Origin of the sequence: Vibrio sp. S9_S30 (assembly GCF_014694455.1) — a bacterium.
In the GTDB taxonomy this organism is placed as follows: Bacteria; Pseudomonadota; Gammaproteobacteria; order Enterobacterales; family Vibrionaceae; genus Vibrio.
The window spans coordinates 57,672-115,342 of sequence record NZ_JAAUWT010000009.1 but is presented as its reverse complement, the minus strand read 5'-3'; the positions used below and the strand labels follow the sequence as shown (position 1 = coordinate 115,342).

The 57,671-nt window shown below is 47.3% G+C and carries 50 protein-coding genes and 3 pseudogenes (1 of these 53 only partly in view); 31 read left to right on the top strand and 22 right to left on the bottom strand.

Annotation, left to right across the window (positions count from 1 at the left end):
• The 7 genes in view from HC752_RS12545 to HC752_RS12515 are tightly spaced (at most 28 nt apart) and all read right to left on the bottom strand, a layout consistent with a single transcriptional unit that may run on beyond the window.
• On the bottom strand, positions 1-3 hold the start of the coding sequence (locus HC752_RS12545; RefSeq protein WP_190335594.1) for a nuclear transport factor 2 family protein. Its footprint begins 966 nt before the window's first position; the window shows 3 of its 969 coding nt (coding positions 1-3); its start codon is at positions 1-3; its stop codon lies beyond the left edge, outside the window.
• A gap of 3 nt (positions 4-6) precedes the next feature.
• The gene (locus tag HC752_RS12540) at positions 7-1,023 is read right to left on the bottom strand and encodes a LacI family DNA-binding transcriptional regulator (RefSeq protein ID WP_190335504.1); all 1,017 of its coding nucleotides are present in this window, start codon (positions 1,021-1,023) and stop codon (positions 7-9) included.
• Positions 1,023-1,790: an SDR family NAD(P)-dependent oxidoreductase gene (locus tag HC752_RS12535; RefSeq protein WP_190335503.1), complete on the bottom strand. Its 768-nt coding sequence runs from the start codon at positions 1,788-1,790 to the stop codon at positions 1,023-1,025. The genes HC752_RS12540 and HC752_RS12535 overlap by 1 nt, the downstream gene beginning before the upstream one ends.
• Position 1,791: 1 nt before the next feature.
• A complete protein-coding gene (locus tag HC752_RS12530; protein ID WP_190335502.1) occupies positions 1,792-2,871 on the bottom strand; it encodes an ester cyclase in 1,080 nt (359 codons plus the stop codon).
• 18 nt (positions 2,872-2,889) lie between these two features.
• Positions 2,890-4,200, bottom strand: coding sequence for a histidinol dehydrogenase (gene hisD / locus HC752_RS12525; protein ID WP_190335501.1), 1,311 nt, complete (start codon positions 4,198-4,200; stop codon positions 2,890-2,892).
• 28 nt (positions 4,201-4,228) lie between these two features.
• The gene (locus HC752_RS12520) at positions 4,229-4,759 is read right to left on the bottom strand and encodes an ester cyclase (protein ID WP_190335500.1); all 531 of its coding nucleotides are present in this window, start codon (positions 4,757-4,759) and stop codon (positions 4,229-4,231) included.
• On the bottom strand, positions 4,756-5,826 hold the full coding sequence (locus HC752_RS12515) for an ABC transporter ATP-binding protein (protein ID WP_190335499.1): 1,071 nt from the start codon (positions 5,824-5,826) through the stop codon (positions 4,756-4,758). Before HC752_RS12515 ends, HC752_RS12520 begins: the two co-directional genes overlap by 4 nt.
• A gap of 409 nt (positions 5,827-6,235) precedes the next feature.
• Between HC752_RS12515 and HC752_RS12510 the strand changes: the two genes are divergently transcribed.
• The 4 genes from HC752_RS12510 to HC752_RS12495 all read left to right on the top strand — a co-directional run bounded on the left by HC752_RS12510 (position 6,236) and on the right by HC752_RS12495 (position 10,545).
• Complete coding sequence (locus HC752_RS12510) at positions 6,236-7,477, top strand: ABC transporter substrate-binding protein (protein ID WP_190335498.1); 1,242 nt, start codon at positions 6,236-6,238, stop codon at positions 7,475-7,477.
• A 70-nt stretch (positions 7,478-7,547) separates the two neighbouring features.
• On the top strand, positions 7,548-8,579 hold the full coding sequence (locus tag HC752_RS12505) for a carbohydrate ABC transporter permease (RefSeq protein WP_190335497.1): 1,032 nt from the start codon (positions 7,548-7,550) through the stop codon (positions 8,577-8,579).
• An 11-nt stretch (positions 8,580-8,590) separates the two neighbouring features.
• Positions 8,591-9,472, top strand: a complete 882-nt coding sequence (locus HC752_RS12500) for a carbohydrate ABC transporter permease (RefSeq protein ID WP_190335496.1) — start codon at positions 8,591-8,593, stop codon at positions 9,470-9,472.
• Between the two features lie 56 nt (positions 9,473-9,528).
• Positions 9,529-10,545: a nuclear transport factor 2 family protein gene (locus HC752_RS12495; protein WP_190335495.1), complete on the top strand. Its 1,017-nt coding sequence runs from the start codon at positions 9,529-9,531 to the stop codon at positions 10,543-10,545.
• A gap of 208 nt (positions 10,546-10,753) precedes the next feature.
• Here the strand turns inward: HC752_RS12495 and HC752_RS12490 are convergent, their stop codons facing one another.
• Positions 10,754-11,653 carry a LysR family transcriptional regulator gene (locus HC752_RS12490; RefSeq protein WP_190335494.1) on the bottom strand — a complete coding sequence of 300 codons (900 nt, stop codon included), beginning with the start codon at positions 11,651-11,653 and terminating at the stop codon, positions 10,754-10,756.
• A 152-nt stretch (positions 11,654-11,805) separates the two neighbouring features.
• On the opposite strand from HC752_RS12490, the gene HC752_RS12485 reads away from it, so the two are divergent.
• The 6 genes and pseudogenes from HC752_RS12485 (at position 11,806) to HC752_RS12460 (ending at position 19,080) form a co-directional block, all read left to right on the top strand.
• Positions 11,806-12,204 (top strand): Rid family hydrolase, encoded by a 399-nt coding sequence (locus HC752_RS12485; protein WP_190335493.1) that lies wholly within the window; start codon positions 11,806-11,808, stop codon positions 12,202-12,204.
• Positions 12,205-12,325: 121 nt separating this feature from the next.
• Complete coding sequence (locus HC752_RS12480) at positions 12,326-13,780, top strand: aldehyde dehydrogenase family protein (RefSeq protein ID WP_190335492.1); 1,455 nt, start codon at positions 12,326-12,328, stop codon at positions 13,778-13,780.
• Between the two features lie 34 nt (positions 13,781-13,814).
• Positions 13,815-14,807, top strand: coding sequence for a membrane dipeptidase (locus HC752_RS12475; protein WP_190335491.1), 993 nt, complete (start codon positions 13,815-13,817; stop codon positions 14,805-14,807).
• Between the two features lie 48 nt (positions 14,808-14,855).
• Positions 14,856-16,504 (top strand): annotated as a pseudogene (locus HC752_RS12470) (BCCT family transporter).
• A 137-nt stretch (positions 16,505-16,641) separates the two neighbouring features.
• Positions 16,642-18,358: pseudogene (locus tag HC752_RS12465) on the top strand (hypothetical protein).
• Positions 18,355-19,080: a DUF3726 domain-containing protein gene (locus HC752_RS12460; protein ID WP_190335488.1), complete on the top strand. Its 726-nt coding sequence runs from the start codon at positions 18,355-18,357 to the stop codon at positions 19,078-19,080. The pseudogene HC752_RS12465 and the gene HC752_RS12460 overlap by 4 nt, the downstream one beginning before the upstream one ends.
• Here the strand turns inward: HC752_RS12460 and HC752_RS12455 are convergent.
• A complete protein-coding gene (locus HC752_RS12455) occupies positions 19,057-19,992 on the bottom strand; it encodes an EamA family transporter (protein WP_190335487.1) in 936 nt (311 codons plus the stop codon). The two genes, HC752_RS12460 and HC752_RS12455, sit on opposite strands and share 24 nt — an antisense overlap.
• 581 nt (positions 19,993-20,573) lie before the next feature.
• Here HC752_RS12455 and HC752_RS12450 point away from each other — a divergent pair.
• Entirely contained in the window at positions 20,574-21,989 is a 1,416-nt protein-coding gene (locus tag HC752_RS12450; RefSeq protein ID WP_238930509.1) for an OprD family outer membrane porin, read from the top strand.
• Positions 21,990-22,059: 70 nt separating this feature from the next.
• Here the strand turns inward: HC752_RS12450 and HC752_RS12445 are convergent, their stop codons facing one another.
• Positions 22,060-22,944: a LysR family transcriptional regulator gene (locus tag HC752_RS12445; RefSeq protein WP_190335485.1), complete on the bottom strand. Its 885-nt coding sequence runs from the start codon at positions 22,942-22,944 to the stop codon at positions 22,060-22,062.
• 110 nt (positions 22,945-23,054) lie between these two features.
• Between HC752_RS12445 and HC752_RS12440 the strand changes: the two genes are divergently transcribed.
• Positions 23,055-24,437, top strand: coding sequence for an MATE family efflux transporter (locus HC752_RS12440; protein WP_190335483.1), 1,383 nt, complete (start codon positions 23,055-23,057; stop codon positions 24,435-24,437).
• Between the two features lie 65 nt (positions 24,438-24,502).
• Here the strand turns inward: HC752_RS12440 and HC752_RS12435 are convergent, their stop codons facing one another.
• The 3 genes from HC752_RS12435 to HC752_RS12425 form a co-directional block, all read right to left on the bottom strand.
• Complete coding sequence (locus HC752_RS12435) at positions 24,503-24,745, bottom strand: glutaredoxin family protein (RefSeq protein WP_190335481.1); 243 nt, start codon at positions 24,743-24,745, stop codon at positions 24,503-24,505.
• Between the two features lie 12 nt (positions 24,746-24,757).
• On the bottom strand, positions 24,758-25,690 hold the full coding sequence (locus HC752_RS12430; RefSeq protein WP_190335479.1) for a ribonucleotide-diphosphate reductase subunit beta: 933 nt from the start codon (positions 25,688-25,690) through the stop codon (positions 24,758-24,760).
• Positions 25,691-25,754: 64 nt separating this feature from the next.
• Positions 25,755-28,028 (bottom strand): ribonucleoside-diphosphate reductase subunit alpha, encoded by a 2,274-nt coding sequence (locus tag HC752_RS12425; protein ID WP_190335477.1) that lies wholly within the window; start codon positions 28,026-28,028, stop codon positions 25,755-25,757.
• Between the two features lie 372 nt (positions 28,029-28,400).
• Here HC752_RS12425 and HC752_RS12420 point away from each other — a divergent pair, with 372 nt between their 5' ends.
• Positions 28,401-28,817: a hypothetical protein gene (locus HC752_RS12420; protein ID WP_190335475.1), complete on the top strand. Its 417-nt coding sequence runs from the start codon at positions 28,401-28,403 to the stop codon at positions 28,815-28,817.
• Positions 28,818-29,152: 335 nt separating this feature from the next.
• Positions 29,153-31,291 (top strand): dihydrolipoyl dehydrogenase, encoded by a 2,139-nt coding sequence (gene lpdA, locus HC752_RS12415; protein WP_190335474.1) that lies wholly within the window; start codon positions 29,153-29,155, stop codon positions 31,289-31,291.
• 65 nt (positions 31,292-31,356) lie between these two features.
• On the opposite strand, the gene HC752_RS12410 is transcribed toward lpdA, so the two are convergent.
• The 3 genes from HC752_RS12410 to HC752_RS12400 are packed head-to-tail and all read right to left on the bottom strand — an operon-like array spanning position 31,357 to position 33,831.
• Positions 31,357-32,256 (bottom strand): EamA family transporter, encoded by a 900-nt coding sequence (locus HC752_RS12410; RefSeq protein ID WP_190335472.1) that lies wholly within the window; start codon positions 32,254-32,256, stop codon positions 31,357-31,359.
• A 3-nt stretch (positions 32,257-32,259) separates the two neighbouring features.
• Positions 32,260-32,964: a UTRA domain-containing protein gene (locus HC752_RS12405; protein ID WP_190335470.1), complete on the bottom strand. Its 705-nt coding sequence runs from the start codon at positions 32,962-32,964 to the stop codon at positions 32,260-32,262.
• 57 nt (positions 32,965-33,021) lie between these two features.
• Positions 33,022-33,831, bottom strand: coding sequence for an IclR family transcriptional regulator (locus HC752_RS12400; protein WP_190335468.1), 810 nt, complete (start codon positions 33,829-33,831; stop codon positions 33,022-33,024).
• 382 nt (positions 33,832-34,213) lie between these two features.
• On the opposite strand from HC752_RS12400, the gene HC752_RS25450 reads away from it, so the two are divergent.
• The 8 genes and pseudogenes from HC752_RS25450 to HC752_RS12360 all read left to right on the top strand — a co-directional run bounded on the left by HC752_RS25450 (position 34,214) and on the right by HC752_RS12360 (position 39,938).
• The gene (locus HC752_RS25450) at positions 34,214-34,444 is read left to right on the top strand and encodes a phosphate acyltransferase (protein WP_190335467.1); all 231 of its coding nucleotides are present in this window, start codon (positions 34,214-34,216) and stop codon (positions 34,442-34,444) included.
• A gap of 16 nt (positions 34,445-34,460) precedes the next feature.
• Positions 34,461-34,850 carry a phosphate acyltransferase gene (locus HC752_RS25445; RefSeq protein WP_190335465.1) on the top strand — a complete coding sequence of 130 codons (390 nt, stop codon included), beginning with the start codon at positions 34,461-34,463 and terminating at the stop codon, positions 34,848-34,850.
• Positions 34,757-35,512 carry a sulfite exporter TauE/SafE family protein gene (locus tag HC752_RS12385; protein WP_190335462.1) on the top strand — a complete coding sequence of 252 codons (756 nt, stop codon included), beginning with the start codon at positions 34,757-34,759 and terminating at the stop codon, positions 35,510-35,512. The genes HC752_RS25445 and HC752_RS12385 overlap by 94 nt, the downstream gene beginning before the upstream one ends.
• Before the next feature lie 45 nt (positions 35,513-35,557).
• A pseudogene (creD, locus tag HC752_RS12380) lies at positions 35,558-36,365 on the top strand (cell envelope integrity protein CreD); the annotation flags it as partial.
• Between the two features lie 423 nt (positions 36,366-36,788).
• Positions 36,789-37,001, top strand: a complete 213-nt coding sequence (gene cspE, locus HC752_RS12375; protein WP_190335461.1) for a transcription antiterminator/RNA stability regulator CspE — start codon at positions 36,789-36,791, stop codon at positions 36,999-37,001.
• Between the two features lie 409 nt (positions 37,002-37,410).
• A complete protein-coding gene (locus HC752_RS12370; protein ID WP_190335459.1) occupies positions 37,411-37,620 on the top strand; it encodes a hypothetical protein in 210 nt (69 codons plus the stop codon).
• 257 nt (positions 37,621-37,877) lie between these two features.
• The gene (locus tag HC752_RS12365; protein ID WP_190335457.1) at positions 37,878-38,774 is read left to right on the top strand and encodes a hypothetical protein; all 897 of its coding nucleotides are present in this window, start codon (positions 37,878-37,880) and stop codon (positions 38,772-38,774) included.
• Positions 38,775-38,792: 18 nt separating this feature from the next.
• Complete coding sequence (locus tag HC752_RS12360) at positions 38,793-39,938, top strand: hypothetical protein (protein ID WP_190335456.1); 1,146 nt, start codon at positions 38,793-38,795, stop codon at positions 39,936-39,938.
• 100 nt (positions 39,939-40,038) lie between these two features.
• On the opposite strand, the gene grxB is transcribed toward HC752_RS12360, so the two are convergent.
• Complete coding sequence (grxB, locus tag HC752_RS12355; RefSeq protein WP_190335454.1) at positions 40,039-40,689, bottom strand: glutaredoxin 2; 651 nt, start codon at positions 40,687-40,689, stop codon at positions 40,039-40,041.
• Between the two features lie 179 nt (positions 40,690-40,868).
• Between grxB and HC752_RS12350 the strand changes: the two genes are divergently transcribed.
• On the top strand, positions 40,869-41,015 hold the full coding sequence (locus HC752_RS12350; RefSeq protein ID WP_190335452.1) for a hypothetical protein: 147 nt from the start codon (positions 40,869-40,871) through the stop codon (positions 41,013-41,015).
• Between the two features lie 8 nt (positions 41,016-41,023).
• Here HC752_RS12350 and HC752_RS12345 read toward each other — a convergent pair whose 3' ends face one another.
• Positions 41,024-42,769 carry a cobaltochelatase CobT-related protein gene (locus HC752_RS12345; protein ID WP_190335450.1) on the bottom strand — a complete coding sequence of 582 codons (1,746 nt, stop codon included), beginning with the start codon at positions 42,767-42,769 and terminating at the stop codon, positions 41,024-41,026.
• Positions 42,762-43,730, bottom strand: a complete 969-nt coding sequence (locus tag HC752_RS12340; protein ID WP_190335593.1) for an AAA family ATPase — start codon at positions 43,728-43,730, stop codon at positions 42,762-42,764. Before HC752_RS12340 ends, HC752_RS12345 begins: the two co-directional genes overlap by 8 nt.
• A gap of 261 nt (positions 43,731-43,991) precedes the next feature.
• Between HC752_RS12340 and xsc the strand changes: the two genes are divergently transcribed.
• From xsc to HC752_RS12300, 8 genes are all read left to right on the top strand, one after another.
• Positions 43,992-45,800 carry a sulfoacetaldehyde acetyltransferase gene (gene xsc, locus HC752_RS12335; RefSeq protein ID WP_190335448.1) on the top strand — a complete coding sequence of 603 codons (1,809 nt, stop codon included), beginning with the start codon at positions 43,992-43,994 and terminating at the stop codon, positions 45,798-45,800.
• A 206-nt stretch (positions 45,801-46,006) separates the two neighbouring features.
• Entirely contained in the window at positions 46,007-46,414 is a 408-nt protein-coding gene (locus tag HC752_RS12330; protein ID WP_190335447.1) for a nuclear transport factor 2 family protein, read from the top strand.
• A 59-nt stretch (positions 46,415-46,473) separates the two neighbouring features.
• Complete coding sequence (locus HC752_RS12325; RefSeq protein WP_238930517.1) at positions 46,474-47,916, top strand: NAD(P)/FAD-dependent oxidoreductase; 1,443 nt, start codon at positions 46,474-46,476, stop codon at positions 47,914-47,916.
• Between the two features lie 296 nt (positions 47,917-48,212).
• Positions 48,213-49,121, top strand: a complete 909-nt coding sequence (locus HC752_RS12320; protein ID WP_446751441.1) for a TRAP transporter substrate-binding protein — start codon at positions 48,213-48,215, stop codon at positions 49,119-49,121.
• An 87-nt stretch (positions 49,122-49,208) separates the two neighbouring features.
• Positions 49,209-49,766 (top strand): TRAP transporter small permease, encoded by a 558-nt coding sequence (locus tag HC752_RS12315; protein WP_190335444.1) that lies wholly within the window; start codon positions 49,209-49,211, stop codon positions 49,764-49,766.
• Between the two features lie 15 nt (positions 49,767-49,781).
• Entirely contained in the window at positions 49,782-51,125 is a 1,344-nt protein-coding gene (locus HC752_RS12310; RefSeq protein WP_190335442.1) for a TRAP transporter large permease, read from the top strand.
• A 610-nt stretch (positions 51,126-51,735) separates the two neighbouring features.
• The gene (locus tag HC752_RS12305) at positions 51,736-52,815 is read left to right on the top strand and encodes a lamin tail domain-containing protein (RefSeq protein ID WP_190335440.1); all 1,080 of its coding nucleotides are present in this window, start codon (positions 51,736-51,738) and stop codon (positions 52,813-52,815) included.
• The gene (locus HC752_RS12300; RefSeq protein ID WP_190335438.1) at positions 52,812-53,699 is read left to right on the top strand and encodes a hypothetical protein; all 888 of its coding nucleotides are present in this window, start codon (positions 52,812-52,814) and stop codon (positions 53,697-53,699) included. The genes HC752_RS12305 and HC752_RS12300 overlap by 4 nt, the downstream gene beginning before the upstream one ends.
• Before the next feature lie 259 nt (positions 53,700-53,958).
• Here the strand turns inward: HC752_RS12300 and HC752_RS12295 are convergent, their stop codons facing one another.
• The 3 genes from HC752_RS12295 to HC752_RS12285 all read right to left on the bottom strand — a co-directional run bounded on the left by HC752_RS12295 (position 53,959) and on the right by HC752_RS12285 (position 57,318).
• Positions 53,959-54,450 (bottom strand): MarR family winged helix-turn-helix transcriptional regulator, encoded by a 492-nt coding sequence (locus HC752_RS12295; protein ID WP_190335436.1) that lies wholly within the window; start codon positions 54,448-54,450, stop codon positions 53,959-53,961.
• A 184-nt stretch (positions 54,451-54,634) separates the two neighbouring features.
• Complete coding sequence (locus tag HC752_RS12290) at positions 54,635-55,678, bottom strand: methyl-accepting chemotaxis protein (protein ID WP_190335434.1); 1,044 nt, start codon at positions 55,676-55,678, stop codon at positions 54,635-54,637.
• A gap of 560 nt (positions 55,679-56,238) precedes the next feature.
• Positions 56,239-57,318: a site-2 protease family protein gene (locus tag HC752_RS12285; RefSeq protein WP_190335433.1), complete on the bottom strand. Its 1,080-nt coding sequence runs from the start codon at positions 57,316-57,318 to the stop codon at positions 56,239-56,241.
• Positions 57,319-57,671: the final 353 nt, after the last annotated feature.

Below are 57,671 nucleotides of genomic sequence, written 5' to 3'. Positions count from 1 at the left end.
CATCATCTAGTTAATGTCCTTTGGCAATTTGGCTGAGCCGCGGATCACCAGTGGCGACCCAATGGCAATTTTCTGGGGTGACGCGCTGTCACCATCAATCTGTTGAAGCAAAATTCGTATGGTTTCACTGACCATGGCGTCCGCTTGCTGGCTGAGTGTCGTCAGGTTATAACTCGGCCAGCTTGCTGCGGGAACATTGTCGTACCCCACGACGGACACCTCCTCTGGCACTTTGATGTTCAGTTCGAAGCGCAGGGTATCCATGACCGCCAGCGCCATGTGATCGTTGGCAACAAACAGTGCATCAGGCGGATCGTTTCGGAACATCTTTCGGGTAGCCTCTTTGGCTTTCTCCATCGAAAAATCACCGACCTCTCTTGCATGAAGCTCAAACCCTTCTTGCAATAAACCGGCTTTGAAGCCCAGTTCGCGATCGCGCTGAGTGGACGCGCCTTCCCAACCCGCAATGTAGCCAAACTTCTTATGACCACCTCGAATCAGGAACTGAGCGGCTTTCAGACCACCAACAAAATTGTCTGAGGTCACCGCAGAGAAATCCCCTTCTTCCTGAGAACGGTTGAACAACACAATGGGTACGTTGGCCTGGCGGCACCGCCCAGCAAGTTCTGAAGTCATGGCAACCGAGGCTGCGATAATGCCATCGACCTGATAATCCAGAATCTCTTCCACCACAGAATCGATGGAGTCCGCTGTCTTGGATGCCATAAACATCAGAACGTGGTAGCCCTGTTCTTGCAGAGAATTGGAAAGTTTTTCTAACGCATCGGGGTAAAATTGGTTGTCCAGATACGCCACAATCAAGCCTATAATTCGGCTCTTGCCCGATACCATGGCCCTTGCCAGCGAATTGGGGCGATACCCCAGCTCATCCGCGGCTTTCTTTACTTTGTCCATGGTTTTCTGTGAGACCGATGCGCCGGGCGTGAACACGCGGCTCACCGCAGACTGGCTCACACCAGCGTGTTTGGCGACATCGGTTGAGGTGACTTTTTCATTTGCCATTATTCTGCTGTCCAACCTCCGTCCACACGCAGCGAAGTACCGGTGATCATGGCAGAAGCATCACTAGCAAGGAACACCACCGCGCCCATTACATCTTCGACTTCTCCCACTCTTCCAATGTGGATTTTGCTTTCAATCCACGCCCGAAGATCAGGGTTTTCAAACGTGCTTTTTGTTAATTCCGTTTTGATGAAAGTCGGGCAAATGGTATTGACCCGCACTTGGTGCTTACCCCACTCGATGGCCATGGCTTTGGTAAAGCCTTCCACCGCATGTTTTGAGGCACAGTAGACCGCGCGTTCCAGCCCACCAACGTGTGCCATCTGGCTCGATATGGTGATGAGGCTTCCGCTTTGGTTGGCATCAATCAGCTTTTTCGCCACTGCCTGACACAGGAAATACGCCCCTTTCACGTTCACATTCATCACGGCGTCGTAATCGTCAGGCTGAGTCAATAACGCATCCGAATGGCGAGCTAACCCCGCGGAGTTCACCAACACATCAAACGCCTCTTGCTGGTCGATGACAATCTGAGTGCCTTCAACATCCGCCACATCCATTTGCAGAACATCGACTTGCCACTGCTGGCGTTCAAACTGCTGTTTAACCTCTTCGAGCAAATCCGCTCGGCGCGCCGCAAGCGTAACGTGAGCACCCGCTTCTGCTAATGCAACAGCGCACCCTAATCCAATGCCCGACGATGCACCGCAAACCAATGCTCGCTTGCCTGTTAAATCGAATCCGGGTGAAGTTGGAAGAATTTTCATATCACATTCCCTGTGGTAGTTGAATGTCGCCAATCACACGAGCTTTATTGAATTCTTTCATTCTGGCAAATACATCAATACCGAGTTGTGAATAGACATCGATTAAGTCCACCAGCACCCAGTTTTCCCGAATTTTTCCGCTTTCCAGTCGCCAGAAGTCCAGACTGCGAAGGGTGATTTTCTTTCCAGATGGGCCAATGCCTAGCCAGCCGCCGTGCGTCAGTGTCTGACACATATTGGGCCAGCCTGTCACCGCGACGTATTCACCAGAGGCGAAAAAGTGTGCGTCGATTTCCTCTACATGCTGACCACGATCTGGCATGGCATTAAGAAACGGTATTTGGTGCCAGTGTCGAAAGCCCGCAATGCCCCGACAGGTGCCAATGCCGGCAGGACCATACCAGCTCAGGTTGTGGTGCCAGAATCGATCCAGCGCCATGACTTCCGGTCCGCCCTGACTCGGATAACGCTGTAAGTGTTCCAGCATATCCAAAACGTGTTGGCGGCTTGCCTCTGATTGCTCCGATTTCTCTGATTTCAGCGAAGGGACGCTCCATGTATTGTCGATACCGTCGCAGGTTGCAGGTGCGGGTACTAAACCTTCTCGCCCTAATGACGGCACTAGCGGCCAAGCCTTGGCTTGCATCATGAGTTCTGGAATGTCCCAGATGATTTGCGCTTCGACGATGGCATCGCCTTCCACGCGGTAAAATTCGTGGAACCGCATGTGGGCAAAGTGCCCTGTAGGCGGGATGTCCAGCCAAGGTCTGATAAAGGTGCCGCAGTAATAACCGGCACACCCTATCCACCCATTTTGGTCGGCATCTTTACCCGATATAACAATGTAATCGCGTCGCTCCAGATCCGGCAGCGCACCAGCCAGTGAAGTAACACAAGCATCGAACCAATCCACAGGCGAATGGCTATCCCCAAATGGTGCACACATGTGAAACGTGGCGTCGGAAGCAAAGACAGACTCCATTTGCACTCGGGCTGAGGCGAGATCGCCCAGATAAAGCGCCTGTCGCCATTGCGCTAGCTGGCTGAATAAGTGCTCTGCTGATTGCTGGGATTCTGACATTGCCATCTCCATCAACCGTTACTGCGCTGGTTGCCCGTAGGGTACGTCTTTATTGCCGTAGCGACGCACCCGCAAGTTGCACTGCTCGGCATGGCCCACAAACCCTTCCAAAATACACAGCCTAGAGCCATATTCACCGATCTGTGTGGCGGCTTCATCGGTCGTTACTTTCTGGTAGCTGTGGGTTTTCAGGTACTTACCTACCCATAATCCACCAGTGTAGCGCCCCGCCTTTTGAGTTGGCAGAGTGTGGTTGGTGCCGATTACCTTGTCGCCATTGGCAACATTGGTTCTGGCTCCCAAGAACAAACCGCCGTAGCAGGTCATGTTTTCTAGGAACCAATCGTCGCGGTCCGTCATCACTTGTACGTGCTCATAAGCTTTGTCTTCCGAGACTTGCAGCATTTCTTCGTAACTGTCGCAAAGAATGATTTCACCGTAATCTTCCCAACTGGCAGACGCGGTTTCCGCCGTGGGCAGAATCTTAAGAATGCGTTCAATTTCTGCCATGGTGTCTTCCGCCAGCTTTCGGCTGTTGGTCACCAATGCCGCAGGGGAGTTAAAACCGTGCTCCGCCTGACCTAACAAATCTGTGGCACACATTTCTGCATCAACAGTGTCGTCAGCAATCACCATGGTTTCAGTCGGTCCGGCAAACAGGTCAATGCCGACTCGTCCGAAAAGCTGACGTTTGGCTTCTGCCACAAAGGCATTGCCAGGCCCCACCAACAGGTGAACAGGGTCGATGGTGTCGGTGCCAATGGCCATGGCACCCACAGCCTGAATGCCGCCAATCACGTAGATTTCATCGGCACCACCGATGTGCATCGCTGCTACAACCGCGGGGTTTGGCTCGCCTTTAAAGGGAGGAGTGCAGGCAACAATGCGCGGAACTCCTGCCACTTTGGCAGTCGCGACTGACATGTGCGCCGAAGCCACCATGGGGAATTTGCCACCAGGGACATAGCAGCCAACACTTTGCACCGGGATATGCTTGTGACCTAATACCACACCGGGCAGCGTCTCCACTTCGATGTCTTGCATGGAATCGCGTTGCGCTTTAGCAAAATTAACCACTTGATCGTGTGCAAATTGAATATCTGCCAAGTCTCGCTCAGGCACTTTGGCAATCAGAGCTTGAATTTGTTCTTCAGAGAGTTGGAATGCGCTTGGGGAATAGTTATCGAATTTTTCCGACAGTTCACGTACCGCTGTGTCGCCGTCGCTCTCAATGTACGCCAGCGTATCGGCGACCACAGAGGCAACCTTGGCGTTATCTGACGCTTTGTCCTGCTCTGGCTTACTGCTTTTTAAATATTCAATGGTCATGATTTCTATTCATCCTGTTTGACTGCTTCTATCGCTGTGGTCTTGGTGGGGTTCGTTCGCCTCGGTCGTAGGCTTCCCAACCTTCACCGTTGAAGACGTCCACCCCTAACTGTGCCAGTACATGGGGAAAGTCCACCATGACCCAGTTGTCGACAATTTTTCCATCCTGCACTTTCCAGAAATCCATATAGCGGATTTCCACTTTTTTTCCGGTAGGGGCAACCCCCATAAACTCGCCGCTGTGCGTGGCTTCCTGTCGACCAAATGCTGCTGCCCATTCCCCCATATACAAACGTGCTTCATCGGTACACGATTTGTCGGAAAACGCCGCTTGAAAAGGTCTCTGCCAGTTATCTTGGAACTCTTGTAGCCCGTTTTTTCTGCCACACCCTTGATTGCCTAACCAACGAAACTGTTGCGAGAAAAACTGACCTATATCGTCGATTCGGTGATCGTTTAACCCATCAACCATGCTTTCTATCACCGCTCGGGTTTCGGCGGTTTTGCTCATATCGGTATTTCTAGATAATTCAGCTTGCTGAGGTCTTGAACCTTTCATGATGCCTCTGCCAAAACAGGAGAAATTCGCGCTCCGGTCTGTGCATCAAACAGGTGACATGAGGCAATGGGGATGTGTGCTGAAAAGGGCTGACCAATATCGATTCTGAAATCCTTGTCCGCTTTAATTGCCACGAACGCATGGCCAACTTTGGTCGTGATCATGGTGGCATCACCCAAAAGCTCCATGGAATAAACATTAGCCTGAACCTGAGCAGACTCCCCACTCAAACTGGCATCCTCTGCTCTGAAACCTAATGTAACCTTGCCAGACAGCGAAGCATCCAAACCAGAAATGGTGATCCCCTCAGCTTCGAATGTGCCGTTGATTATTGTGCCTTCCACCAAGTTCATTGCTGGAGAACCAATAAAGCTCGCCACAAAGGTATTCGCAGGGTTGTTGTAAATCTCGGTAGGGGAACCCACTTGCTGAACCACCCCTTTGTTCATAACAACGACGCGATCGGCCAAGGTCATGGCTTCGATTTGATCGTGGGTTACGTAAATGGTGGTGACTTTAAGCTCGTGTGTCAGGTTTTTGATTTGTGCTCGCGTCGAAACACGCAATTTGGCGTCGAGGTTAGATAAGGGTTCATCCATTAAAAAGACATTTGGCTCACGCACAATCGCCCGCGCCAAAGCCACACGCTGGCGCTGACCGCCAGACAGCTCAGAAGGTTTGCGGTGCAAGAACTCACTCAGCTCGACCATCTCTGCGGCTTTCATGACTTTTTCATCGTGGGTTTCTGGGTCGATCTTACGTACCTTGAGCGGAAAACGGATGTTTTCATACACCGTCATATTCGGATACAACGCATAGCTCTGGAACACCATGGCAACATCTCGATCTTTTGGTTCAAGCTCGTTCACCACTTTCCCGTCAATCAGAATTTCGCCATCAGAAACGCTTTCAAGCCCAGCTATGATTCTCATGGTGGTGGTTTTTCCACAACCAGAGGGACCAAGCAAAACCAAGAACTCCTGATCAGAGATCGTCAAATCAAAATCGTTGACCCCGATAAATCCGCCCCAGCGTTTATTGACGTGTCGCAGTTGTATTTCCGCCATGAAATGTCCTTTTCCAAATTTTGGGTACGTATTCAAAATTATCAGACGATTTTTTAGTCAACAAGATCATAATTTAAGCAAATTAGAAGGTGATCACACTAATAACAATCCAATCAAAAAGTATAAAAATCCGGATATTTTTAATAATTCAACGAGTTACGACGACATCACATATATGCACAATTAAAAATAAAACATTATTTTTCAATTATTTAAGTTGATAAATACAATTTATTTACAAATTAAATACAAACCTTGATCAAAAGTAACTTTAAAGCATAGGATTTTTGCATACGTTCCCATTTTTTAGGAAAAGGGCGAAGAGACGCTGCTGAGTTGTCGGACAAAGAAACCAGCCGCCTATCGTGGTATTGCCCACTTGATGCTGCCAGCTAAAGGAGTAGAAAACATGGCAAATGTAACTCAATGGGCGTTGCGTGCTGCGGCCACTGTCGCCATCGCCAGCGCAAGCAACGTGTACGCGAGTTGTGGAGTAGAGTCGGGTAAAGTCAGTATTCTTTCCAACGACTTCCCTGCATTGCACGCCGTGGCCAACATGGCAGAAACGTGCGCCAGCGATAAAGTCACGGTGACCAAAAACCAAACGAAAGACCATCGCAATCTTCAGGTAGCGGCACTCAAAGCCAACCCTGCGAAGTATTCAAGCGCTATCGTCTCAACCAGCTCGATTGTCCCGCTGCTTAACGAAGGGCTGGTTCGCCCTTTGGACGACTTAGTGGCCAAGTACGGTGCGAGCCTGCAACCCTCACAATTGATTCGTATCGACGGTAAAGTGATGGCGGTGGCATTTATGGCGAACAGCCAGCACCTCTTCTACCGCGAAGACATCTTAAAGCTGGCGGGCGTAGAACCACCAACAACCTATGACGAGCTGATTGCAGCGGCAAAAGTCATTCGCGACAAAGGCATTATGGCTAACCCGATTGCCCTGAACACCAAAACGGGCTGGAACCTCGGTGAAGAGTTCATCAATCTGTACAGTGCAACCGGCGGTGATTTCTTTAAAGGTAACAGTGCACTGCCCAATATCAATAATCCGATGGGCGTGAAAGCACTGAATACGCTCAAAGCCTTGACGGAGCTCTCTAACCCGGACTATCTGACGTTTGATTCCAACGTGACACAGTCGTTATGGGAAGACGGAAAAGTGGCGTTTGCGGTAATGTGGGGATCGCGTGGTAGTGCCATCTTGGACGATGAAGGCTCAGAGCCAGATATTGTGGCTTCGACTCGTTTAGTCAGCACGCCATCACTGGACAAAGGCGGCTTGCCTGCCACCACATTATGGTGGGATGGCTGGACCGTTTCTACGAATCTCTCGGACGCAGATGCCGAAGCGACATTCAAAGTCATGGTTAAAGCGACCTCAACGGAAATGATGAAAGCCAACAGCGAAAAAGCAGTCTGGCTGATTGAGGGGTATCAACCTAACGATGCGGCTAAAGGGGTGATCGCTTCTGTGCAAAACAAAGCACGCCCATACCCAATGCTGCCTTATATGGGGTCTCTCCACTCCGCACTTGGCTCTGAACTGTCCGACTTCCTGCAAGGCAAAGAGTCGGCAGAGCAGGCATTGAAAGATGCCGAAGCCGCTTATACCGCGTCTGCAAAAGAACAGGGCTTCTTGTAATTCACTTCTCCCACTCCCTCTCGCTTGAGAAAAGTCAGAGGGAGTGGTGTTTGGCATTGAGGTTATACGTATGCCCCATCGCACTTTTTTGCAGTTTATGTGGCCGTCTTTGACGATCATGATTCTGTTGATCGCTTTTCCCATCGTCTCCATCTTTGTGCAGTCGCTTTACGTCGAGCACGAGCAAGTGGTGGTAGAAACCGAACAATGCGGTCCTTTTGGCTGCTCCAAAACCACGACCATTGATTTGGATGCCACCAACAAACTGCGTGAGGAGCAACCGTTAGGGCGGTTCAACGGTTTCGGTACCTATACCAACCGAAATCATCTGGCGTTTTCCGAAGTGGGCGAAGCGTGGGACAGCTCAGAATCTCTGTCTGATTTCTCCTCGAAACTGCTGAATATGCCGTTTTACAAGGCGCTGATTTTTACCCTCAGTTATACCTTTATTGTCACACCGATGGTGATCGTGTTGGGGATGCTGGTCGCACTTAGCGTGAATGCGTTGCCCAAGTTTTTTAAGGGGCCGACGATCTTCTTCTCCCTACTGCCCATGATTGTTACGCCACTGATTGGTTCATTGATTCTGTTCTGGATGATCGATGCCGACGGTGTCATTGGTGCTTCCCTGCAAATCTTATTTGATGATCCCGATCTGTCATTGAAAGCGTCACCGACGCTCACTTGGACCACTTTATTTGTTTATGGCGTCTGGCATTCAATCCCGTTCTCTTTCATCGTGTTCTATGCTGGCTTACAGACCGTGCCAACGGATACGGTTGAAGCAGCGATGATCGATGGTGCATCTCGCTGGGAACGCATTCGTTATATTGTGATTCCGCATATGGCACCGTTGTTGACGTTTGTTGCCCTGATGCAGTTGATGGATAACTTCCGTGTATTTGAGCCGATTGTCGGGTTTGCCGCCGAAGCCAACGCCACCTCGTTAAGCTGGATCATTTATCGCGATTTAAAAGAAGGCGATGCACAGCTCTTTGGCTCCGCAGCAGCCACTTCCATGTTAACCATTGTGGGTATCGCCATTCTACTTACCCCCGTACTGATCCGCACTTGGCGTGGATTTAATAAGAAGCCCGCGTAGGAGAAAGACACATGGATCAAGCAATAGATAAAAAGTCCCCATGGCTAAAAATCGCCTCGATTTTGTTCGTGATCGGATGGTTGATGGTTGCAGCAGGTCCTTTTTTATGGACCACTTGGGGCTCCTTTAAAGTTCAGGGCGACTTCTTTTCGAAATCTGACTGGATGAATGCCATCTATGGGGTAAAAACTCTGGTTGAGACCGGCAGTGAGTTCACGTTCAAAGGGTATTACGGCGCATGGGTGGAACAAAGCTTTTGGGTCGCAGCCATCAACACGATGATCGTGGTGGTGTGCGCGGTGGTGATTTCTCTGATCATAGGCACACTTGGTGGTTATGCGCTGGCACGCTCGGGTTTTCGGTACTCGATATGGATTTTAATGATTGCGCTGGTGTTTCGTGCGATGCCACACATATCTTTGGTGTCTGGTTACTTGTTGCCTTTCTTTGAATGGAATTTGTGGGGGCACTTACCCACCACCATCATTGTACTGGTGGCCATCAATCAGCCCTTCACGTTGTGGATGCTGCATTCGTTCTTTTTGAATATCCCGAAAGACATGGACGAGAGTGCCATGGTAGATGGGTGCACTCGCTTTCAGGCATTTCGCCACGTGATCATTCCAGTGATGTGGCCCGGGGTGGTCACAACTGGGCTGTTCAGTTTCTTACTGGCTTACAACGATTTTGCCGTCACCGGTATGCTACTCAGCCAGGATAATCAAACCATGATTCCGAAGATCGCCAGCTTCCTTGGCACAACCCAGGTAGAGGGCAATGTGATGTTTGCGGTCGCCGCAGTGGTGTCTGCCATGGTGCCTCTGTTCTTCTTAGTGCTTTTCTTCCAGCGTCAGATCGTCTCAGGACTGACCGCTGGTGCAGTGAAAGGTTAACGTTCCATACCCAAGTGACCTCAAGATGCAGGATTCCGGTTATATAAGGAAAATTCATGTCTTCAGACACCCAGAATGCCAAACAGGTTGTATTGGCATTTTTCAGAGAGTTAGACAGTGCCAGCCCAGAAAGTGTGGAGAATGTGCTGACGCGCTATACCTCAGAACATTACCAATGGCGAGGGTGCCATCCATTCAATGAAATCACCTCGCTGAATGAATTGAGTACATCGTTCTGGCAACCATTGAAGCAATCCCTGAAACGCATTCAACGCCGACAAGACGTGCTGATGGCAGCACAAAACAGTTTGTCCGATACCCCTTCCGTTTGGGTGGTGTCCATGGGGCACTTAATGGGGCTTTTGGATCAAAACTGGCTCGGTATTCCGGCGACTCATAAGATGACGTTCTTACGCTACTGCGAGTTTCATGAAGTCTCGAATGGCAAAATTCAGCAAACCGCGATGTTCTTCGACATCCCTCATTTGATGGTTCAGGCAGGGGTAAACCCATTTCCACCTCAAACGGGGGCATTTATGGTGCAACCCGGTCCGATGACCCACAACGGTGTGATGGTTGATGCTCAGCCATCGGAGGAAAGTGATAAAACGCTAACGCTCATTAACAGTATGATCAGTGACATTGGAAATTGGAAAAACGCGCTGTCTCTGGAAGAAGAACTGGCACTCACGTGGCACGACGACATGATCTGGTGGGGGCCGGCCGGAATCGGAGCCAGCTACACCATCGAACGTTACGCCAAACAACACTCAGGTCCCTTTCGTGAAGCGTTTGATGACCGAATCTTCAACGGGCACATTTGCCGCTTAGCCGAAGGAGAATTCGGCGGTTTCTTTGGTTGGCCGAACCTCACGCTAACCCCAAGAGGCGGCTTTATGGGCATGCCCGCCTTCAATAAACCTGTCGATATGCGAGTGATCGACATCTACCGACGCGATGGCGACAAACTGGCAGAGAACTGGGTTTTCATCGACTTGCTGCATTTCTGGCATCAACAGGGGCTGGATGTATTGGGTCGACTCAGCCGCAATCATCCCTCTCTTCCCCTTTAAAAAACCAATAGAAGCCCCTCATGATGAGGGGCAAAGTTACTATTGTTTAATAGTTACTATTGCTTAACGTTACTATTGCTTAACGTTACCATCGCTGAAAGTTACTATTGCTCATAGCTATAATGCCATACTAGAAAAGCGCTTCTTGCTCGCCGAAATCTCCGCTCACATAACCTTGTGTACGCTTGGCTAAAGATGACTTGCGGGTCTACGCGCTCCCTGCTTTCTCCTGACCGTAATTTAGGTACTTAATACATAAGTCGTGAAAGGCTTGTGCTTGTGGGGACATCGTGCGCTCAGACAGCCTAAAAATGCCGATCTCACGCTGTAAAGGTGGGTCGGTAAGCGGAATCCAAGTGAGGCGTGTTTCATTGGTAGGAAAGGCTAGCTTTGGAAGGGTTGTCACACCGATTCCTAACTCAAGGACAGAAAACAAAGAGGTGATGTTTTCCACAGAATAGAGGGCTCGTTCACTTAGCGCTCTGGCTGGCGTAGGTTCCAGCAATGTGCAGGTGCCATTTCGAATAAAAGGTTGCTGTAAAAGTGTTTTCCATTCAATGCCTTCCAATGTGCTTGCGATTGGGTTGTCTTTTAAACACACGACACCGATCGGGTCTGAAATCAACGGCACAAAATCAATGGATTCTTCATCCAAGTGGGAACAGTTACCCAATGCGAGATCGACCTCTCCCGACATCAACCGCGATTCCACGCCCGCGGCATTATCATCCACCAAGCTCACTTCGACATTCGGGAACTGCTCGCAGAATGCCGCCAATACGCTAGGGATAAGCTTGGTGGCAACTGAGGGCACGCTGGCAATGCGTACCCGCCCTTGCTGGCCAGCCGCAGCGGCTCGCAAATCGTTATCCAGTGCGTGGTACACATTTAAAAACTGGGTAATTTTGGGCACACAAATTTCCCCAAAGGGGGTCAGCGCCGATTTGTTACCACTTTCAAACAGTGGTTGCCCTAATGCGCGCTCCAGTTCCTTAATAGACGTAGAAAGCGCTGCCTGAGATCGATTCGCTCTATGTGACGCCGCTCTAAATCCCCCTTCTTCCACCACGAAAGAAAAATGCATCAGTTGTTGTAGCTTAATGTTCATCGTATCTCTCTCAGCCCTGTTTCGGATTGATACTAAACAGAGTGATAAATTTTACTTATCAAATGTAAGAAATTTACCGTTAGATTTATCACCTGTCAAAGGGCAATATTTAACCATAAACAAACAATTTCGTTACATACTGGATCAGAGACGTGAACACACAACCTAAAAAACACCCGATCAAAACCGAACTTTTTGCTTCCAAAGCGCCGCTAGAGTGGGCAGTCGTTGGCAACGGCACGCTTTACACGGCTCAAATTCCCATTGATGAAACGGGTGCGGTTGTTGAAGGCGGTATCGAGGCTCAAACCCGGCAAACCTTTGCTAACTTGAGCCATACCCTTGAATGCGCGGGCGAATCCTTGGATGCCGTCTTTCAAGTTTTGATTTACGTCACCGACCGAGAATATCTTCAAACAGTTAACCGTGTGTATGCCGAGTACTTTAACGCCCCGTTTCCTAACCGTGCAGCCATGGTGGTCGCGGGTTTGGCTCGTGAGGAAATGCTGGTCGAGTTCGTTGTGTACGCTTTCGCGACGCAGCCTCAATAGCTCGCTTTTATTCTATGGCTAATCACCCTCAGCCTGAATCCGCACGACATACATTCGAACACGCTGCAACACATCTAGATCAAGAAGAGATGCGCAGCCAAAGAACCGATAAGGACACAACATGACCGCTCAACTGCCCGACGAAAACGCCCTCTACATTGGTGGTGAATGGCACACCGGTGAAAGCACCGTTGCCAATATTAACCCTTCCGACATTTCAGACACCATTGGTTCGTTTGCACAAGCGAGTGAACAGCAAACACACCAAGCGATCAGCGCTGCCAAACACGCACAGCCAGAATGGGAACGCACCCCGATGGAGCGCAAGCAAGCGGTCTTGCAAGCCATTGGCAATGAGTTGATTGCTCGCTGCGACGAGTTGGGCACGCTGCTTTCTCGTGAAGAAGGCAAGCCTTTTGCGGAAGGTCGCGGCGAAATCTATCGCGCTGGGCAATTCTTTCAATACTTCGCGGCGGAAGTCCTTCGCCAAATGGGCGACACCGCCGATTCTGTTCGCCCTGGCGTGTCTGTTGAAGTCACGCGTGAGGCTGTGGGCGTTGTCGCCATCATTTCGCCATGGAACTTCCCTACCGCCACCGCCGCTTGGAAAATCGCACCAGCACTGGCGTTTGGTAATAGCGTGATCTGGAAACCCGCCAACCTCACTCCTGCGAGTGCCGTTGCGCTGACGGACATTATTCACCGTCAGGGTATGCCTGCAGGCACCTTCAACTTGGTTCTGGGTAGCGGTTCTAAGGTGGGGAATACCCTCATTCATTCCAAAGACATTAACGCCGTCAGTTTTACAGGTTCTGTCGAAACGGGTCGTAAAGTGGCGGCGGCAACGGCCCCCAACTTTGTGCGCTGCCAATTGGAAATGGGCAGTAAAAATGCCTTGGTGGTTGCGGACGATGCGGACATTCAAACGGCGGTGGATGCCACCATTGCAGGTTCTTTCTCTGGTGCGGGCCAAAAATGTACCGCGTCTTCTCGCCTAGTGGTGATGGACAGCATTCACGATCAATACGTGGAAGCGCTGATCAAACGCATGAGTGAATTGAAAGTCGGTCACGCACTCGAAGACGGTGTGTTTATGGGGCCGGTTGTCGATGGCAATCAACTGGATGCAAACTTTGCGTGGCTTGAGAAAGCCCGCCAAAGCGGCGCGGAATTGGCATTTGGTGGTGAACGTTTGACCCTCGCTCACGAAGGTTACTACATGTCGCCGACGCTATTTTTGGACACGCAAAACCAATGGGAAATGAACCAAGAAGAAGTGTTTGCGCCAATGGCAAGCGTCATTCGTGTTGCTCACCTCGAAGAAGCCATTGCCGTCACCAACGACACTCGCTTTGGTTTGACGGGCGGCATCATCACTCAGAGCCTACGCACCAGTGCCCTTTTCAAACAGCAAGCACAAACGGGATGCGTCATGGTGAACTTGCCAACGGCGGGCACCGATTATCACGTGCCGTTTGGTGGGCGCAAAGACTCCAGCTTTGGTCCGCGTGAACAGGGTCAGTACGCCAAAGAGTTTTACACCGTAGTGAAGACGACTTACCAGCGTCCTTACTGATCATCTCGCGAACACCGACTAGGAAAAGATAGGCATGTATCAGCAAAGGATAGTGATTGATGGCTTGCAGTACTGCAACTGGAATCGCGAGTATTTTCAAACATTAAAAGCCAGCGGGATTACCGCCGTGCACGCTACCGTGGTGTATCACGAAAACACTCGAGAAACGCTCACGCGTTTTGCAGAGTGGAACCTTAGGTTTGAGCAAAATGCCGACCTCATCATGCCTATTCACACCATGGCAGATGTCGAGGAAGCGAAAGCGTCGGGCAGAGTCGGTATTTTCTTTGGGGCGCAGAACTGCTCCCCAATAGAAGATGAGATAGGCTTAATTGAAGTCATGAAACGCCAAGGTCTGCTGATCATGCAGCTCACCTACAACAACCAAAGTTTGTTGGCAACGGGCTGTTACGAGCAGCACGACATGGGCATTACCCGATTTGGCAAACAAGCCATTCAGGAAATGAACCGAGTCGGCATGATCATCGATATGTCTCACAGCGCAGAACGCTCAACGCTGGAAGCCATCGATATGTCATCTCGCCCTGTTTGCATTAGCCACGCTAACCCAAACTTTGCGCACAAAGCCCTTCGCAATAAGTCGGATGAGGTCATTAAGTCGCTCACGGAGCGTGGTGGGTTACTGGGTTTTAGCCTTTACCCTTTCCATCTTCCAAACGGCAGCAATTGCACCTTGGAAGATTTTTGCCAAATGATCGCCAAAACCGCCGACATGGTTGGCGTTGAACATCTCGCTATCGGGTCTGACTTATGCCTTAACCAGCCTCAGTCTGTACTGGAGTGGATGCGCAATGGTCGATGGTCGAAAGCCATGGACTATGGTGAAGGCTCGGCAAGCAATTCAGGCTGGCCAGACTCTCTGCCGTGGTTTGCAGGCAGCGAAGGAATGGAAAACATTTACAACGGATTACAACGTCATGGGTTCAACGAACTCGAGGCCGGACAAATTATCGGTGATAACTGGTTCAACTTTTTGAAAAGCGGGCTAGAGCCTAGCCATTCATAAAGCCTGAAGGTCACCTGACAGGGAACAGCCTGCCCAACAACAGCCATAATAAGGGCAGGTGTTAAATACACCTTTGCAACTGCAAAGCAAACTTCTGGAGTCAGCACATGTCTGATCTAACCAATAGCATGAAAAGTACGGAAGCTGCTCATTCCGTATCAAGCACCACACCCCCAGCCCAAAACGCAACGGATGCGTTAGGGCTGACCAACCCTGCACTATGGTACAGCGGCGGCTTTATTGCCCTATTCGTTCTGCTTGCTTTATTTAATGGAGAGCTGCTCTCCACACTGGTCAACACAGGTTTTGCATGGTCTGTTAAGGTCTTTGGACCCTACTGGCAATTATTGCTGCTGTTAACCTTTTTGATTGGTCTCGGTCTTGCCGCAGGCAGAACGGGAAAAGTCATTTTGGGCAATCTCTCCGCTCCGGAAATGAATGGCTTCCGCTGGATGGCGATCATCTTCTGTACTCTGCTCGCAGGTGGGGGGGTGTTCTGGGCAGCGGCAGAGCCTATTGCGCATTTTGTTAGCCCACCCCCTCTGTATGGGGTACAAGAAGATACCCAACAAATGGCGTTCAATGCGCTTTCTCAATCTTTTATGCACTGGGGTTTTCTTGCTTGGGCTATCGTGGGCAGTTTGACCTCGATTGTTATCATGCATTTACATTACGACAAAGGACTGCCGCTAAAACCTCGTATTTTGCTGTACCCTGTTTTAGGTGAACGCGCGCTCAAAGGGCAAACAGGGGCATTGATTGATGCCTGTTGTATTGTCGCGGTGGCGGCTGGAACCATTGGGCCGATTGGTTTCTTAGGCTTGCAAGTGAGCTACGCCCTTAACGCCCTATTCGATATCCCTGATGGGTTTACCACTCAGCTGATCATTGTCATGTTCGCCATCACCCTTTATACCCTTTCCGCCATCAGTGGTTTGAACCGAGGTATGCAGATGCTCAGCCGATTCAACGTGATCCTAGCCTGCGCATTGATGATCTACATTCTGTTATTTGGACCGACCAACTTCATCTTCAACGGCTACATTCAAGGCGTGGGCACCATGTTAGACAACTTCATTCCCATGGCGACCTACCGCGGTGACGAAGGCTGGTTAAGCTGGTGGACCGTGTTCTTCTGGGGCTGGTTTTTGGGCTACGGCCCCATGATGGCCATCTTTATCGCTCGTATCTCACGGGGACGAAGCATTCGCCAGATCATTACGACCATCAGCATTGTTGCCCCTTTGGTGACGTTCTTTTGGTTCACCATCGTGGGCGGATCGGGGCTGGCGTTTGAAATCGCCGAACCGGGCACCGTCAGTAAAGCCTTTGAAGGCTTTAACCTTCCTGGTGCGTTATTGGCGGTCACTCAACAGCTGCCGTTGCCAATGTTTGTCTCGATTCTCTTTTTGATTCTGACCACCATTTTCATTGTCACAACGGGGGATTCCATGACGTACACCATTAGTGTGGTGATCAGTGGGGAAACCGAACCCAACGCCATTATTCGTACCTTTTGGGGGGTGATGATGGGGGTAACGGCACTGATTCTTATCTCTCTGGGTTCTGGTGGAATATCTGCATTGCAGTCGTTCATCGTGATTACCGCAGTGCCAGTGTCGTTAATTTTGCTGCCTTCTCTATGGAACGCACCGCAAATAGCCATGAAGTTGGCAAAAGAGCAAGGGTTAGATTAGTCAATAGTGGGGTGGGTGTTTGCCCACCTATCCAAGAACTTGGTATGCCCAATAGCACTGATGTGTATGCTTCTTATAACGATGACTTTTCTTATAACAATGATTCTTCCTATAACAATGATTCTTCCTATAACAATATGGTGGTGAGCAAAAATGGATGCACATCGTTCTACTCATGTTAACGCCCAATATCGCAATGCCGATGTCGTTATGGATCCAGAACGTTTGGGCGCGATGCACCAAACGCGGATCAGTTTCGTTCGCACTTTGATCCGCAAAATGGCCCATCAACAATGGCGTGTGACCCAACACCAATGGGAACTGTGTCCACAGGGCTTTGGACACGTCGTTTATCAACTGAAAACACCAGAAAACCGTTACCACTTAGTGGTGTTCTGCAGTGAAATTGAAGACGACGAGCGTAACGACAGAGTGATCGCCGAGAAATGGGATGTGACGTTTGCACTCGTAGAAGGCGACGTATCACAGGCGCTCTTAAACAGGCTGCGTGAAAATGTGCCCTTGCAGGAAGCGGGTCGTAACCCCAACAACGTATTGGTGTTGGCTCGGGCGAACAAAAGCGTCCGAGTGTTCGAGCACATTGTGTCAAGTTTGGCGAAGGGCGTTCAGCCTGAAGAAAAGGAACTGGCAGAAGTGGGCTACATTTTGCGAACCACTGCCGTCTATGGCAATGGAAAATTTGGCATAGCCGATTTTAAGTTGCTGGAAAACAACCCAGATTTTAAGCAATCGTTCAGCGCTCAAATGTGTGCGGTTTACCTGCTGCGTGAATTCAGCCTAGATTGGGTTCACTACCTCGCCAAGCAGCAAGGCGGAAGCCGTTTCGTCGAGCTCGATCGCTCATTTCAGCGCTACCTTGGTGTTGGCAATGCAACGGGGCTCGGCATGGCACCGTACCTCATTAATCACCCCTGTATTGTCGACCAGTGGTTAACCGCCAGAGAAGCGGCTTTATCAGAAGTACTCAGCCAGTTCCCCGACGATCGCAGTATTTCGCAACTCATCGCCTTATTAAATAAAGCCATTTGTCATTTAGATCAGGTTGTCACCATCAATGAACCCCAACGACAACGTAATGCCAAGGCCGTTCTAGAACTCAAAAGCTTGGTAGCCAGCATCGATACCATGACAAGCCTCAGCCAAAACTGGGGGCAACGGCTAGAACAGTATGCTCATTTCAGCTTAGAAGCGCAGGAATCGTTAACGAGCTGCTTAATGGAGCTGTACCCAGAAAAAGTCGACCAATACCAAGACAACATGAATTGCGATGAATCCTTATACTTAGAAGGCAGTAGAACCGTTCAGCAATTTATTACCTTGCTAGAAACCCGCTATCGCTGGGCCATTGACACCGATTATTCGCAACACGACAACCACTACTGGTTTTGGTATCGCTCACAAGATAAAGAAGAACCAAGGCTCGGTGTGCGAGAAGTAGAGCCCGGCGAAGAAAAAGAGCTGCCACTGGATATCGGCCGTCAGGTGAGCGCGCTTTATCAGTCCCTTGTCGCCGAAAACCCAAATATTTCTATGGCAGAATTTTCACTAAAACACCCAAAACACCGTGCCATTGCACGCAGGGCATGGACACTCGGAAACAAAGTGATGGGCGACATACAAATGAATGTGCTGCACAAAGACGCCCTGCCCATGCACCTATTACGATGCAAATTGGCGATTTTCGGTGCAACGAAATTTGACCCAAGGTCAGATCGCTGGGTAAGAGTGACGTTTTTTCAAGGTGCACCACTGCTTGATGAAATCCATGAAGACGAATGGATCTTTCCTACGTTACCGTCATCAACCCAACACTCTGAAGGCGAAAGATCATGATTGTGTCTCATAACGAATTGGTGGCAATGGTGACCAAAGCCTTTTTGGGCATGCGAAGACATTGTGGCGAAGCCGATATCATCGCCAATATGGTCGCAGATTTGCAAATGGCGGGGCTCAATGGCGTTAAACACTTCAACAATGGCAGCCGATTCATGAGCAACGAAGAGGATTGCCCTGTGGAGGTGTGCGAGCTTGGCAATGACAGCCTAGAGATCGATCTTCACGGCTCCAGCCTTGCGTGTCATTTGCCTGTTGTGCTGGATTTCGCACTGCAAAAATTGGTCAAACGACGTCAAATGACGTTGAAACTAACTCGATGCCATAACCGTTGGCTCGCTTACAGTGAATTAGCCAAACTGGCGTCTAAAGGCATTGCGTGTAAAGCCTATTGGGAAAATGGATCGTCTCCTCAGAAAGTATTGTTGATGCTCAACAAAGGACGCCTTTCACCGGAGCTGTGCTTTTCCGAGCAAGTATCGCCGGATTCTTTGAGCATCCACGATATGACGATAGTGCTGTCGATTGACGACTTTGATTTTTCGGCAATATCAGACGGCTACACCATCCATATTCCTGCAAAGCAGCTCTCCGACGCTCAGAAAGCCGCTTGGAAACAAGGCATAGAAGTGGATGAGCAAGAATGGCAAATGCTAAAAAACACTGCGACAGAGATGTTGGTCGAAAGCAGTGAGCAATCAAAGCTTGGGGCGGGAGAATAGGGACGATCGTCGCATGGTAAACTGCTCAAATGCAACAATGGCCAATGCTAGCATAATCGCCAGATAGGTTGGCCACTGGATCAGCGCAATACGCTCCCCTAAGATCAGCGCCACACAAAAAACCAGCGCGGGTTCCAAATAACCGAGTAATCCAAATAAGGTCAAGGGCAGCTGCTGCGACGCATAGAAAAAGAGAATAATCGGAATAATCCCAGTAAAAGCCAAGCCGATGTAATACAGCCAAGCATTGGGTGCAATGGCTCCCCAAGACTCCATAGGATAAATCAATGCCATACCGATGAGGGCAAACGGCAATAAAAACAGGTTCTCCAAACTGAAAGACACATCGCTACTGATGTTGTATTGGCGGCGAAACATAAAATAAACGGGATAACCGAAGCAAATCAAGAAGACAATCCAAGACACCCCCTCTGCCATGGCGTATGCATACGCCACGCCGCAAGCGGCAATAACACAGGCAATCAGCTGCTGTCGAGTAATGCGTTCCTTGTACACAAAATGCGCCGTCGCCGCCAACGTTAAAGGCAAGCAAAAATAACCAAGTGCAACCGAAAGCGTCTCTCCTTGGAGGGGTGCCCAAACAAACACCCAAAGTTGCGGCGCAATCAGCATCGCCGATAGCATGAATCTTGGCCACAATCGCCACTGCGAAAAGAAAGACCAAAACGTCGGGAGCCGTCCAAATAGAGTAAGACCGAGCAATAGGAGTATCGACCCCCACATTACTCGCTGACCAGCCAACCAATTCCCCATATCAACATCGGTTATGATGCCAGCAACGTCAGGCTGAAATGTCACATAAGCCGGTAACAGGGCAAACCCCATGGAAGCGATAATTGATGCCAGTATTCCTCGGGTTTCATCCGTCGACGTATTGTTCACTTGGTTCATTCGAATCGGTCGATTTTTATCAAAAAATAATACGCTAACCTAGCATAGCCGGAGAATCTCACGAACGTTTTTCACTCAAAAAGTGTTGGATTTGCAGCCAAATAGTATTCTTCACTTGGTCATAAATAACAGAAATACGTGCAGTGCAATGATGCCCTTACCCAATGCTTTGAAGAGGGTATAGAACCGGAGAGAAGCCAAACACACAAAGTTATTTCCCCTGTGTCGCGGCTATTCAATTCAAGACCAGCGAATGGATGGGTCGACCTTTATTGATGGATGTCACAAAAAAACCGCTCAATATCCCTTTATTAAAAAAGTGATGTCGCGCAGGCAACGCCAAATCAAGCCTTAAAGACGAGGCCAATAATCATTAAATTAATCAATACATTAAATTCCTGTCTTTTCTCGTCCCCCCCACCATAATCAGATTGTGATCAACTTCTAATCCCGTCATCTAACTATGATCCAAGTCTTATAAATCAAAATTAAAACATCGTTTCTATTTTAAAAAACCGCCGTTTTCATAACATTATTGATGTGATTATTCACAGACAAACTAATAACTGATGGATATAGTTATGAATACGATAAAAAAGGTTCCACTTTCCAGACTCACCCCCTCCATTTTGGTTGCAATGGCGGCACTGCCTGTACACGCAAATGACGGCGATCAAAACGATGCCCTCAACCAAAGTGCGGCGGCACTTAACCTTGCTGATGAAGCTAAACAAGCCTTTTATGAAGACTCTTCATCCAAACTGCACTCTTTCTTGTACATCCGAGATCGTCAACAAAAAGACGACAACGGTGAGTACGTTCCGAATATTGAAAACCAAACCTTGCAATTCGCTTGGGATTACCGCTCTGGTTATTTCAAAGACACGGTTGGAATTGATATCTGGGCGAACACCAACCTACAGCTAGGCGAAACGACTGGCATGTCGGAAATTCTCTATTTCGATCACACTTGCGAGAACAACTCATCATACGATGGCAAAGCGTGCGAAAAGTCTTATGTTGCCGTTCCAGTGGTATCGCTAAAAGCCAAATTTGGCGATGACAAAGCCGGTCTCGCCTTGCGCGGTGGTTACACCCGAATCAATATCGGTACCATCCGGTCGAGCTGGGGGTTAAACCCACATGCCTACCGCGGGCTTGAAGCCAAAGCGCATTTTGGCGATTTCGTGGTTGGGTATGCCATTGCTGACAAGTTCAAAAACGACTGGCGTAAAAACTTCCACGATATGACCACAACTTGGCATCAAAACCAGCACCCTGGTGGCAAACAAGGCCAGATCATCGACTACATTCACACGGTCGGTGGCATCTATAAGTTTGATGGTGGTCAGATAGATTTAGGCTACGGGGAAGGGAAAAATTACCGCACAAACTGGCAAGTATTGGGTCAATATGGCTTCGACATGGGCAACGCAAAAGTCAACCTAACGGGCTTTTACCATGGCAGTATTCGCGCGGAATCAGAACTGACTGGATTGAAAGATCAGCAAGCACAACGTTACGTTGGCTTGGGCGCCAACATCAAAAGCGGCAACTTTACTTGGATAGCGGGTTTCAGCGCCACCGACACCAAAGGTCAAGAAGTTGGCTATAACTTCCGCCTAACGCCTTGGGCGAACTCCGACAACCGTAACTTCCAACAAACCGCTTCTCAGCTAGAAGACTATAACGTTGATGGCACAAAAGCCGCGAAACTTGCTGTGAACTACAACTTCGCTGATTTTGGTGTTGCAGGCTTAACCGCTGGTCTTGGTGCCAACTATGGCACTCACGTTCGTTCCAGCAAAACCGAGAAGGAATACGATGGCACCATGCATTCGTTAGATTGGAACCTTGGGTATCAGTTTTTGGATGGCGGGTTGAAAGGGCTTAACGTTCGTCTATTCCACGGCATGTTCCGCGGTAACGATGTGGTGCATAAGCAAGACCGCAATGACGTTAAGCTGCTTATTTCCTACAGCCTGGATCTAAAATAATTCCGAAAAGCTGCCTTTGTGCCCTGCATGGTTTCCCGCTTGTAGGGCATTTTTAAGAATCTGACACAGATTAAGCGCGGTTCGCCATCATCTCTTTCAGCTCGGTCATCAGCCAACGTTTTACTTCGCTTGTTTGGCTATCCGTTCGCTTGACTAACCCAACTTCTACCATCATATCCGCAAACGAATCTTTACATTTCATGGTTTTGACTTGCCCTAAAAACCAATCGGAATCGACGATGTGCTGAGGGACAATTGCCCAACCTTGGTTACGCGCCACCAAATCGCAAATTAAATAATAACTGTCGATGTGCCAATGATTCGGCGTTAATGCCTTGTCGCCTCCTTCTCCAGAACGGTCGCAAATCACCAATTGCCGGTCTCCATACAAATCCGATAATGACACTTCCTTTTCATTGGCCAATGGGTGTGCCTCGCCTATGATAAGTACCTTTTCAAAGTACCCTATGGATTGAAATTCCACTTCTCTCGGCAAATCACTTTGGCGAAACATAAGCCCGATATCCGCTTTCTTTTCGGCAATCGCAGCGGAGATATCGTCACGCGAGCCATTGGTGATCGTTAGGCGAAGATTCGGAAATCGCTCCCCTAAGTGGGTGAAAATGGAATGAGCGGTATCCAAAGGGATCGCTTCATCTACCGTGAGTTTTAAGGTGAGGGGTTCGCCAGAAGAAGCCGTTAATGCCCGGCTATTCAGCTTCTGACTTTGTTGTAAAAGCGCTTCAGCGTCGATCAACATCTGCTTACCTAAATCGGTTAAAACAGGAAAGCGAGCGGAACGATCAAAGAGCTCAAACCCCAGATCCACCTCTAGGTTTGAAATGGCGCTGCTCACCCGAGACTGTGCCTTCCCCATTTTTCGGGCTGCTGCGGAAAAGGACCCACTGCGAGCCGCCATCACAAACGCTTCAATCTGATCCAGAGTCCAATTCATTTTGTCATCGCTCCAATCCATCCGAAATACGGATAGATGTTAACTTTTATCTATCCACATTAGAAATATAATTGCGCAAATTTTGTTCAAAATAGTCAGGTAAGCGCGCCATGTCTCACATCACTCTCCCTCAAAAAACCGATTCCGTAACAAAAACGTTTTGGCGTTATGCCATACCGTCTATCGTAGCCATGGTGGTGAGTGGTCTTTATCAAGTCATCGATGGCATTTTTGTTGGTCACTACGTTGGCAGAGATGGGCTCGCAGGAATCAGTATGGCCTACCCTGTATTGGCGATCGTCATTGGGATTGGCTTACTGATTGGTATGGGGGGCGGCAGTGTGGCATCCATCAGCCGTGGAGAAGGAAATGCAAGGTGCGTCAACCATTCTCTCTTCACCGCCATTGTACTCATTGTTGCTACGGGTAGCGTAGGGGCAATCTTCCTAGTGATGTCCAGCGGCTCAATATTGTCCATGCAAGGCGCTTCAGGTTTGCCAAGAGCATTCGCTGAAGATTACGTCAACCTATTAACCACAGGTGCCGTACTGACCATTGGGGCGACCGCACTGCCAATGTTAGTCCGAAATGACAACAGCCCCAACCTCGCTACCGCATTGATTGTTGTCGGTGCATTCGCGAACATTTTACTCGACTATGCCTTTTTGGCTCACCTCAATATGGGGCTAAAAGGGGCGGCGATGGCCACCTTAATCGCCCAGTTGGTCACCTGCCTATTGGGGCTTTGCTATTTCCTAAGCAAGTATTCGGAAGCGAAAGTACTTTATGGTGTGTTTAAATGGCATTTGGCAAAGCGCATCATTCAACTCGGTGTTTCAACCTTGGTGATGTTCCTTTATTTTGGTTTCGTTATGGCACTGCACAATAAGCTATTTATGATGTACGGCGATGCAACTCATATCGCGGCTTTTGCCATTGTCGGTTACATAGCGAGTATGTATTACTACTTCACGGAAGGGATCGCTAACGGAATGCAACCACCAGTGAGTTACGACTTCGGTGCCAAGCAATACAACAACATTATTAAAACCGTTAAATTGGCATTATCGGTTTCGGTAAGCTTGGGGATCGTTATGGTGGTGCTGGTGAACCTATCTCCCCTAACGGCCATCTCTTTGTTTACTACTGGTGACGCAGTATTAACCGAGGCCACAGCACAAGGCGTGAAACTTCATTTGCTTGCTCTTTACTTGGATGGCTTTTTATTTGCGGCTTCTGTTTACTTTATGGCGATAGGGATGGGTGGCAAAGCCCTATTTGTCTCTGCCGGTAATATGTTTATCCAATTGCCTTTTTTATGGATTTTGCCGACATATCTCGGTGTAGATGGCATTTGGCTATCGGTGCCCGCTTCAAACCTTGCCCTTACACTAATAGTGTTGCCCATGTTAATGAAGAGCCTGAGAACCCTTACATCGCAACAGAAAAAAGCCGACATGAAAACCTATCAGTTCGATACCACGACAATGTAAATCCCGTGGTCAGGTTCATGAAAATGGCGGCATTCACATGCCGCCATTGTCGTTTCTACATCTCACTAAAATGCCGCTTCTGACACAAATGCTAACTGTCTTTTCAGCGATTCAAAATCCCCTACCGCTTCACCATTCACTCTAAACTGCGGATAGCTGCGTGCTGTCGGGAAGAGTTCAAATAAAGATTCGCGGTCGAAGTCTTTATCGAGCTTAAGTTGACGTAACTTCATACCCTGCTGAGCAATCCAATTGGCTGCGGTGACACATTGAGGACAGTTGTCCTTGCTAAACATCTCTATTTGCATGTTCCCCTCCTGTTAGAAATCGGCGTCAAAAGCCAGTTGACGATCTTGCGGGCGTTTATACTCAGTTACCCGTTTTTCAAAGAAATTGGTTTTCCCTTCCATATCAAGCAGGCGCATGTAATCAAATGGGTTTTCCGCCCCAAAAACAGGGTGAAACCCAAATAACCCCGCAATAACATCCGCCGTGTGCTCAATGTATTGACACATCAGATCCGCATTCATACCGATCAGATCCACAGGCAATGCCTCTGTTACAAACTCTTTTTCGATAGACACCGCTTCACGGCATATCTCTTCAAATTCCGCTTGCGTCACCTTGCCCTGACCCAGCGTTTTAAACAGCAATGCTGAGAAGCTAAAGTGCAAACCCTCATCGCGGGCGATTAAGTCGTTACTTGCTGCCAGACCGGCCAACAAACCGCGCTTACGGAAGTAGTAAATTGCACAGAAACTGCCCGCAAAGAACAGCCCTTCCACTAAACCAAACGCGATTAAGCGCATGGCAAGGGGTTTGTCGGACGAGATCCACTTCATCACCCATTGGGCTTTGCGCTTCACCGTTGGCACGTTATCGATGGCGTTGAACAAGCGCTCGCGCTCTTCCACATCCGGTATGTACGTTTCTAGCTGAAGCGCGTACGTTTCCGCGTGAATGACTTCATTAAACGCTTGCAGTGCAAGGAAACAACGCGCTTCTGCAATTTCAATTTCACCGTAAAAACGAGTCAACAAATTCTCATTAATCATGCCTTCACTTTGCGCGAAAAACGCCAAAACGTGACGGATAAAGTGCTGCTCCCCTTCCGTCAGTTTTTGCAGATCAGGCAGATCTTGCGCAAAATCGAGCTCTTCGGTTGTCCAAAAAGCGGCTTCATGGGTTTTGTAGGCTTGCCAGATCTCTTCGTACTGAATAGGGAATAGGCTAAATTTGTTTTTTACTATCATGGGAGTGTCCTAATGCGTAGGCAGAGCATCGTCCGCCTTAATATCAATAATGTTAAAGTCGTTGTTATGCGCCGCAGCCTACACACTCTTCGCTGTCGTTATTCTCTTCGCTGCCGTTATTACTAACGGTTACCTTTACGGCGTTCGCTGAGGGTTTGGTGCGCAAATAATACATGCCCGTTTTCAAACCGCGCTTCCAGGCGTAGAAATGCATCGCGTTAATCTGAGCAAACGTAGGAGACGCCAACCACAGGTTGAGGCTTTGTGACTGACAAACGTACGGACCACGATCCGCCGACATGTCGATGATCGCCTTTTGAGAAAGCTCCCATACTGTGCGATACACCGCTTTTACATCATCAGGAATGGACGCAATATTTTGCAAAGAACCGTTGTTCAAAATGATGGAATCGCGAATCGCGGCTGTCCATAAGCCGCGCTCTTCCAACACCTCGACCAAGTGACGGTTAACAATGATGAACTCACCAGACAGTGTCTGACGTTTGTAGATATTGCTGGTTTGCGCTTCAAATGCTTCGGTGTTCCCCAAAATTTGAGCGGTAGAAGCCGTCGGCATTTGCGCGATTAAGAGCGAATTACGAAGGCCATGCAAAACGATGTTGTTTCTCAGGGTCGACCAATCCCAACGAGCGCTTGGCTGTTCGTTCCATAAATCAAACTGGAAAATACCTTGGCTGGCTGGCGATCCATCGTAGCTGCTGTAAGCACCCAATTCTTGGGCTAACTCGCACGAAGCTTCAAGAGAGGCGTGGTACATGGTTTCGGCGATATCACGGTTCAGCGCACGGGCTTCATCACTGTCGTAAGGCAGGTGCAACTTGAAGAACACATCGGCCAAGCCTTGAATGCCCAAGCCAACAGGTCGGTGAGCGTGGTTCGATTTTTCGATTTTGTCGGTTGGGTGGTAATTCACGTCAATCACGCGATCTAGATTCTTGATCGCAATTTTCGTGATGTCATGGAGCCTTTCGAAATCAAACACCCCATCAATAATGCATTTGGGGAGAGCGAGTGAAGCCAAATTGCAGGCGGCGGTTTCGTTGGCTGTCGACACTTCCATGATCTCAGCGCACAAGTTACTGGACTTGATGGTGCCCAAGTTTTTCTGGTTCGATTTCACATTACACGCGTCTTTGTACAGCATGTAAGGGGTGCCCGTTTCCGCTTGGGACTCAATAATCTGAGTCATAATTTGACGCGCTTTGACTGTTTTGAGCCCTAGCCCCTCACGTTCATACTTTTCGTACAAGGCAACAAAGTCATCACCGTAAACGTCAGAGAGCCCTTTCGCACTGTGTTCGCTGAACAGTGTCCAATCACCGTCTTGTTCCACACGTTCCATGAATAAATCGGGCACCCAAAGCGACAAGAAAAGATCCCGAGCACGGAATTCTTCTTTACCGTGGTTTTTACGCAGATCAAGGAAGGCTTCAATGTCGGCGTGCCAAGGTTCTAGGTAAATCGCGAAAGACCCTTTTCGCTTACCGCCACCTTGGTCTACATAACGAGCGGTTTCATTGAACACTTTCAGCATCGGGATAATCCCGTTCGAAATGCCGTTCGTACCAATGATTGGTGCGCCCGAAGCTCGAATATTGTGGATATGTAAACCAATGCCACCCGCCGATTTTGAAATCAACGCGCAATCTTTTAATGTGTCGTAGATGCCTGAAATGGAATCATCTTGCATCGCCAAAAGAAAACACGATGACAGCTGCTGCATTTTGCAGCCCGCATTAAACAACGTAGGCGTTGCATGGGTGTAATACCCCAAGCTCAACATGTCGTAGAGCTCTTTGATTTCCTGGATGTTTTCACCCGCCACCGCTATCGCAACCCGCATGTACATGTCTTGGGGGCGCTCAACGATCACGCCATCCACTTTCAGTAGGTATGAACGCTCTAACGTTTTGTAGCCGAAGTAGTCAAACTGATAATCACGTTGGTAATCGATCAGCTCTGCCAGCTCAGCACCTTGCCGCAGTACTTGAGCAACATAGTCATCCGATAAAATGCCGATTTTTGCGAGCTGCTTTGTTGCCCACTGGAATCCTTGGGTTTCTTTTTGAAGTGAGCTCACCAGCACTCGGGCGGCAAGCTTAGCGTAATCTGGGTGCTCTGCTGCCAAACTTGCTGCTGTTTCTGCCAGAAAAACATCAATCTCTGTCACCTTAATGCCATCGTACAGACCACTTACTACTTTTTGCGCCACTGCTATAGGTTCGACCTTTAAGCCGTCAGACAGTGCTTCTGCCCTTCGGGTCACTTTATCTAGGCTTGTTTTCTCTTTTCGCCCGTCGCGTTTTATTACGTCCATAACTATATCTTGTATCCAGATTGAAAAATAACCACTACATATCGACATATAGATCTAATTGATAATGATTATCAATTCAAGTCGTTTTACATTTTGGGGAGAAAGAGTGAAAAAGATTTTGCAATATCGAGATACCTTGTCAGGGCAGGCACCATCTGGGAGCATCGCTTTGAAGCACGAAAATTCCCACAAAATCAAAAAGGGAGCACTATTGAATTATCTCGATGATATATTTAGCTTTTCTGTAAAAAGGGCGCATAAATAACATTTCGTGATCGACCACGTAAATTTTAAAACAAAAAAGGGGAGTAGATTTATTAATTGATAATGATTATCATTTAATTAAATTCAGTCATTTGGGATGTTAAAGAAATGGATTCACTTCATCATCAGATTTTCCGCAATATCGACAACTATCGCTTGAAGGTGCAAGATTTAAAAACCGAGATGTATTTGTGTGAAGCGGTACTGACCAAAAGTAATGGTTGTGAGCAAGCGCTTCATGCTTACAACGACGCCTGCAAAAAACTGGTGAAACGTTCCCAGGAAGTCGGTGACGACTATTGCGCCATTCGTGTATTGAAAAAACTGCACTACGCGCTGGTCAATGAAATGAACAATTCCGACCGCAGTCAGACATTTCGTCACAAAAGCTATCTTTTAGCGTGCGATACGTTAGTCGAGATGTGCCGTCTCTATCGCTTGTATGAAAATGAACCGCGCGCCCAAATGTGTCAGGAAGAATTTTCGCGCTCCCTTATCTGCAACCACCCCCCTAAATCATACTGAGTTTTCTTTCACCTCAGGGGATTTGTTTTTTCTGTCATCAAGCCTCATTCAGAATCAAGTGGAATAAGGCTCTCTCCTTTTTTTAAAAAAAAGTATAAAAACATGAAATGAAGCGGCGCTTTGTTGGGTCTTTTAAAACAAGTCCTCAAAACAGGGCAACCCATGAATACTCAAACTCCCTCAAGATGCTGGATCCGGAGCTCTTCTGTTTCAGTTCAGGGAAAAGAACGTATTGGTCCTGTTTTTATTAACCAGTTTCACTACACTTATAGCCAGACCACGTCATGGATATAAGTGGTTGATCATTTTGCCAACAACCTAATGAAGGAAATGTGATGAGCAAAAAAAAGATACTTCTCGCGCTCGCGATTGTTGGGTTCATAGTTTTATGGTTCAGCTTAGATTTGGGGCGCTTCCTAACCTTGGAAACGGCGAAGCAGCAACAGGAGCAACTGTCTTCTCTGATTGCTGAAAATCCTCTGCTTTCCAGTGTGACTTACTTTGTCATTTACGTCATCGTAACTGCCTTATCGCTGCCGGGTGCCGCCATCATGACGCTACTAGGCGGCGCATTGTTTGGATTTGGCTGGGGCTTGCTGTTGGTTTCCTTCGCCAGTTCGGTAGGCGCAACCTTGGCGTTCTTGTTCAGCCGATTTTTACTGCGCGACTGGGTACAAAGCAAATTCGGCGAGCGTTTATCTGCCATTAACGAGGGCGTTGAAAAGCAGGGTAAGTTCTACCTGTTTACTCTGCGCTTAATTCCAGTATTCCCGTTTTTTGTCGTCAACTTATTGATGGGCTTAACGCCAATCAAAGCCCGCGATTTTTACTGGGTGAGCCAGTTGGGTATGCTGGCAGGCACGGCGGTATACGTTAACGCCGGTACTCAGTTAGCTGAAATCGATTCGTTAGCGGGCATTATTTCGCCTCCGATTCTGCTTTCGTTCGTGTTATTGGGTTTGTTCCCGTTAATTGCGAAGAAACTGGTCGACATTATTGCAGCACGTAAAGTGTATGAAGGTTGGAAGAAACCGACAAAATTCGACACCAACATGGTCGTTATCGGTGCCGGTTCTGGCGGTTTGGTGTCGGCGTATATTGCGGCGGCCGTGAAAGCCAAAGTTACCTTGATTGAGCGCCATAAGATGGGCGGTGACTGTTTGAATACAGGCTGTGTGCCATCTAAAGCTTTGATTCGTGCCGCGCACACCATGAAGGAAATCTCTCAAGCCAAACGCTTTGGCATTGACGCGGGCGAAGCAAAAGCCGATTTTGGTGCCGTTATGGACCGTGTACAACACGTCATTGCAGGCATTGAACCGCACGACTCTATCGAACGCTATTCTTCGTTGGGTGTCGATTGTGTCACGGGCGAAGCGAAAGTCCTTTCCCCTTGGGAAGTGGAAGTGAACGGTGAACGGCTCACGACGAAAAACATCGTTATCGCAACAGGGGCTCGCCCATTGGTTCCGGGGATCCCAGGTTTAAGCGATGTTGAATACCTGACTTCCGACAACGTATGGGAATTGCGTGAGCAGCCTGAAAAACTGTTGGTATTGGGTGGCGGACCAATCGGCTGCGAACTTGCGCAAAGCTTTAGCTTGCTTGGCTCGGATGTAACGCTGGTTGAGATGGCGGAACAAATCCTCATTCGTGAAGACAGAGAAGCGTCTGATCTCGTGGCAAGCCACTTGGCAGAAGACGGTGTCAACCTATTAACGGGTCACAAAGCGGCGCTATTTGGTCGTGATGAGCAAGGTCAGTTTGCGGAACTGGAACACCAAGGTGAAACCAAACGCGTTTACTTTGATAAGGTGTTGCTGGCACTCGGTCGTGTTGCCAACGTGAAAGGCTTCGGCTTGGAAGAACTCGGCATTGAGGTCACCGAACGTGGCACCGTGGAAGTGAACGAGTACTTACAAACTAAGTACCCAAATATCTTCGCGGTTGGAGACGTCTGTGGACCATTCCAATTGACCCACGCTGCGGCGCACCAAGCCTGGTATGCGGCGGTAAATGGGTTGTTTGGACAATTTAAGAAATTCAAAGCCGACTACCGTGTGATGCCAGCGGCCACGTACACCACACCAGAAGTCGCTCGCGTGGGTATTAACGAAAGCGAAGCGAAAGCCAAAGGCTTGAACTACGAAGTGTCGACTTACGGCATTGATGATCTAGACCGCGCCATTACCGATGGGGCAGACATCGGCTTCATTAAAGTGATCACGCCAAAAGGCAAAGATACCATTCTCGGCGTTACCATTGTGGGGCATGGTGCGGGAGAATTGCTGGCAGAATTCACATTGGCAATGAAGTACAACCTTGGTCTGAACAAGATCCTTGGCACGGTTCACCCTTACCCAACCATGAGTGAAGCAGCGAAGTACACCGCTGGGGTATGGAAAAAAGCCAACGCACCAGAAAAATTGCTGGAATGGGTGCAAAAATTCCACGGCTGGCAACGTGGTAAGTAAACCAACAAGGTTTTAACCAAAAGTGCCCTGTTTTTCAGGGCACTTTTTTGTTTTTACACAGGTCATCAAATAAGAGCTAAGACAAGTCCAACGACAATACACACCACCCCGACCCCTCTTGTATACAGCCACTTTTCTTTCAAAAACAGAATACCTAACAACAGTCCAAAGATGATGCTGGTCTGGCGCAGTGCCACCACCAAACTGACATTCTCTGTTAATGTCATAGCATACAAAACCAAAATGTAAGTTATCCCCATCATAACGCCTGCAACCGTGGCGGATTTTTTCATTGCCCAACCCTGCTGAAAAACCTGCCATTGTTTGGTCACAGCAAAGGTCAAGGTTAATGTCGCCGCCATAAACGCAAACTGAATACCTAAATAAAAAATAGCGACCTGTTGCGCGCTGTAAACTTCCTTCACTTCACGGGTAAGCATGTCTATCGCGACTTTATCCAGAATGGAGTATCCCGTTGTTCCGACTGCGGCGACAAGCGCCCAAGCCACCCCCCCATTCAGGTAATCGGAGAGCCTAAACTGGCTGAATTTTACTAGCGGAACAAACAGACAACCAAGGGTGATAAGGGTAAAACCAATCCATTGGACATAATTCAATGTTTGCCCCAACAATACCGACCCCAGCCCAACCATGAGCACTGGCATCGCTCTTGCGATAGGATAGATAACCCCTACATCGGCACGTTGGTAAGCGTACGCTAACCCAAGCATATACACCGCTTGAAAGACCGCACTCATGCCGACCCAAAGCCAAAACTGGGAAGGTAAGGCAATGTCGGGAGAGGAAAGAAACCAAATCGTATAAGGTGCCAAGATGAGGGTAGGAGCATACGCTGAAGCGAGAAAAAACGCCCCACCAGCGCCTTGCTTCGATTTACCAATGATATTCCAACTCGCGTGCAACAACGCTGAGAAAACCACTAAAACGATAGCAAACAACGACATAAGTTAGCTTTTCAACACCACAGACGACTCAATGCTGATCGCATCATGACGCCAATATTCAATCCGGCAATCAATGATCGCTCCGGAATGGTCTAGGCTGGAACGCTCAATCACCATGGCAGGTGCACCCGGTGTTGCGCGTAAAGACTGCGCAATGTCTCCAAGTAGTGAAGTGGTTCGCAGCCGAATTTGAGTCGATGCAGGGTGAATACCGTATTCGCTCGCACAAAGACCACTGAGTGAAAGGGTAAGATCGTGTTCCAGTAAGCTCGGCGCATAGTCCGGCTGAACATAATGAGTCACATGCATCACAGGGCGTTCATCGAGGTAACGAAGCCGTTCAATCTTATGCACATCAGAGAAAGGCTGCAGATCCAATATCTGAGACGCGTATTTGGTCGCCAAAATGGTTTTTGCGGTCAGAACGTCCGTTCTCGGCTTTCTTTCATTCGCTATCGCCAGTGCCGTAAAGCTAATGTCTTTACCCGGATCGTAGCTCAGTGGTGGTGGCGAAATAAACCACCCTCGCCTGTCTTCACGATAAATTTTCCCTTCAATTTCAAGCAGTGATAGAGCCTCCCGCAATGTAACTCGGGTCGTACCAAAGGACTCCGCCAATTTACGCTCTGGCGGTAACTTTTGCCCCGGAGGCAATAGCCCTGATTCAATCTGTTCTTCTACTGCAATTTTGATCTCTACGTATTGCACCTATCCACCCATTCACCTATTCACCTGAACTCGGAATAACACACGACTTTCTCGTGGCTATTTGCCAGACAACCGTTCATCTTCTTCCTCTTCTATTTTGGCCAATGCGTTGGCTGCGCGCTGTAAAGCAGGAAGAAAATGCAAGGCTTGTTCTGGTTTTAGGCGAATAATCGGCGCTTGTATGGCAATACCAAGATTAGAACGTCCGCGCTTTGTAGGCACCAATACAGCAACACAAAATAGACCCGGCAAAAACTCTTCATTATCGATGGCATAACCATTGTTCTTAACCTGTTCCAGCTCTGTTTCTAAGTCTTCAACACTGGTTTTCGTATGCTGAGTATAGCGCTCTAATTCTGTGGTGGTTAACACACGCCTACGCTGCTTGGCGTTCATGTTCGCGAGGAAAAGCTTACCCGTTGCGCTGCAATGCACAGGCACACGTGAGCCCGGGTGCAAATAAAACCGAAGTGGTGCTTGGGTTTCAACACGATCGACATACACAATCTCGCCCCCTGAAAGCGCAGTCAGGTTGCAGCTTTCTCCCACTTCGCTTTGCAATCGCAATAATACGGCGTGCCTTGCGCTGTGAATCGTGCTGTTCAATAACAACTTTTCGGCAAAACGGCGTAACCGTATTCCAGTGCTGTAATGCCGATCATCATGATCACGCTGCACAATGCCAGCGCTCTCTAGCTGCTGAAGCATTCGATGTAATGTGGGCTTCGGCAAACCTGTTTCTTCGACAAGGCTTTGTAACGAGAAAAATTCGTCCTTTTCTGCGATCACTTCGAGTAATGCAAAAAGGCGCAAAGTGGGCGTATCACCCTCCACTTTAGGAGGCTGAATAGGTGACTGGTTATCCATATTTCTCCGATGTTTTTCTTAAACTGCTCACGTGACCACTTATAGCAAGAAAGCAATATGATTTATACCACATAGCAGATTTTAGATGGTTCTATGGGGTTTCAGTCGTTAGCAACGTCACCAAATCACTACTTTCGGAACAAATTAAATCAATAAATAGAATAAAACATTATGAAAACCATTGAAAAGATCATCGAATACTTAAGAAACACTCTAAAAAGATCGTGTTGTGCGAAACACAAGGTAGACGCATCCTCAACGCCAGTGTGAAAGCTCAGCCATGCTCACGCGTAAGGGTAACTCCGATGGGGTGGTTGCAGGCTCGATACGCATCACTGCCGATGTTGTTCGCAATACCACTCAATGAATCGGTCCCCATAATGTGTTCCCACTCGTATTGACAGACCGTGGCTTGGTGGTGGATTCAGCCGAAGAACAACGTACCAACATTGCCATATCAATGTTCAATAACGCTCGGCAACGGCTGAATGTCGAATCCAGAATCGCGATGCTTTCAACCTCAACAAATGGTAGCGCGCACCATTTGCCAATAACGCACCATTTGCCAATAAATAAAGTGAACAATGTCCATAAAAGAGTACAATATCAATAACCTAGCTTAGCCATTGATGAAAACGTACAGTTCGATGCGGTATCGTGGCAGAGGCTGCCAGAAAAAATCACCGAATTCGACGGTAAAAGGTAATGCGAATGTGCTCCTATTTCCAACCATAGAGGCTGGCAATATTGGTTACAAACTGGCAGAAAGGCTTAGTGGTGCGAAAGCCATAGGACCTCTTCTTATAAGGGTTGGCAAAACCAGCCAACGATTTGTCCCGAAGATGCAGCGAAGACGATATTTTCTATGTCATTGCCACGACGGTTGTTCAAGCTCAACACACCTGAATGAGGTAACCTATTTAGAATGGAACTCGCCCTATTGTTCGCCATTATCGCACTTGGCACGTATTTCCAAACTGTCGCTGGCTTTGGGATTGCCATTATCATTATTGGTTTGACCAGCGCCTTTAAACTCTACAGTTTGCCTGTTGTTGCCGCCATCATCAGTTTGATCACCATTGGAAATTGTCTAGTTGCCTTAAAAGATGTTGGTCGACAAACCCCTTGGCGTAAATGGGTATTCACCATTTTAGGCGTTATCCCTGGTATCTATATTGGTCTACTGGGCTTGAACCATCTCAGCGGTGAAGCGATCAGTACCTTGGAGTTTTTGTTGGGTTGTATCATCTTGTACAGCGCCATCAGTTTATTTTGGCGAGCGAAAGCAAAAAAAGAACTCTCTAGTGTTCGTAGTTTCTGTGCTACTGGGTTTGCTTCGGGGCTCTGTAGCGGAATGTTTGGGCTAGGTGGTCCTTCACTTGTCTACCACTTTTATCGCCAACCTATGGCAATGGAGCATATTCGTGCGCTGTTGCTTTCTACCTTTCTTTGTAGTTCGGTTTCTCGAACGGTGCTTCTTGCATGGGGAAACCAGCTCACCCCTGAAATTCTAACCATTTCAGCCGCAGCGATTCCCTTAGTGATAGTTGTGACCTACTTAACGCAGAAATACCCAACGAATATCCCCCAAAATACCTTGAGAAAAGGGATATCGATTGTGTTGTTTTTGATCGCGATGCGCTTGATGGTACCGTTCTTTATAGACATGCTCCCCAAGTGACTCATCTAATTAAACACTGATATGTGACGGCTGCTAACACACATACCTCTAACATTTGATTTGAACTTCTTGCTACAAGGTATGGGTAATCTACAAATCACCCCGATTGGCAACAATACCAGTGTTAATCTTTCTTCTAGCTGGCCTCACCCGAGTTTTATTGGCGATTATTTGCCTATTTCTTCCGATATCCAAGAAACTGGCTTCAGTGCTCAATGGGCAACCAACAACTTTTCAACCAACATTACCCAACTGTTTGATAAATGCATGTCAGACAACACCGAATGTTACGAACTTAACGGCAGGCAAATGGGTGTGGAGTTGATTGATCCTGTCGACCATTACCTTAAATCACATCGCGCCGTAAACTATTCTCTGCTGGTCATTACCCTGATATTCGCAAGCTTCTTCTTGTTAGAACTGTTCCAAGCACGCCCTATTCACCCTATCCAGTACGGTTTTGTGGGTCTTGCTCTGGCACTGTTTATTTGTTGCTGATTTACCTTAGTGAGCACACAGGCTTCAACTGGGCATACTTAGTGTCTGCCATTGCCTCCACTGCCTTATTAAGTGTGTACGTGGGCGGTATGCTGAATAACCGTAAGCATGGCAGCATCTTTGGAATCAGTTTACTCATTCTGTACGGATTGTTGTTTGGCTTGCTGCAAGCCGAAAGCTATGCCCTACTAATGGGAACACTATTGTGCTTTGTCGTCTTAAGCTTGGTTTTGTCGTCTTAAGCTTGGTTATGGTGATGACTCGAAACGTCAATTGGTATGAACGGAGTGCAAAAGCCGCAAATGCAGAGCCTCAATCCGATCATGGTGCTGATTTAGAAGACAGTAAACAGTAATCCGATTCAACCCAAACGAGATCCGCATTAGCGGCTCTCGTGTTTTATGCCATGCGACAAACGAAAGACTTGGAGGCGAAAGGGAAATATTCACAACAAGCACATCTGCACTCTCATCAATATGCAGCTATATGCACAAAAAGTATCCTTTTTATGCGAAGTTGCCTCTGTTCCCAAAGATAAAAGCCATATATTGAAAATAAACCTTTACAACACGACTCTCTGATGTAATATTACGTGCGCTCTGTCACATAGAGTTATTTAAAAAAACATTAAGTCAAAGCAAGTCTTCAGAATTCCTTCGTAACTGTTGAACCCTCTGTTACTACACCCTTAGCTTCATCGTCAAATTAAATAATTCCAGCTTTCAGTGCATTCGCGTATAGCGAACCTATTTAATTCAATATATTTAAGGGGCATTCCATGTCTAACAAAGTAACTGGTTCTGTAAAGTGGTTTAACGAAGAGAAAGGTTTCGGTTTCATTTCTCAAGATAACGGCGGTGCTGACGTATTCGTTCACTTCCGTGCTATCGCTTCTGAAGGTTTCAAAACTCTTAATGAAGGTCAGAAAGTGACTTTTGAAGTAGAGCAAGGTCAAAAAGGTCTTCAAGCTGCTAACGTAATTCCTGCGTAAGTTATGCTTTTACGAGCAAGCTTAGTGGCTTGCTCGTTTTGCCCTTCCGGCTCTACCTCGCACCACCGCTTCAGCTATACAATCTTCTTTGTTATTACTTCAATCTATTGCTGTGTTTTCACACCTCCATCATTATGATGCTCGTGTCATAGAACTATTTTAGAAACTCATAGTCTTAATACATCGAAGTGTAACATTCGCATACTTTAATGAAGATATTTGATATGTATTTGCATACGCTTAAATATCAAACAGAATTTAACAACGAAAGGTCAAAAGCCCTTAGGGTCAATTGAACTGAGTCCATATAAAAAGGAAAAACCATGTCTAAATCGATTGGTCGACACCGTTTCTGGTTTCAGAAATGCCGAAACAAAACTGAAAAATCCAACGCTCGAAGAGGAAATAAATGAGAATAGAATTCAATATATTTAAAAGTAACCTTCAGTGGGGAGTCACGACCCACCAAATCAATAGCGATATCTTGCTGCGCAATGTACTCACCAAAGGCAACGTATCGGATTTAAATCTGCAATTTTCGTACGACGAGCACACCAGTAGAGGCACCATTGCCAACACAAGTAATCAAATCATCGGTGATTTTCTCGTCTATTTTTAATTTGTCAGCCGCGACATACTGACAAACCTAAGTTCGCCATTCAGAACACACCTGTTGAACACATTGATACTGCCGCCCGTATCATGTGATTCAATCCCCTCTCTTTGTATCAAATGCTATGCCGTAGCGCCTTCTTCCCCCCCTTTTCAAAACAGGTAACCATAAAACACATTAAATTTACAAAAATCCGACACTAATCTCCTTATTAAATATATGCCTATGCATAATGTTTAATCAGTCTAACAAGGTGAACGTCAATGAATCTATACCAAACACTTATCGCATCATGTGCGATACTGGGTGTTGGCTGTACCAGTACCGCATTGATTGAAGCTAAAAACGTGGATATGGCGTTTACCGCCACCACTAACCATGATCCCGCCCTACCTTCTTTCTGCCAAGAGCAGGACAACAAGTTTGTCCCCGAGTCGCTAGTAACCACTTTCTTGATAGATCAAGCTGCCAGCTTTTTCGTCGATGCTGTCGATAAGCAAGTGGAGAAAGAACTGAAGAAAAAAGTTCAGGTTTATACGGGGGAATTTCTTGTTCAATGTGACTTGAAAGAACAAAGAGGCTCGCGTCAATCAGCACAGCAAACAGGTAATACTGATGAACTTGCTTTCCCAATGTCCATCCAGTTAAGTTCTGCTAAGACCGCCCCTAAATTGATACTGCCTCTCACGCTCACAACCTCTCCGATCTTCTATAACGCATCGGTGAATAGCCATGCTTTAGCTGGCGAAATATTCAGCTCGCGTCCCTATCAGTGGCATCACCTCGTTCAGAATAAGAACCCTAAAAAAGCCTTTAAAGGGGCAGCAACACTGAATTTGAACTGGGTAACATATACACGCAATAAGGAATCTATCGCTGTCAATACGATTTTTGACGGTGAGATTGCAACATTGGACATCCCTACAACGATTCCTAATAGACGAACTTCTTTCGGCAAGTTATCGGGTCTTAGACCCCCTAAAGACCAAGATAGAAAGTTTCCTCAAGTCCATAAAATCACCTTAACCCTAACCGTAGTAGAAAGGTCCATCTCAGCAAAAGCGTTAAAAAAGCTGGCTGAAGCGCTTGAAAATAAAAAGGATGACAGCAAAGAAAAGTTATCCGAAAAACTGAAAGAGAGACTTAATGTAAACGAATAAAATATTAAGGAGATCAAAATGAAACGTTATTTTTTACTCGCCATCTGCTTAGTACTAACCGCTTGTGCCTCTCCCTATTCTCCTCCTGAAATGAGCGAAACAACAACCTTTGAAGGGTTAAGCACAAACGGAGCTCAAACCATGACTTATCGAACCATGACTTATCGAACCATTGTGGTTATGGTTCATGGCATGTGTGATAAATCATCGAATTGGGCTAAAGAGCCTATTGAAAGCATGGTAAAAAAGGCGGGATACAATGGCCCTATCGTACAAAATGACTTGGGCTACTACTTTCCCGATGACGGGACATCCCAAGGCTTTCCTTACCTAAGAGAATACAAAGTAAGCGATGATCAATCTGAATTGAAATTTTACGCGTATCATTACTCTGAATGGAATCGGATCCGACATTCTGAGGAGCTGGAGATTCAAGGTAAAGCGGCCTTTTTGAATAAAAAGCTCAAAGACAGTTTGGTCTCTGGGTGCCTGTCAGATGTCACCACCTATGCGGGGTCGAAAGGCATTAAGATTCGTGAGTACCTCGCAAAATCGATGCAGAAAGTCCAAGATTTGAATCCGGAATCCGACACCATCAAGAACCGCATCTTCTTTATTTCATCCAGCTTGGGAAGTAAGGTGCTTAGAGATGTATTGATGTGCACCCCGCATCCAAATCAGCGCTCTGGCTACGCCAAAAATCAGTCTACGACTAAGTCGCTCATTGCCCGTTCATCGACGGTCTTTATGACCTCCAATCAAATCCCACTCTTGAGCCCAGTGAATAATTGCATGCCCTTAGATAACAATAAAGATAACGCGACAGAACAAGACGGTTTGCGCTCCAACAGCTTAGTGGCTGCAGTGCTCGAATCCGTAGGAAGAGAACAGAAAGAGCAAAAGAATCTTCAGAAAATGAATGTCGTCGCGTACACCGACCCCAGTGATTTACTGAGTTACCCTGTGAATGACTACGGCAACGGCAATGCAACAGTAAATAACCCAAATTCAGGTGAAGGTAGGGTGACTGTACACAACGTAAAAGTGAGTAATACAAGTACTTGGTTCGGCATTGTGACAAATATGTATAAAACTCATACGGGTTATTTTAGTAATCCAGACATCATTGAAAGCATAGTTTGCGGGTCGAATGGGTGCCAATAACGCTAAACACTTTAACCGTTAAAACGAACGGCACTTCAAAATAGGAAAAATCCCGATCACATCGGGATTTTTCATTTCTGCTCTCGCAGGATAAGGAGCCCTACACCGCAACCGAGTCGAACAAACGGATTTTAGTGAGCGCCGTCACTTCATCGATGTATTGTCGAACACGCTCAGGGAACCGGATGCCTTTCACGACCGTTAAGTTACGTAGATGGGGATACAAGTTCACATCATCGTAGCTAATTGTATTGGCTCGCTCTGAAGGCAACGTCAGCCAATCCAGCTTTTCAAGCAACGCATTCATTTGCGTTAAGTATTCGTTTGTTTTGGAGAAAGCCTCTTCAAAACTCATCCCTATCATGGCGGATTTGTTTTTGGTAAACCATGCATTGGCGGCTTCACTGCCGTACTCTGGTAGTTCAATCATCAACCAACGCGGGTAAAGTAAAGGACCACTAAACTCAAACGATTGCGCTAATATCTCACTAATTTTGTCACCAAGCTTGCCTTCAGTAATAACGGGAGCACCATCTGACGCATCCAAATATTTCGCGATATCCAAGCTTTCTGCCATGTAACTGCCATCAGGCTTTTGGAGAATGGGCACCATGTTCGCGCCTACTTTTTCAATACGGGCATCAACGTCGTCGTTTTGTAAAAACACTTCTTCAACGTCAAGGCCTTTCAAGCCTGCAACCATCATCGCTTTAATGCAGTACGGGCAATGTTCAAATACAAACAGTTTCATTTCTTCTCCTTAAGAAGTTGAATTGTGAGGTCAGTCTACAAAATTTTCCGATGTTATGCAGGATTAAGTCTTCATGAGAGGTAAACACTTTAAAAAGATAAACACTACAAAATAAGCAACGATTTGACGCAATCTACAAACATTTCGATGGGAACACACTTGGGGCAGGTGATTACTTTATGTCAAAGTGTGCGATAGAAGTACTGTCAGGACACTCTATTGAAACAGCCGTTCGCCGAACCTTGGAGACCATCAATGCTATTTTAAACACCGAGAAAGCAAACTTGTACGAGACCAGTCTTGAACTAACCAAGGAGTTCGACTAACCCTAGCCTCACGTAAAAGATGAAAAGCCCAAACGACAGGCTATTTTGTCGATCACATTGAACAGTGTTTGGGTGTTGGTATCCGATACCAAATCAACGGCTAAGTGGTGAGTGTAAAATGCGCTCAAATCCAGCCCTATCCCCATTCCAGTGACTAACGTTCCCTCTTGTTCGCATTGCGCAATAGCGTGTGAAAGATGGCGCGCAAGATAAGCCTCATCGTTCGCCAATTGAGTTGCGGTATCCATAGGGCAGCCATCGGATATCACCAATAGCGCCTTCTTCTGACATTCGCTGTTCGACAATCTTTTCTGAGCCCAGAGTATGCCCTCGCCATCAATCCCTTCTTTAAACAAATCGTGCTTCATCATGGCGGCTATCTGTCGTTTCGATTTCACCCAATTGTCTGAAGCGCTTTTAAAAATGAGGTGTCTCAGTTCATTGAGCCGCCCGGGTAACTTTGGCTTTCTCGCCTTTAACCAATCTTGCTGCGCTCGCCCCCCATTCCATGAACGCGTGGTAAACCCCAACACCTCCGTTTTCAATCCGGCTAATTGCGCCGCCCTAACCAGAACATCAACCATCAGTGCGACAGACCGAATTGAATTGCGCATCGAGCCAGAACAATCAATAAGAATCGTCAATTGCATATCTGGCTTCAGCATGTGGGGGCGAGTATAAAATACACGCTTCTCGTTATGGCTCGTCACGATCTGACTAAGCCTGCGCCCGTCAATCAAACCCGATTCTTCACCAAACTGGTACTGGGGTTCGCATGGAATGGAAAACCGTTCCTTCATTCTCTGCGCAACTTTACGAATGGACATACCCGACTGCATCCACTGTTTATCAAGGTCTTCCCGAAACTCGGCAAGTAACGCCTCCCTGACCAACGAAGCTGCAAAACGTTCTTCATCATAGTCCGCAGTAAAAACCTGATACCCAGAAAATCGCCCTTCAAAAGAAGTGCTCTCCCCTGTTTGGGCTACAGGCAATTCACACTCAATCTCACCCTCATTGTCCACCAGCAAATCAAAGGCTATTCGGTTGCGAGTAGGCGGTTGATTGGCATCCTCATCCTCTAGTGTGCTGTCTACTAAATTCGCAATCACTTGCGCAATATCGTTCGCAAACTTAGCGTATTCAAGCTGGCTATTTGCTGATCTTTTTAGTTTGGAAAGCGGGGTTCCGATAAGAGGCGCTAACGCCATTCTTGTAGACTCTATCTGTTCTTCAATGATCTCAGGGATAGGTAAGGATTGAACCCGTGATCGCGTCATTTGCAATACCGTAAACAGCAATATGCCCACTTGGCTTTCCAGCAGCCCTGCCCTTTCATATTGCCGAGACCAACGCTCAAAGTGCGTTTCTATGTTGACGCGCATCCCTTCAAACTCTTTTGAAATCAACGATTCCACTCGAAACTGTTCTAGCGCATCAAATACCCAACGAGCCACTTGGTGTGTTGGCCGGCTTGCTAAAAAATCAACTTGATGGGTGTTAGTGAGATGCGCAACCCATCCGTCGACGGATCCTCTTTGAATGACTCTTTCACCTTCCAAAGCGGGGGTTTGCTCAAGATGAATAACATTTCCAACATCCCTCAGTTGCAAGTGAGGAGCAAGCGTTACCAACGGCTGCGAACGTTGAAACAAACGATCCCCTTTCAGTTCAATATCGGAATACCCTGAAAGCGAGCGCAACGTCGCCAGAAAATGCTCTCGACTTTGTTGATTGCGTTGTTTCTCACTCATCGCTGCTCACACGCTCATGCAGTTCTCGATTAAAACAGCGCTGATAGTATTCTTCCAAAAGGGCTTGTTCCGATTCCTCACACTTATTGAAAAACGTCAATTTGAACGCCAACTCACAATCCTTAAAAATTTCATAATTCTCCGCCCAAGTCATCACCGTACGCGGCGACATAAGACAAGAAAGATCCCCCGTATCGAAACCTTGCCGAGTGAGGTTAGCGAGCTTCACCATTTGGTTCACCAATGCCATGCCTTGAGGTGTGTTTTTTTCGGGAACCCGCGCCAACACAATCTGCGCTTCTTGTTCGGCAGGCAAATAATTGAGCGTCGCCGTCAAATTCCACCTATCGAGCTGCGCATGATTTAACACTTGGGTGCCGTGGTACAAACCGTTGACGTTTCCAAGCCCAACGGTGTTCGCCGTCGCAAACAACCGAAATTGCGGATGAGGGACAATCACGCGGTTTTGCTCCATCAAAGCAAGCTTGCCCTCTTTTTCAAGCAGCCGCTGAATAACAAACATTATGTCTGGTCGCCCTGTGTCGTATTCATCCAGTATTAGTGCCATGGGCTTTTGTACCGCCCAAGGCAAAATCCCTTCTTGGAACTCCGTCACTTGTTTCCCGTCTTTCAATACGATGGCGTCTTTACCAACGAAATCGAGACGGCTGAGGTGCCCATCTAAATTTATTCGCATACAAGGCCAATTCAATCGTGCGGCAACCTGCTCGATATGCGTCGACTTCCCTGTGCCATGCCGACCTTGAATCAATGTTCGGCGGTTATGAGCAAAGCCCGCAAGTATCGCTAACGTCACCTCAGGATGAAATTGATACGCCGTGTCAATTTCAGGCACATCCTGTGTGGGATGTGGGTATCCCATCACGTCCATATCCACATCAATGCCAAACGTCTCCCTAACAGAGTAGCGGGTGGTGACTCGCTCTGTTCTCATATCCATCGCACTCGTATTCATCACACTCGTATTCATCACACAATCCTTTTCATTCAGTGGCGCCTATTCTTTCTCAGCCCTCTCAAGTTGAACACCTTTCGTGCGCTATTTTGATAACAAGATATCGATTTATGGAACAAATCATTCCATTTTAAACATTTCCATTGACGTATAAAAATCACACGATTAGAGTAATGTTAAATTCCAGTTAACGAAATGTATTATTCCAAATTTCGAAATTTAGTGTATTTCATCAAGGAGACAGCGATGAGAGAAAAGACAAGAAGCGTGGTTGAAGGAAAAACGCGCATGACACCTTCAGAGGCGTTTGTAGAAACACTGGTTGCCAATAATGTACAGGACATGTTTGGCATCATGGGATCCGCTTTTATGGATGCCATGGATATTTTTGCCCCTGCTGGCATTCGTTTAATCCCAGTCGTTCACGAACAAGGGGCAGCACACATGGCCGATGGCTACTCACGTGTTTCTGGCGAGCATGGTGTGGTGATTGGGCAAAATGGACCAGGGATCAGTAACTGTGTGACCGCCGTCGCCGCCGCCTATTGGGCGCACAGCCCAGTGGTGATTGTAACGCCAGAAACGGGCACCACCACCATGGGGTTGGGCGGTTTCCAAGAATGTAACCAGCTTCCGATGTTCCAAGAATTTACTAAATACCAAGGGCACGTAACCCACCCTTCGCGCATGGCGGAATACACCGGTCGCTGTTTTGATCGTGCAATGAGTGAGATGGGTCCGACTCAACTCAACATCCCACGCGATTATTTTTATGGCGACATTCAATGCGAAATCCCGAAACCCGCTCGTCTCGATAGAGGTGCGGGTGGCGAACAAAGCTTAAATGATGCAGCAGACATCTTAGCTCAAGCCAAATTCCCAGTGATCATTTCCGGTGGTGGTGTCGTGATGGGCGATGCCATTGAAGAATGTAAGGCATTAGCAGAACGCTTAGGTGCAGCGGTCGTGAACAGCTACTTACACAACGATTCGTTCCCTGCCAGCCATGAATTATGGTGTGGTCCCCTAGGCTATCAAGGGTCGAAAGCGGCAATGAAGCTGATTTCCCAAGCGGATGTCGTCGTCGCACTTGGCTCACGTCTTGGTCCTTTTGGTACTCTGCCACAACACGGCATGGATTACTGGCCAACCAAGGCCAAGATCATTCAGATCGATGCCGACAACAAAATGTTGGGATTGGTTAAGAAAATCTCCGTAGGCATTTGTGGTGATGCAAAAGCCGCTGCTGTCGCCCTGACCCAACGTTTAGAAGGTCGCACGTTAATGTGTGATGCAAACAAACAAGCGCGTTTCGAGAAAATTCAAGCCGAAAAAGCCGCTTGGGAACAAGAACTGGATGACTGGACGCACGAAAAAGACCAGTTCAGCCTAGACATGATCGAAGAGAACGCCCAAGAGACACCATTCTCTGGTGGTGAGTACCTACACCCACGCCAAGTCTTGCGCGAACTCGAAAAAGCCATGCCGGAAGATGTGATGGTGTCAACCGACATCGGCAACATCAACTCCATTGCCAATAGCTATTTGCGCTTTGAAAAACCACGTAGCTTCTTTGCCGCCATGAGTTTTGGTAACTGTGGTTATGCGTTCCCCACCATCATTGGGGCAAAAGTGGCCGCGCCTCATCGCCCAGCGATTTCTTACGCGGGTGACGGTGCATGGGGCATGAGCCTAGTCGAGACCATGACGTGCGTACGCCACAATATTCCTGTGACCGCCGTGGTTTTCCATAACCGCCAGTGGGGCGCTGAAAAGAAAAACCAAGTGGATTTCTACAACCGTCGTTTCGTTGCTGGCGAACTCGACAACCAAAGCTTCGCCGAAATCGCACGCTCTATGGGTGCCGAAGGCATCACGGTCGATAAATTGGAAGATGTCGGTCCCACTTTGCAAAAAGCCATCGACAGACAAATGAACGAAGGCAAGACCACCATTATCGAAATCATGTGTACACGTGAATTAGGCGACCCATTCCGTCGTGATGCGCTGTCTACACCCGTGCGTCACTTAGAGAAATACAAAGATTACGTCTAAACAAGGCCGACTGGCACCGCCAGTCACCCAGTGCAAGAACGGTTAATTATTGGTATGTATATCTCAATATGGAACGTTATGTCTCGCATATTGAAATAATAAAACTGTAACCTAGCAAAACACACAGCGGTTGAATCTGACTTCATACCCAGATCTTTCTCTCATCGATTCATGTTTGTACTGCTGATTTTTGAAGGAGCAAGAAAATGAACACAAGCAATCAAGATCAAATCACCATCCCAACTCTTCAAGGTTTTAGCGATGCGTGGAATGCCCATGACATTGAGGCTTTATTAAGCTTCGTGACCGACGATTGCGTGTTTCACACCGCCGCAGGTGCAGATTTGCAAGGGAACACCTTCACAGGGAAAGAGGCACTTCGCGACGCATTCGCTGTCGTATGGAAAAACTTCCCTGATGTTCAATGGAAAGATCCCGTTCATTTTGTCTCGGGTGATCGCGCGGTGACGGAATCCACATTTTGCGCAACCACGCCCAATGGCGACCGAATTGAAGCGCGCATGGTGGATGTATTTACCGTAAAAGATGGAAAAATTCAGGTTAAGAACGCTTTCCGTAAAGATCGTCCCGCCATCAGCGTCGACGTCAAATAGCCACTGGAGGCAGCATGAACTCTGATTCCATGAACTCTGATTCCATGAACTCTGATTCCATGAATTCACACATACTGAATGGTGCAGCGCCTGCGCCTTCTGAAAAAAAGCGGGCTCCGCAAGCATACGACCCCCGCTACGATCCGCTTACGCGGCAGACCCCAGGAACCGATCAAGCCTACGCGCCTACTTACTGGATAGGTACGGCGGGTGAACCACCTCAAGACGATGGTCCAATTCTGTCGGATACTGATGCGGATGTGGTGATTATTGGATCCGGCTATACGGGGCTGACCGCCGCAATATACCTCGCGGAACACTATGGAATCAGAGCCACAGTCTTGGAAGCCAACCGAGCCAGTTGGGGGTGCAGCACCCGTAACGGGGGGCAAGCACAATGTGCAAGCGGTCGTTTAAAACGATCACAATGGATAGAACGTTGGGGGTTAGACACCGCGTTGAAGATGCACCAAGAATGTCTGGATGGTATGGAAACGTTCAAAAATCTTATCAAAGACATTGACTGTGACCCACAGCCCGGTGGTCATCTCTATATTGCGCATCGCAGTAAGGTCATGCCGACACTAGAAAAAGAAGCCAAGCTGCTGCGCAATACCTTTCATTACGACGCACAAATTCTTGATGCTGCCACGGTAAAGCGCGACTTTGTTGACGACAAAGAAGCGGAAGGTGCCATGCACGAGCCAGAAGGCATCGGCATTCACGCGGGAAAGTTGGCGTTTGGCTATTTGGAAAAAGCGCGCCGTTTGGGCGTAAAAGTACACACCAGCAGCCCCGTGACTGGCTGGATATCGGAAGGCGATCTTCACTACCTCACCACCCCTGGAGGCATCGTAAAAACGCGGGCGGTTGGCGTTGCCACGGGGGGCTACACATCACAAGGGTTACACCCTGAATTGAAAAACCGCCTGCTGCCGATTCTCTCCAATTCCATCGTCACTCGCCCACTTACGCAAACAGAGATCGACGAGTGCAATTTTAAAACCAAACAAGTCTTAACGGATACCCGTGTTTTACGCCATTACTACCGCCTGCTACCAGACAACCGAGTGCAAATTGGCTCGCGCAGTGCGATAACCGGCAAGTCCGCACCAGAAGAAAAGTATAAGCAATTTCTTGTTAACGATTTACACCGTAAATTCCCTGCCCTTCAAGGCATAGAAGTCGATTATTCATGGTGGGGGTGGGTCGACGTTAGCCACGACATGATGCCGAGAATTTACCAACCCAACCACAAAGAATCGATTTATTACGCATTGGGTTATGGCGGTAATGGTGTGATGTATTCAGCGCAAGCGGGCAAACGACTTGCCCAATGGATCGCGGGAGAAGGGCAAAGCCTCGACCTGCCTATTTTTCAATCTAAGTTGCCCTTTCCAAACCTTCGGGATGTGGTGGCGTCGGAAGCGTTTGCTCCGTTTCGACGCATGGGACAACGGTTTTTGTACAAGTGGTATCACCTCAAAGACGAAGTGCTGTAACCCGCACCTCTTTTGGCGATTCACAGCGAATCGGCTTAATGAGTAAAGAGTCACTGAGTTGACACCGATTTAAAGATTGAGCGACAACCCATTTACTTACTACGCATTTTCTAAGGAGAACGACACGACTATCTCGGGGCGTCTTGCGGAAACATCTTCATCCAACCACGGACGCATAACACGCACATGGACGAAAGGTTAAAACAATGATACTTACCAATTCGAAATTCATTTCATTGAGCGCTTTGATTGCCGTCGCAATCGCGGCTCCCGTCACGTCTGCCAAGACCTTTAAAATGGCACTGGGTGACGCAGCGGGGGGGACACAATGGGAATTAGGCACCAAATTTAGCGAACTGATGGAAAAGAAAACCAATGGCAGTGTGAAATTGGATTTGTTTCCGAATGGTCAGCTTGGCAACGAACAAGATACCGTCAATAACGCCGCCATCGGCTTACTTGATTTTTCCGTACTCGCGATCAATAACGTGACGCCCTTTTCTCCGTCGGTGGGTTTGCTCACCATGCCGTACCTGATTCAAAGTGCGGAAGAGGCAAAAAAACTGACTCAAGGTGCTGTCGGTGATGAGTTAGTGAAAAACACCATTCGTGATGCCAATGTTCGCATTGTTGGCTGGGCATATTCTGGCTTCCGCGTCCTGACCAATTCTAAGCGCCCTGTCAAAACGCTAGAAGATCTTAAAGGGCTGGTGATTCGAGTACCGAAGAACGACATCATGATCTCAGCTTATCAAGCATGGGGCATCAACCCAACGCCAATGGCGTGGTCGGAAACCTTTACTGGCTTGCAGCAAGGCGTGGTCGATGGCCAAGACAACCCTTACATCACAGTGCACGCGATGAAGTTCAACGAGGTGCAAAAATACATCACCAACATCCGCTACATCTTCTCGATCGAGCCTTTGATTGTCAGCGAATCCATTTTCCAAGAGCAATCCAAAGACATACAAGAAGCGATACTTTCGGCAGGCAAAGAAGCAACGGAGTACAGTTATCAATTCTTATTGGAATCGGAAGACCGGATCCGCAAAGACTTAGTGGCTAAAGGTATGGTGATTACCGAACCTGCCGATGGCGAGAAAGAGTGGATAAGCAAAGTCACCAAAGAAGTGTGGCCAAAGTTTTATGCCAGTATTGGCGGCAAAGAAAAGCTGGATAACACATTGAAATCTCTGGGCCGTTAATTCAGGTCTGAAGACGGTATTCGTCCTTACACAATGGCATCTGGTCCTATTTGTTGGATGCCATTCTAGCTCGCAGAGACTCGTGTTATGAAGTCATTGAGAAAACACCTAAACAATGTTGAAGAATACACATGCTGCCTGTTACTGGCTTCGTTTGTGGTTCTTCTCTTTTCGCAAATTGTATTGCGGCAGACGTTCCAATATTCCATCCCTTGGGGTGATGAAGTGGCTACCTACATGTTTGTTTGGTTTGCTTATTTGGGCGCTGTTGTGGCGGCGAAGATGTCGGCACATAATCGTGTGAGTTTCCATTTTCGATTCTTCCCACCGATAGTCAAAACCGTTTGTGAAACCATCGCCGACCTTATCTGGGTAGCGTTTAATCTTTACTTTGTTTACCTGAGTTACGACTTTGTATTCAACAAAATGAACCTATTTTGGAAGTCTCAGACGACAGGCATTCCCATGAAGTATTTCTACCTGATTTTACCCATTGCTTTTTTCTTAATGGCGGTTCGCATTCTATGGAACAACTACGAAAAATGGGTGCTAGGCATTGAACCCACCGATCCAGAAAGCGAAGAGGTTCAAAAGCAATCGTTAAAAAATGACTTTCTCAAAAACAAAGCCTACAAGGCAAAATAAGGTGGAGCCTCAAGCATGGAAGCCTATTTAACGCTGATTTTATTTGGCAGCTTTTTGGTGCTGCTGATGTTGGGAGCGCCGATTACCGTGTCGTTGGCGGGTGCCTCTATGGCGGCGTACCTATTACTGGATAAAAACCCCATCGCCTTAGTGCAAATTGCCTTTACCTCGGTAGGTAACTTCCCTCTCATGGCGCTGCCCGCATTTGTATTAGCGGGAGCATTAATGGAAGCGGCAGGCATCTCAAAGCGGCTGGTCGATATCGCCGAGAATTTAGCGGGGCCGGTAACAGGCGGATTAGGCATGGCCACCGTGGTAGCTTGCTTGTTTTTTGGCGCGATCTCCGGTTCAGGGCCTGCGACCACCGCCGCGGTTGGCATGCTCATGATTCCAGCCATGGTGAAGCGCGATTATGAAAAAAGCTATGCCTCCGCCGTCACTGCGGCCTCAGGCGGGCTTGGGATCATCATTCCCCCGTCTATCCCACTCGTGATTTTTGGTATCTCGTCTATGGGGTTAATGCCGCCCCCTGAAGCGATTGCCGAGCACGGCACGTTTTCTACCGTTTCGATTCCTAAACTCTTTGTTGCTGGCGTGATCCCAGGCTTGATTATGGCGCTGTCGCTGATGGCAACCAATTATGTTATTGCCAAAAAACGAGGCTACAAAGGGTTAAAAGAGGATTGGGATTCAAAAGACATCAGAACCGCAGCAAGGCATGGCGTTTGGTCCATTCTGGCACCGTTTCTTATTCTCGGCGGCATCTACAGCGGCATTTTCACGCCGACCGAATCGGCCGTGGTGGCGATTTTCTACTCCTTGTTTGTTGGGTTGTTTCTCCACCGAGAACTCACTTTCCAAAGCATCATCCAATCCCTTTCCACTACGACGTGGATAACGGGTCGTGTATTGTTAATTTTGTTTGCTGCAACCGTCTTTGGTCGCCTTCTGGTGGAGCAAAAAATCCCAGTGGTGGTGGCTAATTCGTTGCTTAACCTGACCGACAACATGTATCTGGTATGGACGCTGACCATCAGCTTACTGATCTTCATTGGGATGTTTATGGAAACCCTAGCTGCCATCATGATCATTGTGCCAGTGCTGCTGCCGATCATGTATATGCTGGGTGCCGATCCCACTCACGTCGGCATTGTAGTCGTATGTGTATTGTCGATTGGTTTTGCCACCCCGCCCCTTGGGGAAAACATCTTCGTGGCATCGGGGATTGGTGGCTCAACGGTTGAGCAGATAACGGCAAGAATTCATCCGTTTGTGATGACCTCGGTGATCGCGGTCTTTATCATCGCCTTTTTCCCGAGTTTGTCGCTGTACCTGCCTAAGCTATTTGGGTTTCCTTGATCGTGAAGCAGGGCAATTCAAAAGAAAGATACCGACTTTAAAGATTGAAGGTTATAAGCCCTAAGAATCCATGATCGCGTCCGCTATCGCTAATCCAAGTACCACCAGCAAGACGGGGAAAAGCCACAAAAAAACACGCACTGCAATAGAAGCGCTATCTTCGACTATTCAGCTACGTGGCTTTGATTTTTACTCGTGCTTCTTCGCACTCAATTCGCATTAAAATGTAAATGAATTATTTTCAACAATACATAGCATTGTTATCAGGCGAAGAAAAAAAGGGGGGAACAACGTTTGGTTCCTTTCTCCATTCTGCTTTCTGCGTTATCTCATGGCCACCAACACTGTTTATTTTATGAGTACTCATGAATATAGAGTGAGAGCAGAAGAGATCATTTATCAATAAAATAAGAAATGCTCTCTTTAGAAAACAGGCTAAAAAACCTCCCTTTTACGTAGCCGTTGATTCTTTCAGTTCGGAATCTCATCTTACGTACATTTGTTTTGAGATCCTCTACCCATCTTAATTAAAATTATATTCTAATAAAAACCACATTTTAAATATTATCCTCCGCTCTTTTTGCTATACACATAATAATTGAGCGAGAACATGAAAAAATTATTTATTAATCTAGGTGCAATCTCTATAGCCATCGGGCTAGCAGGCTGTGGGGAAGAGGGCAATTCCAATGATATTCAAGCCAGTTTTTCAAACGCTACGAGCAGCATGACTCAAGCTCTGAATATTAAGTCAATCGATGAAAAAAAATCAGGTATCAGCAGAAACCACTTTCGAAACGCTTCCATTGTTTCGCCACAGTCAGAATTGATTATCAATGAAATATCAACCTCCAAATATACTGATGATCAACGCTGGATCGAAGTATACAACTCCGGCAGCACCAATATCGACCTTAGCCAATATTCCCTTAGGTCAAAAGCAGTCAATAATAGCTACATCCTACAAAAGGATTATACCTTCCCACTCCCCCAAGCAACCTTGAACACAGGAGAGTACGTTCTGATCCAAGCCAGAAGATTACATAATGCTCCAGCAAAAACGGAACGCTCTAAGCAACTGATTGTATTAGATAACGAAAACTATATTCCATATTGGGGAAGCAATGGTTTTGTTGAAATTGTGCAAAACAGCAATAATCAAACCGTCGACTTTGTTCGTTTTGGCACAGATACAACTCTCCCTACATCGGCAGAGAACTGGACAGGCACCTCCACTATTGAGGCATTGCCAAAGAGTTTAGGCGGCAGTTTATCGCGCTCTCAAATGCATACCGACACCAACAAAGCTGAAGATTGGAGAATGGTTGCATTCGCAACGCCTGGAGGTGTCAACGATGTGAATCACTGTGTATCAGATGACGATGCAGACAATATCCCCGATTGTTCAGAACGCCCAGAAACAACGTATGCAGGTATGGATATGTATGGTTGGGGAGCACGAGAAAATCAACCTGATATCTTTATAGAACTGGATTACATGGATGCGACCAACGGAAATCTACAGCTTGCTGATGAGGGCATCATCCCACACAAAGAAGCGCTCGACAAAGTGCAGCTTGCTTTCCAGAATAAAGGCTATTCGCTGCATTTCGATACAGGCTCATTGCACGGTCAGGATCACAATCTAGGGGGGGTAATCAAGTCCCCTTCTCTTTTAACATCAGTATGAATCCGAAAAGCTCTGTGACTCTGCAAAGCTATAAAATCGAGCACATGGATATTCGTCGCCGTTTAGTGTTTTACTACATGATGTTTGCAAGCAGCCAAAATAAAGATGGTACTCCTAGCTCTTCAGGTATCGCAGAGTTCAACGGGAATGATTCCCTTATCACTCTAGGAAGGTGGAAGCTTAATAGCAATTCAGCCACGAATAGAAACAACCTTGTGAATACTCAGGCTGCCACCCTCATGCATGAATTTGGTCACAATCTAGGCCTTAAGCACGGTGGGAATGAAGTGCTTAACTTCAAACCCAATTACCACAGCACAATGAATTACATGTATCAATTAAATGGACTTTCGACACTTGGTGTGATAGAAGGCGATCGCTACTACCATAGCAACTATTCAGAAGAACTCGCCAATACACACTGCCGAGATACACCTCAAAGCTATCCTACGACACCACGTGGATTGCATCTGGGTCCTTTTGCGTCCCCAGAGGACTTTAAAATCGACTACTCAAATGGCTTAGGTCAGCCGCTGGACGAAAGTAACTTAGACGAAACTAAAGGTCTGGGTCATCCCGTCACTGATGGTGTTGATTTCAATTGTGATGGCGATACAAAGGATACGGGACTGTCACTGGACATTACTAACGCGGATAGCGAGCAACAAAAAACGATCCTGAATGATTTTAACGACTGGGAAGCCATTAGTTTGAAGTTCCGTAACACACCCAATGGCAGTACACGCGCTCCTTCGACACCCCATCATGTTGTCGAAAATTCTAAGCAGGATTTTTTATTAAATGATCGTCAAACAGTCATTGTTGAAGATACGCCTTCTAGAGCATTTTTTGACTACTTGAGAAAACAAGAAATGATCAATTAAATCCAACGTTGTCCAGTGTGGCCGCTGTAAAAGCCGCATGGACAACCCATACAGTGGCGGGTTTACATACCCGCCAATCTCTTCTTAGTTCTAAACCATCATTTTAGTTCTAAACCATCATTTTAATTCTAAACCATCAGTGGGAGCGGGGTGAAAATACGATAACTAAAACGTTAACCAGAACGTACTGCCTTACAAAGATTGCCACAAAAATCGTCCACCAAATACTCACCTGATGAGTCAGAAATATATGGCATGTCTAATCTGTTTTCTCCTGAGCAGCCAGTAGCTTGCTCAGCAATATCGCTAATGCGTCCCTCTCTTCACTCTCTAGAACCTTCAGAATCATTTCACTGTTGTCTATATGTGCTTCCACCGCTTTGTTAGCAATCATCAGCCCTTCTTCCGTCAAAGATACTTGAACACCACGTCTGTCATTCGGATCTGCACTCCGTACAACCAGCCCTTTAGACTCCAGCTTATCGATACGGTTAGTCATCGCGCCCGATGTCAGCATCATGGATTGCAACAAATTATAAGGACAAAGCGTGTAAGGTTTCCCTGATCGCCTTAGTGCCATCAACACATCAAATTCACCCGCATTGAGCCCAAATTCAGCGAACGTTTTATTCAGTTTTGGCGCAATATGACCACGTAGCTGCCCAATTCTGCCCAAAATGGCCATTGATGATGTGTTTAAATCGGGTCGTTGCTCTTGCCACTGACGCAAGATGGTGTCCACTTTATCCATTATTTTACTTCAGGTTAAGAATCTTAATTAGAAATTACTTTAATAGAATCAAAGAAATCTGGCAATTCTTAGCCCTCACTTTCGTTAAGTTGAAATAAAAATCGGTCTCAAAACGCATTTTGAGACCGATTCGAAGGTATTGAAAAACTGGGGCTGTTCACCGAGAGTTAGCGAAAAATTCTCACTATGGTTTAATGGCATGTCGTAAGTCGGCAATTAAGCCATCACTCAATTCCATGTTATTGGCAGAGCCTTCAACGGCCGCTTTGGCATCTTCTGCTAGCTGCTTCACCCTCTCTGCCATTTTTTCCATCTCTGAAATCTGCCATTGAGCACGATCATGAACATCGGTTGCAGCGGAACGAATTTGATCAATAGAAGCCGCCACCTGCTCTGCTTCTTCGTAGCTCGTGTTTTCCTGCATTTTAGACATGGATTCAGCAAACAATTTCGCATCATCAGCTAGCTTGGTGCTGGTTTTACTCAACTCTCCCATCAATGCATTAATTTTTTGAGCATCTTCACCCGATTTGTTCGCCAACCCTTTGACTTCTTCTGCCACCACGGCAAACCCACGACCAAACTCCCCCGCTCTCGCAGCTTCAATAGAGGCATTCAATGCCAATAAATTCGTTTTATCGGAAAGAGAGGTGATAGACGATGCCATACTTTCGATTTGAGAAAACTGCTGGCTAAGGTTATCTATTGATTCTTTAAGGTTATCGGCCCACTCAGAAGCCAGCAAAAATTCCGCCATAAATTCTGTTTGACGTTTATTCATCAAATTGAAATTGTCATGGACACTGAGAATTTGTGCTTGAGACACTTGCGCTAAACTCGCCAGTTCACCAGAACCGGAGGTTACCTCATGCGCTTGATCAACCACCGATTCAGCAAACGCTAAACGCTTTCTAGAAGCTTGGTTCACATTGACCGCATTGGTTCCCATCAACTGCACCTTAACACGCACTGCAGCCAACGTGTCCCGACAAAACGAGCTAGTGGTATTCTCAGCACATTCCGACGCCGATCCGTTTTCCTCGACCAATTTCAATACACTCTTGCTACTTACAATCGACACAATGAAAGGTACACAATAGGTAAGCAAAGCTTTTACTAAATTGAAATCCGCTGAGCCAAATAAAGAATTGTATTGATTGATAAGATTTAAGATGGAACCGACAACAACAGCGATAAAAAATGCACGCTTATAAAGAACAAACTGCATAATATTCCCTTTATTTATAATTGATTTTGGCTAGATCAGTATCTAACCTCCATCAACTTACCGTAAAAGAGGCATTTCAGCGAGTACTAAATTGCCAAATTTTAGAACTCAGACATCCATAAAAAATGACACTTAGGCTCTATCAGCTTAGGGGAGCTGAAAGAAAAAGGAGCGAATCTTTCAGTATTTCTTTTATAAAACAAAATGATAGAATGCACCTTGATTTAAGTGCGTCAGTACCATGGCTTTTCAGTGTGACAGTGGGGCATCGCTGGGTTTAGCGAAGTAGCAATAGTAGCGAAACTGGGTTCGGGGAGTGCATTTCCGAACCTGCCCTTTCAACAACCTGATGAGCATCCATTCGTCTTCCTTCATCGAGGAGGAGGAGGACTCTTTGATCACAACAACTCTTATTTAAGAACAACAAATCAACCACTTTGACCACACCAAAAAATGAGCCAAATAAGAAATAATAGAAGACGAGATTCAGAGATGAGAAAGCCAAAAAAAGCTAAGGTTATCACCCTAGCTTTTTTGAAACCCGATAGTGCGTTGGCGAACTAACTTGCCAATATTTGAAGTGGTAAGCTCAGTAGCTGATCGCCACTTGAACCGATATAAACCATCACCCCCACTAACGCCGAAACCAGTGCAACATACCACACAAATGACACGCATTGCCCATAACGATCTAATGGAAGAAGGTGGCTATGATGACGGGTTCGCCACTCAACAACGATTTCGATGCTGCCCATGATCAGCAGAAAACCAAACAGAGCCATACCAAACGTGTAGCTTGCAATAATGCCTGCGATAGCGGCGACAATGCACATCACCAACCCAGCGACACTGTTGAATGAGAAGCTTATGCTTTTCAGCACGTGTCCTCCATCCAATGGCAGCACTGGCAATAAATTGATCAAATTCAGAAAGGCATTAAATACAGCGAGCCCAGCAAAAAACACGTCTCCGGTTACCCAATACACCATCAACAAAACAATCGACAACACCAGACCAAACGTCGGCCCCATGATGGAAATCACCACATCTTGCCATCGGGTATTGATTTTCTCGTCACTGAGTGCGAGCCCGCCCAGAAACGGAATCAGGTAAATGCCTTTGGTTTTCAACCCAAAGTACTTCATGGCACGGATGTGCCCGTACTCGTGGAATATCAAGCACGCCAACAACCCGATAGCAAACTGGAAAGAGAAAAACCAAGAGTATGCAGCCAAACTCAATGCGGCGAGCACCCCTTTGATCACCTTGGCACTTTTCAGCGCTTTCATGCCTAATGCAAATAAGCCAACCACGCTGAACTTTCGTTCCTGCTTTACAGGTACGACCGGAGTTTGTCTTTCAATGTCTTTGGCGTTGCGTCGCCCTTCTGCCACCACCTGATCATTGGCTTTGGCTGCATAGTGTACATAGAACGGCTGCCAGTTCAGGTCCACATTGACTTGGCAATCAATGGGTTGTTCGCCATTGGTCAACTGAAAGTTGTGCAGGTGTTCCTGTCTGTCGGCATTCGCATCCAGCTGCGAAACAAGGGTGTTATCCCAAAATAGCTGCTGCCAGCCTGCCATGGACCCTTCCAGTCGCAATGGCTTCCCTAAAAAATCGATATTAAACAGTTCCACTCAGATTCTCTGCTGCAATAATAATTACACGTAGTTTAATTCAGATAGAGGTACAGAAACCAGAGTGCGCCAACAACAATGCACTTGTTCTTCCAAAGTGCGTTAAAGAAAAGCATGACCAATACGATCCGATCTGGTTAACATCGGCATCTCGCCACTTGTCTTGATTCCTTCTTTGTTTCTGATGTTGCTGTCGCTTAATCGCTCGTTGACGTTATCGGATGTGTCTTTTTTGATAACGAAGCCGTGATGTCCTTATCCATTTCATGTTGTCGCCCTAACCCATGTTTAAACGTGTCAAACGACTCGACCAAAAAGTAACAAATATGGTACATGACACCACGTACTGAATT

Bases quoted from the DNA above. Each gene is read 5' to 3' on its own strand.
- HC752_RS12330 (WP_190335447.1), top strand. From the start codon at position 46,007: ATGAACACAAGCAATCAAGATCAAATCACCATCCCAACTCTTCAAGGT.
- lpdA (WP_190335474.1), top strand. From the start codon at position 29,153: ATGAGCAAAAAAAAGATACTTCTCGCGCTCGCGATTGTTGGGTTCATA.
- HC752_RS12420 (WP_190335475.1), top strand. From the start codon at position 28,401: ATGGATTCACTTCATCATCAGATTTTCCGCAATATCGACAACTATCGC.
- HC752_RS12310 (WP_190335442.1), top strand. From the start codon at position 49,782: ATGGAAGCCTATTTAACGCTGATTTTATTTGGCAGCTTTTTGGTGCTG.
- HC752_RS12455 (WP_190335487.1), bottom strand. From the start codon at position 19,992: ATGAACCAAGTGAACAATACGTCGACGGATGAAACCCGAGGAATACTG.
- xsc (WP_190335448.1), top strand. From the start codon at position 43,992: ATGAGAGAAAAGACAAGAAGCGTGGTTGAAGGAAAAACGCGCATGACA.
- HC752_RS12495 (WP_190335495.1), top strand. From the start codon at position 9,529: ATGTCTTCAGACACCCAGAATGCCAAACAGGTTGTATTGGCATTTTTC.
- HC752_RS12350 (WP_190335452.1), top strand. From the start codon at position 40,869: ATGTCAAAGTGTGCGATAGAAGTACTGTCAGGACACTCTATTGAAACA.
- HC752_RS12445 (WP_190335485.1), bottom strand. From the start codon at position 22,944: ATGAATTGGACTCTGGATCAGATTGAAGCGTTTGTGATGGCGGCTCGC.
- HC752_RS12535 (WP_190335503.1), bottom strand. From the start codon at position 1,790: ATGAAAATTCTTCCAACTTCACCCGGATTCGATTTAACAGGCAAGCGA.
- HC752_RS12515 (WP_190335499.1), bottom strand. From the start codon at position 5,826: ATGGCGGAAATACAACTGCGACACGTCAATAAACGCTGGGGCGGATTT.
- HC752_RS12320 (WP_446751441.1), top strand. From the start codon at position 48,213: ATGGCACTGGGTGACGCAGCGGGGGGGACACAATGGGAATTAGGCACC.
- HC752_RS12450 (WP_238930509.1), top strand. From the start codon at position 20,574: ATGAATACGATAAAAAAGGTTCCACTTTCCAGACTCACCCCCTCCATT.
- HC752_RS12460 (WP_190335488.1), top strand. From the start codon at position 18,355: ATGATTGTGTCTCATAACGAATTGGTGGCAATGGTGACCAAAGCCTTT.
- HC752_RS12400 (WP_190335468.1), bottom strand. From the start codon at position 33,831: ATGGATAACCAGTCACCTATTCAGCCTCCTAAAGTGGAGGGTGATACG.
- grxB (WP_190335454.1), bottom strand. From the start codon at position 40,689: ATGAAACTGTTTGTATTTGAACATTGCCCGTACTGCATTAAAGCGATG.
- HC752_RS12305 (WP_190335440.1), top strand. From the start codon at position 51,736: ATGAAAAAATTATTTATTAATCTAGGTGCAATCTCTATAGCCATCGGG.
- HC752_RS12295 (WP_190335436.1), bottom strand. From the start codon at position 54,450: ATGGATAAAGTGGACACCATCTTGCGTCAGTGGCAAGAGCAACGACCC.
- cspE (WP_190335461.1), top strand. From the start codon at position 36,789: ATGTCTAACAAAGTAACTGGTTCTGTAAAGTGGTTTAACGAAGAGAAA.
- HC752_RS12520 (WP_190335500.1), bottom strand. From the start codon at position 4,759: ATGAAAGGTTCAAGACCTCAGCAAGCTGAATTATCTAGAAATACCGAT.
- HC752_RS12290 (WP_190335434.1), bottom strand. From the start codon at position 55,678: ATGCAGTTTGTTCTTTATAAGCGTGCATTTTTTATCGCTGTTGTTGTC.
- HC752_RS12340 (WP_190335593.1), bottom strand. From the start codon at position 43,730: ATGGATATGAGAACAGAGCGAGTCACCACCCGCTACTCTGTTAGGGAG.
- HC752_RS25445 (WP_190335465.1), top strand. From the start codon at position 34,461: ATGAAAACGTACAGTTCGATGCGGTATCGTGGCAGAGGCTGCCAGAAA.
- HC752_RS12315 (WP_190335444.1), top strand. From the start codon at position 49,209: ATGAAGTCATTGAGAAAACACCTAAACAATGTTGAAGAATACACATGC.
- HC752_RS12500 (WP_190335496.1), top strand. From the start codon at position 8,591: ATGGATCAAGCAATAGATAAAAAGTCCCCATGGCTAAAAATCGCCTCG.
- HC752_RS12510 (WP_190335498.1), top strand. From the start codon at position 6,236: ATGGCAAATGTAACTCAATGGGCGTTGCGTGCTGCGGCCACTGTCGCC.
- HC752_RS12480 (WP_190335492.1), top strand. From the start codon at position 12,326: ATGACCGCTCAACTGCCCGACGAAAACGCCCTCTACATTGGTGGTGAA.
- HC752_RS12370 (WP_190335459.1), top strand. From the start codon at position 37,411: ATGAGAATAGAATTCAATATATTTAAAAGTAACCTTCAGTGGGGAGTC.
- HC752_RS12490 (WP_190335494.1), bottom strand. From the start codon at position 11,653: ATGAACATTAAGCTACAACAACTGATGCATTTTTCTTTCGTGGTGGAA.
- HC752_RS12540 (WP_190335504.1), bottom strand. From the start codon at position 1,023: ATGGCAAATGAAAAAGTCACCTCAACCGATGTCGCCAAACACGCTGGT.
- HC752_RS12300 (WP_190335438.1), top strand. From the start codon at position 52,812: ATGAATCCGAAAAGCTCTGTGACTCTGCAAAGCTATAAAATCGAGCAC.
- HC752_RS12425 (WP_190335477.1), bottom strand. From the start codon at position 28,028: ATGGACGTAATAAAACGCGACGGGCGAAAAGAGAAAACAAGCCTAGAT.
- HC752_RS12365 (WP_190335457.1), top strand. From the start codon at position 37,878: ATGAATCTATACCAAACACTTATCGCATCATGTGCGATACTGGGTGTT.
- hisD (WP_190335501.1), bottom strand. From the start codon at position 4,200: ATGACCATTGAATATTTAAAAAGCAGTAAGCCAGAGCAGGACAAAGCG.
- HC752_RS12345 (WP_190335450.1), bottom strand. From the start codon at position 42,769: ATGAGTGAGAAACAACGCAATCAACAAAGTCGAGAGCATTTTCTGGCG.
- HC752_RS12435 (WP_190335481.1), bottom strand. From the start codon at position 24,745: ATGCAAATAGAGATGTTTAGCAAGGACAACTGTCCTCAATGTGTCACC.
- HC752_RS12360 (WP_190335456.1), top strand. From the start codon at position 38,793: ATGAAACGTTATTTTTTACTCGCCATCTGCTTAGTACTAACCGCTTGT.
- HC752_RS12410 (WP_190335472.1), bottom strand. From the start codon at position 32,256: ATGTCGTTGTTTGCTATCGTTTTAGTGGTTTTCTCAGCGTTGTTGCAC.
- HC752_RS12530 (WP_190335502.1), bottom strand. From the start codon at position 2,871: ATGTCAGAATCCCAGCAATCAGCAGAGCACTTATTCAGCCAGCTAGCG.
- HC752_RS12430 (WP_190335479.1), bottom strand. From the start codon at position 25,690: ATGATAGTAAAAAACAAATTTAGCCTATTCCCTATTCAGTACGAAGAG.
- HC752_RS12475 (WP_190335491.1), top strand. From the start codon at position 13,815: ATGTATCAGCAAAGGATAGTGATTGATGGCTTGCAGTACTGCAACTGG.
- HC752_RS12440 (WP_190335483.1), top strand. From the start codon at position 23,055: ATGTCTCACATCACTCTCCCTCAAAAAACCGATTCCGTAACAAAAACG.
- HC752_RS12505 (WP_190335497.1), top strand. From the start codon at position 7,548: ATGCCCCATCGCACTTTTTTGCAGTTTATGTGGCCGTCTTTGACGATC.
- HC752_RS12325 (WP_238930517.1), top strand. From the start codon at position 46,474: ATGAATTCACACATACTGAATGGTGCAGCGCCTGCGCCTTCTGAAAAA.
- HC752_RS12385 (WP_190335462.1), top strand. From the start codon at position 34,757: ATGGAACTCGCCCTATTGTTCGCCATTATCGCACTTGGCACGTATTTC.